This is a genomic window from Citrobacter amalonaticus, from assembly GCF_018323885.1.
Lineage (GTDB): Bacteria > Pseudomonadota > Gammaproteobacteria > Enterobacterales > Enterobacteriaceae > Citrobacter_A > Citrobacter_A amalonaticus.
In genome coordinates, this window is sequence record NZ_AP024585.1 from 806,636 (window position 1) to 864,306 (window position 57,671).

At 54.2% G+C, this 57,671-nt stretch carries 56 protein-coding genes and 1 other annotated feature (2 of these 57 running past the window's edge); of the genes, 38 read left to right on the forward strand and 18 right to left on the reverse strand.

Annotated elements, in window-relative coordinates:
* Positions 1-316, reverse strand: the 5' portion of a protein-coding gene (locus KI228_RS03945) for a YggT family protein (RefSeq protein ID WP_042998061.1). It extends 251 nt beyond the left edge of the window; the window shows 316 of its 567 coding nt (coding positions 1-316); its start codon is at positions 314-316; its stop codon lies off the left edge, out of view.
* Between the two features lie 18 nt (positions 317-334).
* Positions 335-1,039, reverse strand: a complete 705-nt coding sequence (locus tag KI228_RS03950) for a YggS family pyridoxal phosphate-dependent enzyme (RefSeq protein WP_061070564.1) — start codon at positions 1,037-1,039, stop codon at positions 335-337.
* Positions 1,040-1,056: 17 nt separating this feature from the next.
* Here KI228_RS03950 and KI228_RS03955 point away from each other — a divergent pair, with 17 nt between their 5' ends.
* Positions 1,057-2,037, forward strand: a complete 981-nt coding sequence (locus KI228_RS03955; RefSeq protein WP_212807543.1) for a type IV pilus twitching motility protein PilT — start codon at positions 1,057-1,059, stop codon at positions 2,035-2,037.
* Between the two features lie 13 nt (positions 2,038-2,050).
* On the opposite strand, the gene ruvX is transcribed toward KI228_RS03955, so the two are convergent.
* From ruvX to metK, 8 genes are all read right to left on the reverse strand, one after another.
* Positions 2,051-2,467: a Holliday junction resolvase RuvX gene (gene ruvX / locus KI228_RS03960; protein WP_042998058.1), complete on the reverse strand. Its 417-nt coding sequence runs from the start codon at positions 2,465-2,467 to the stop codon at positions 2,051-2,053.
* Positions 2,467-3,030, reverse strand: a complete 564-nt coding sequence (locus KI228_RS03965; protein WP_042998057.1) for a YqgE/AlgH family protein — start codon at positions 3,028-3,030, stop codon at positions 2,467-2,469. The genes ruvX and KI228_RS03965 overlap by 1 nt, the downstream gene beginning before the upstream one ends.
* Positions 3,031-3,204: 174 nt before the next feature.
* Positions 3,205-4,152 carry a glutathione synthase gene (gene gshB / locus KI228_RS03970; RefSeq protein ID WP_044255655.1) on the reverse strand — a complete coding sequence of 316 codons (948 nt, stop codon included), beginning with the start codon at positions 4,150-4,152 and terminating at the stop codon, positions 3,205-3,207.
* 12 nt (positions 4,153-4,164) lie between these two features.
* Positions 4,165-4,896, reverse strand: coding sequence for a 16S rRNA (uracil(1498)-N(3))-methyltransferase (rsmE, locus tag KI228_RS03975; protein ID WP_061070561.1), 732 nt, complete (start codon positions 4,894-4,896; stop codon positions 4,165-4,167).
* A gap of 79 nt (positions 4,897-4,975) precedes the next feature.
* Positions 4,976-5,683 (reverse strand): deoxyribonuclease I, encoded by a 708-nt coding sequence (endA, locus tag KI228_RS03980; protein ID WP_061070560.1) that lies wholly within the window; start codon positions 5,681-5,683, stop codon positions 4,976-4,978.
* A 91-nt stretch (positions 5,684-5,774) separates the two neighbouring features.
* Positions 5,775-6,275 carry a SprT family zinc-dependent metalloprotease gene (locus KI228_RS03985; RefSeq protein WP_044255652.1) on the reverse strand — a complete coding sequence of 167 codons (501 nt, stop codon included), beginning with the start codon at positions 6,273-6,275 and terminating at the stop codon, positions 5,775-5,777.
* 78 nt (positions 6,276-6,353) lie between these two features.
* Positions 6,354-7,748 (reverse strand): galactose/proton symporter, encoded by a 1,395-nt coding sequence (gene galP, locus KI228_RS03990; RefSeq protein ID WP_042324088.1) that lies wholly within the window; start codon positions 7,746-7,748, stop codon positions 6,354-6,356.
* Between the two features lie 367 nt (positions 7,749-8,115).
* Positions 8,116-9,270, reverse strand: a complete 1,155-nt coding sequence (gene metK / locus KI228_RS03995; RefSeq protein ID WP_042998052.1) for a methionine adenosyltransferase — start codon at positions 9,268-9,270, stop codon at positions 8,116-8,118.
* 417 nt (positions 9,271-9,687) lie between these two features.
* Between metK and KI228_RS24465 the strand changes: the two genes are divergently transcribed.
* From KI228_RS24465 to speB, 4 genes are all read left to right on the forward strand, one after another.
* Positions 9,688-9,831, forward strand: coding sequence for a hypothetical protein (locus tag KI228_RS24465; RefSeq protein WP_269460499.1), 144 nt, complete (start codon positions 9,688-9,690; stop codon positions 9,829-9,831).
* 93 nt (positions 9,832-9,924) lie between these two features.
* Positions 9,925-10,056, forward strand: coding sequence for an acid stress response protein YqgB (yqgB, locus tag KI228_RS04005; protein ID WP_043001726.1), 132 nt, complete (start codon positions 9,925-9,927; stop codon positions 10,054-10,056).
* An 8-nt stretch (positions 10,057-10,064) separates the two neighbouring features.
* On the forward strand, positions 10,065-12,041 hold the full coding sequence (gene speA, locus KI228_RS04010) for a biosynthetic arginine decarboxylase (protein WP_042998051.1): 1,977 nt from the start codon (positions 10,065-10,067) through the stop codon (positions 12,039-12,041).
* A 143-nt stretch (positions 12,042-12,184) separates the two neighbouring features.
* Positions 12,185-13,105, forward strand: coding sequence for an agmatinase (speB, locus tag KI228_RS04015; protein ID WP_002434404.1), 921 nt, complete (start codon positions 12,185-12,187; stop codon positions 13,103-13,105).
* A gap of 204 nt (positions 13,106-13,309) precedes the next feature.
* Here the strand turns inward: speB and loiP are convergent, their stop codons facing one another.
* Positions 13,310-14,068, reverse strand: coding sequence for a metalloprotease LoiP (gene loiP, locus KI228_RS04020; RefSeq protein ID WP_042998049.1), 759 nt, complete (start codon positions 14,066-14,068; stop codon positions 13,310-13,312).
* A 278-nt stretch (positions 14,069-14,346) separates the two neighbouring features.
* Here loiP and tkt point away from each other — a divergent pair, with 278 nt between their 5' ends.
* The 10 genes from tkt to fbaA all read left to right on the forward strand — a co-directional run bounded on the left by tkt (position 14,347) and on the right by fbaA (position 25,700).
* Positions 14,347-16,338 (forward strand): transketolase, encoded by a 1,992-nt coding sequence (gene tkt, locus KI228_RS04025; protein ID WP_042998048.1) that lies wholly within the window; start codon positions 14,347-14,349, stop codon positions 16,336-16,338.
* Positions 16,339-16,656: 318 nt separating this feature from the next.
* Positions 16,657-17,100 carry a PTS mannitol transporter subunit IIA gene (cmtB, locus tag KI228_RS04030; RefSeq protein WP_042998047.1) on the forward strand — a complete coding sequence of 148 codons (444 nt, stop codon included), beginning with the start codon at positions 16,657-16,659 and terminating at the stop codon, positions 17,098-17,100.
* Between the two features lie 27 nt (positions 17,101-17,127).
* On the forward strand, positions 17,128-18,507 hold the full coding sequence (locus tag KI228_RS04035) for a PTS mannitol transporter subunit IIBC (protein WP_141227394.1): 1,380 nt from the start codon (positions 17,128-17,130) through the stop codon (positions 18,505-18,507).
* Positions 18,508-18,530: 23 nt separating this feature from the next.
* Positions 18,531-19,808, forward strand: coding sequence for a zinc-binding dehydrogenase (locus tag KI228_RS04040; protein WP_061070558.1), 1,278 nt, complete (start codon positions 18,531-18,533; stop codon positions 19,806-19,808).
* Entirely contained in the window at positions 19,805-20,776 is a 972-nt protein-coding gene (gene glpX, locus KI228_RS04045; RefSeq protein ID WP_141227395.1) for a class II fructose-bisphosphatase, read from the forward strand. The genes KI228_RS04040 and glpX overlap by 4 nt, the downstream gene beginning before the upstream one ends.
* Before the next feature lie 15 nt (positions 20,777-20,791).
* Positions 20,792-21,301 (forward strand): MltR family transcriptional regulator, encoded by a 510-nt coding sequence (locus tag KI228_RS04050; protein ID WP_042998043.1) that lies wholly within the window; start codon positions 20,792-20,794, stop codon positions 21,299-21,301.
* Positions 21,298-22,008 carry a nucleoside/nucleotide kinase family protein gene (locus KI228_RS04055; RefSeq protein ID WP_061070557.1) on the forward strand — a complete coding sequence of 237 codons (711 nt, stop codon included), beginning with the start codon at positions 21,298-21,300 and terminating at the stop codon, positions 22,006-22,008. Before KI228_RS04050 ends, KI228_RS04055 begins: the two co-directional genes overlap by 4 nt.
* 287 nt (positions 22,009-22,295) lie before the next feature.
* Positions 22,296-23,315, forward strand: a complete 1,020-nt coding sequence (gene epd / locus KI228_RS04060; RefSeq protein ID WP_042998041.1) for an erythrose-4-phosphate dehydrogenase — start codon at positions 22,296-22,298, stop codon at positions 23,313-23,315.
* A 51-nt stretch (positions 23,316-23,366) separates the two neighbouring features.
* Positions 23,367-24,530, forward strand: a complete 1,164-nt coding sequence (gene pgk, locus KI228_RS04065; protein WP_042324055.1) for a phosphoglycerate kinase — start codon at positions 23,367-23,369, stop codon at positions 24,528-24,530.
* A gap of 90 nt (positions 24,531-24,620) precedes the next feature.
* A complete protein-coding gene (fbaA, locus tag KI228_RS04070; protein WP_042998040.1) occupies positions 24,621-25,700 on the forward strand; it encodes a class II fructose-bisphosphate aldolase in 1,080 nt (359 codons plus the stop codon).
* Positions 25,701-25,795: 95 nt separating this feature from the next.
* Here the strand turns inward: fbaA and KI228_RS04075 are convergent, their stop codons facing one another.
* On the reverse strand, positions 25,796-26,701 hold the full coding sequence (locus KI228_RS04075) for a carbamate kinase (RefSeq protein WP_042998039.1): 906 nt from the start codon (positions 26,699-26,701) through the stop codon (positions 25,796-25,798).
* A 335-nt stretch (positions 26,702-27,036) separates the two neighbouring features.
* Here KI228_RS04075 and KI228_RS04080 point away from each other — a divergent pair, with 335 nt between their 5' ends.
* From KI228_RS04080 to KI228_RS04115, 8 genes are all read left to right on the forward strand, one after another.
* The gene (locus KI228_RS04080) at positions 27,037-28,260 is read left to right on the forward strand and encodes an MFS transporter (RefSeq protein WP_042998038.1); all 1,224 of its coding nucleotides are present in this window, start codon (positions 27,037-27,039) and stop codon (positions 28,258-28,260) included.
* A 12-nt stretch (positions 28,261-28,272) separates the two neighbouring features.
* The gene (locus KI228_RS04085) at positions 28,273-29,934 is read left to right on the forward strand and encodes an acyl-CoA synthetase FdrA (protein ID WP_061070556.1); all 1,662 of its coding nucleotides are present in this window, start codon (positions 28,273-28,275) and stop codon (positions 29,932-29,934) included.
* A 15-nt stretch (positions 29,935-29,949) separates the two neighbouring features.
* Positions 29,950-31,212 (forward strand): YlbE family protein, encoded by a 1,263-nt coding sequence (locus KI228_RS04090; RefSeq protein ID WP_042998036.1) that lies wholly within the window; start codon positions 29,950-29,952, stop codon positions 31,210-31,212.
* Positions 31,213-31,312: 100 nt separating this feature from the next.
* The gene (locus KI228_RS04095; protein WP_044264824.1) at positions 31,313-32,140 is read left to right on the forward strand and encodes an oxamate carbamoyltransferase subunit AllH family protein; all 828 of its coding nucleotides are present in this window, start codon (positions 31,313-31,315) and stop codon (positions 32,138-32,140) included.
* Complete coding sequence (gene allS / locus KI228_RS04100; RefSeq protein WP_042998034.1) at positions 32,097-33,032, forward strand: HTH-type transcriptional activator AllS; 936 nt, start codon at positions 32,097-32,099, stop codon at positions 33,030-33,032. Before KI228_RS04095 ends, allS begins: the two co-directional genes overlap by 44 nt.
* 125 nt (positions 33,033-33,157) lie before the next feature.
* Positions 33,158-34,018, forward strand: a complete 861-nt coding sequence (locus tag KI228_RS04105) for a small-conductance mechanosensitive channel MscS (protein WP_042998033.1) — start codon at positions 33,158-33,160, stop codon at positions 34,016-34,018.
* A 144-nt stretch (positions 34,019-34,162) separates the two neighbouring features.
* On the forward strand, positions 34,163-34,798 hold the full coding sequence (argO, locus tag KI228_RS04110; RefSeq protein ID WP_043001725.1) for an arginine exporter ArgO: 636 nt from the start codon (positions 34,163-34,165) through the stop codon (positions 34,796-34,798).
* 116 nt (positions 34,799-34,914) lie between these two features.
* Entirely contained in the window at positions 34,915-35,658 is a 744-nt protein-coding gene (locus tag KI228_RS04115) for an oxidative stress defense protein (RefSeq protein ID WP_042998032.1), read from the forward strand.
* 50 nt (positions 35,659-35,708) lie between these two features.
* Here KI228_RS04115 and ettA read toward each other — a convergent pair whose 3' ends face one another.
* A complete protein-coding gene (gene ettA, locus KI228_RS04120; RefSeq protein ID WP_044255637.1) occupies positions 35,709-37,376 on the reverse strand; it encodes an energy-dependent translational throttle protein EttA in 1,668 nt (555 codons plus the stop codon).
* Positions 37,377-37,713: 337 nt separating this feature from the next.
* Here ettA and sltY point away from each other — a divergent pair, with 337 nt between their 5' ends.
* Positions 37,714-39,651: a murein transglycosylase gene (sltY, locus tag KI228_RS04125; protein ID WP_042998030.1), complete on the forward strand. Its 1,938-nt coding sequence runs from the start codon at positions 37,714-37,716 to the stop codon at positions 39,649-39,651.
* Positions 39,652-39,708: 57 nt separating this feature from the next.
* Complete coding sequence (gene trpR / locus KI228_RS04130; protein ID WP_042998029.1) at positions 39,709-40,035, forward strand: trp operon repressor; 327 nt, start codon at positions 39,709-39,711, stop codon at positions 40,033-40,035.
* A gap of 93 nt (positions 40,036-40,128) precedes the next feature.
* On the opposite strand, the gene yjjX is transcribed toward trpR, so the two are convergent.
* A complete protein-coding gene (gene yjjX, locus KI228_RS04135) occupies positions 40,129-40,644 on the reverse strand; it encodes an inosine/xanthosine triphosphatase (protein WP_042998028.1) in 516 nt (171 codons plus the stop codon).
* 49 nt (positions 40,645-40,693) lie between these two features.
* On the opposite strand from yjjX, the gene gpmB reads away from it, so the two are divergent.
* Positions 40,694-41,341 (forward strand): 2,3-diphosphoglycerate-dependent phosphoglycerate mutase GpmB, encoded by a 648-nt coding sequence (gpmB, locus tag KI228_RS04140; protein ID WP_044264833.1) that lies wholly within the window; start codon positions 40,694-40,696, stop codon positions 41,339-41,341.
* Here gpmB and robA read toward each other — a convergent pair.
* Positions 41,338-42,207 (reverse strand): MDR efflux pump AcrAB transcriptional activator RobA, encoded by an 870-nt coding sequence (gene robA / locus KI228_RS04145; protein ID WP_044255635.1) that lies wholly within the window; start codon positions 42,205-42,207, stop codon positions 41,338-41,340. The genes gpmB and robA overlap by 4 nt on opposite strands.
* A 211-nt stretch (positions 42,208-42,418) precedes the next feature.
* On the opposite strand from robA, the gene creA reads away from it, so the two are divergent.
* Genes creA through creD form a run of 4 tightly spaced genes read left to right on the forward strand, consistent with a single transcriptional unit; the run spans position 42,419 to position 46,444 of the window.
* Positions 42,419-42,892 carry a protein CreA gene (gene creA, locus KI228_RS04150; RefSeq protein WP_042998025.1) on the forward strand — a complete coding sequence of 158 codons (474 nt, stop codon included), beginning with the start codon at positions 42,419-42,421 and terminating at the stop codon, positions 42,890-42,892.
* A 12-nt stretch (positions 42,893-42,904) separates the two neighbouring features.
* Positions 42,905-43,594 carry a two-component system response regulator CreB gene (gene creB / locus KI228_RS04155; protein WP_042998024.1) on the forward strand — a complete coding sequence of 230 codons (690 nt, stop codon included), beginning with the start codon at positions 42,905-42,907 and terminating at the stop codon, positions 43,592-43,594.
* A complete protein-coding gene (creC, locus tag KI228_RS04160) occupies positions 43,594-45,018 on the forward strand; it encodes a two-component system sensor histidine kinase CreC (protein WP_042998023.1) in 1,425 nt (474 codons plus the stop codon). The genes creB and creC overlap by 1 nt, the downstream gene beginning before the upstream one ends.
* Positions 45,019-45,076: 58 nt before the next feature.
* Entirely contained in the window at positions 45,077-46,444 is a 1,368-nt protein-coding gene (gene creD / locus KI228_RS04165) for a cell envelope integrity protein CreD (RefSeq protein WP_061070555.1), read from the forward strand.
* A gap of 66 nt (positions 46,445-46,510) precedes the next feature.
* On the opposite strand, the gene arcA is transcribed toward creD, so the two are convergent.
* Positions 46,511-47,227: a two-component system response regulator ArcA gene (gene arcA, locus KI228_RS04170; RefSeq protein ID WP_001194359.1), complete on the reverse strand. Its 717-nt coding sequence runs from the start codon at positions 47,225-47,227 to the stop codon at positions 46,511-46,513.
* Positions 47,228-47,322: 95 nt separating this feature from the next.
* Here arcA and yjjY point away from each other — a divergent pair, with 95 nt between their 5' ends.
* The 6 genes from yjjY to thrC all read left to right on the forward strand — a co-directional run bounded on the left by yjjY (position 47,323) and on the right by thrC (position 53,712).
* Positions 47,323-47,463 carry a YjjY family protein gene (yjjY, locus tag KI228_RS04175; protein WP_042998021.1) on the forward strand — a complete coding sequence of 47 codons (141 nt, stop codon included), beginning with the start codon at positions 47,323-47,325 and terminating at the stop codon, positions 47,461-47,463.
* A 398-nt stretch (positions 47,464-47,861) separates the two neighbouring features.
* Entirely contained in the window at positions 47,862-48,548 is a 687-nt protein-coding gene (locus KI228_RS04180) for a tRNA/rRNA methyltransferase (RefSeq protein ID WP_061070554.1), read from the forward strand.
* A 336-nt stretch (positions 48,549-48,884) separates the two neighbouring features.
* Positions 48,885-48,950: a thr operon leader peptide gene (thrL, locus tag KI228_RS04185; protein ID WP_001386572.1), complete on the forward strand. Its 66-nt coding sequence runs from the start codon at positions 48,885-48,887 to the stop codon at positions 48,948-48,950.
* Positions 48,886-49,006, forward strand: a sequence feature (Thr leader region). It overlaps the preceding gene by 65 nt.
* Before the next feature lie 25 nt (positions 49,007-49,031).
* The gene (gene thrA / locus KI228_RS04190) at positions 49,032-51,494 is read left to right on the forward strand and encodes a bifunctional aspartate kinase/homoserine dehydrogenase I (RefSeq protein ID WP_044328250.1); all 2,463 of its coding nucleotides are present in this window, start codon (positions 49,032-49,034) and stop codon (positions 51,492-51,494) included.
* Between the two features lies 1 nt (position 51,495).
* Positions 51,496-52,425 (forward strand): homoserine kinase, encoded by a 930-nt coding sequence (gene thrB / locus KI228_RS04195; RefSeq protein ID WP_042998018.1) that lies wholly within the window; start codon positions 51,496-51,498, stop codon positions 52,423-52,425.
* Positions 52,426-52,428: 3 nt separating this feature from the next.
* On the forward strand, positions 52,429-53,712 hold the full coding sequence (gene thrC, locus KI228_RS04200) for a threonine synthase (RefSeq protein WP_044267356.1): 1,284 nt from the start codon (positions 52,429-52,431) through the stop codon (positions 53,710-53,712).
* A gap of 96 nt (positions 53,713-53,808) precedes the next feature.
* On the opposite strand, the gene yaaA is transcribed toward thrC, so the two are convergent.
* Positions 53,809-54,582 carry a peroxide stress protein YaaA gene (gene yaaA, locus KI228_RS04205; RefSeq protein ID WP_044267357.1) on the reverse strand — a complete coding sequence of 258 codons (774 nt, stop codon included), beginning with the start codon at positions 54,580-54,582 and terminating at the stop codon, positions 53,809-53,811.
* 69 nt (positions 54,583-54,651) lie between these two features.
* Positions 54,652-56,082 (reverse strand): alanine/glycine:cation symporter family protein, encoded by a 1,431-nt coding sequence (locus tag KI228_RS04210; protein WP_042998015.1) that lies wholly within the window; start codon positions 56,080-56,082, stop codon positions 54,652-54,654.
* Positions 56,083-56,365: 283 nt separating this feature from the next.
* Here KI228_RS04210 and tal point away from each other — a divergent pair, with 283 nt between their 5' ends.
* Both tal and mog read left to right on the forward strand, forming a co-directional pair.
* Complete coding sequence (tal, locus tag KI228_RS04215) at positions 56,366-57,319, forward strand: transaldolase (RefSeq protein WP_042998014.1); 954 nt, start codon at positions 56,366-56,368, stop codon at positions 57,317-57,319.
* 110 nt (positions 57,320-57,429) lie between these two features.
* Positions 57,430-57,671, forward strand: partial view of a molybdopterin adenylyltransferase gene (gene mog / locus KI228_RS04220; protein ID WP_042998013.1) — the start only. 346 nt of this gene lie beyond the right edge of the window; only the first 242 of its 588 coding nucleotides appear in the window; it begins with the start codon at positions 57,430-57,432; the stop codon falls past the right edge of the window.

The following is a 57,671-nucleotide window of genomic DNA, read 5'->3' on the forward strand; positions in this document are numbered from 1 at the left end:
TCAACAGCCCGATGGTTTTGAGCACGATCAGCACAGCGGCGATCCAGACGATCGGCAGGAACGTCACCACTTTAAACAGCACTATCGCTTTGATAAAGCTGAGGATAAACGCAACCAGCAGCGATGCGCTGTCGACTGGTCCCATCGGGGGAATAATACGGCGCAGTGGCCCAATAATCGGTTGCGTCACTTTCACCACAAACTGGGAGAAAGGGTTATAAAAGTCACAGCGAGCCCATTGCATCCACACGCGCAATAACAGCACCATGGTGTACAGCTCAATTACCGTTGAGAGCAAGAAGGTCAACGTATTCATGGCGTTCCTCAGATTTCCTTAATTTTTTGTGTAATCACGTGCACCAAAAATGGCGGTGCCGATACGTACCATCGTGCTACCCGCCGCAATGGCGGCTTCCATATCATCCGACATACCCAGCGACAGGGTATCGACGTCAGGATAGCGCGTCTTCAGCCCGGCAAATGCTACAGCCATTTGGCGGGCAACTTCAAACTGCCTTACATAATCTGACTCAGGGGCAGGGATCGCCATCAGACCGCGCAGACGAAGATTCGGTAATTCGACGACCTCAGCGGCAAGTGCGTCCAGTTCCTCCAGTGGAATGCCGGACTTGCTGTTTTCATCGCTAATGTTGATTTGAATCAGCACGTTCAGCGGTTCCAGTTCTGCCGGACGCTGTTCGTTCAGCCGGGTAGCAATGCGCAGGCGGTCGAGAGTATGGCACCAGTCAAAGTGCTCGGCCACCAGACGGCTTTTGTTGGACTGTAACGGGCCGATAAAGTGCCATTGCAGGCCGGCAATGCCTTTCTCGCGAAAGTGGCGAATTTTCTCCACCCCTTCCTGCACGTAATTTTCACCAAAGGCTAACTGACCAGCGGCGATGGCTTCTTCGATGGCGCTCGCAGGTTTGGTTTTACTCACTGCAAGTAACGTAACTTCTTCTGAAGCGCGCCCGCAACGCGATGCGGCGGCTGAGATTTTGTCCCGGACCTGTGCCAGGTTATGCGCGATATCGTTCATTTTCCGAGGATCTGTCTATGAATATGGAAGAAATTGTGGCCCTTAGTGTAAAGCATAACGTCTCGGATCTACACCTAAGCAATGCGTGGCCTGCGCGCTGGCGAAAACGGGGACGCATGGAGCGTGCACCCTTTACCGCAACCGACATTACCGGACTGCTGGCGGACTGGCTGGATGAGGGGCAGCAGGCGGCGTTACGACAAAATGGGCAACTGGATTTCGCGGTTTCGCTCGCGGATAACCAGCGCCTGCGGGCCAGCGCCTTTCACCAGCGGCAGGGGACGTCGCTGGCGCTACGGCTGCTGCCGACGCAGTGCCCGACGCTGGAAACGCTGGGGACGCCTTCTGTGCTGCCCGAACTGCTCCGCAGCGAGAATGGTTTGATTCTGGTGACTGGGGCGACAGGCAGCGGAAAATCAACTACCCTGGCGGCGATGGTCACGTGGCTGAATCAGCATATCGATGGACATATTCTGACGCTGGAAGATCCCATCGAGTATATCTACACCAGCCAGCGCTGCCTGATTCAGCAGCGTGAAGCAGGACTGCACTGCGCCTCATTTGCCACCGGATTACGCGCGGCGCTGCGTGAAGATCCGGATGTGATTCTGCTGGGAGAGCTACGCGACAGCGAGACCATTCGTCTGGCGCTAACGGCGGCGGAAACGGGGCATCTGGTGCTGGCGACGCTGCATACGCGCGGTGCCGCGCAGGCGATCGAGCGACTGATTGATTCTTTTCCGGCGCAGGAAAAAGACCCGGTGCGCAGCCAACTGGCAGGCAGTCTGCGCGCCGTACTGTCGCAGAAACTGGAACCCGACAAGCAGGAGGGGCGCGTTGCGCTGTATGAACAGCTGATCAACACGCCGGCAGCGGGGAATTTGATTCGGGAAGGGAAGTCCCATCAGTTACCCCATGTCATTCAGACCGGGCAGCAGATGGGGATGATGACCTTTGCCCAGAGCCTGCAACAGCGACAGGCACAAGGACGGCTTTAAGCAACGTATGGGATCAGTAGCCCTGCTCGAAGTAACTTTCGAGAATGATAACGGCGGAGGCGGAATCGATCTTACCTTTATTCAGCGCGCGATAGCCACCCTGCTCAAACAGGCCGGAGCGTGCCTCGACGGTGCTGAGTCGCTCATCGTGTAAGGTGACCGTAACGCCGAAACGCCCGTGAATGCGGTTGGCGAACTTGCGCGCGCGCGCAGTGAGCGGTTGCTCGGTGCCGTCCATATTCAGCGGTAGGCCAACGATGATCTCATCCGGTTGCCACTCTTTGAGCAGGCGTTCGATCAGGTTCCAGTCCGGCGTACCGTCCTGCGCTTTAATCGCGGGCAGGGCGCGCGCTGTGCCGGTTACCCGCTGACCAATCGCCACGCCGATACTTTTGGTGCCAAAATCAAAGGCCAGTAATGTTTCACTCATCAGGCATGCCCCGCCACGCCGGGCATCGTCAGGATGTCGATACCGATCAGTCGGGCGGCTTCACGCCAGCGATCGGCAATCGGTGTTTTAAACAGGATATTGAGATCGGCAGGGGCAGTCAGCCAGGCGTTGTCCAGCAGCTCTTGTTCAAGCTGGCCTTTCTCCCAGGAGGAGTAACCGAGCGCGACCAGCACATCGGCAGGTTGCTCATTCGTGCCTAAGGTTTCAAGCACGTCGCGAGACGTGGTGATGACGGTGTTATCCGAGATGCGGATACTGGAGGCAAAACGCGACGGCGGCGTGTGCAGGATAAACCCGCGATCTTCCGCTAACGGGCCGCCAAGCATCACTGCTTTATCCAGACGGATCGCCGGATCGCGCGGTTCTGGCGCGATTTTTAGTTTTTCCAGAATCCCTTCAATCTGGAGATTTTCCAGAGGCTTATTCACAATAATCCCCATTGCGCCATCTTCGTTATGTTCGCAAATGTACACCACTGAACGGCGGAAAATCGGATCCTGGAGAGCAGGCATGGCAATAAGAAAGTGATGCTGTAAATTCATTGTCAGAGGTTCTGTTTCCTGGTTCAAAAAAGCAACAGGGGTCAGTATGTGGGTAAAGCGCACGGATGTCACTACTGTAGGCCGGATAAGACGCCTGTGTCGCCCTCCGGCATCGGTGTCTTAATGCCTGATGGCGCTACGCTTATCAGGCCTACAGCACTGGTTCATGGCTGATTATTTTTGCAAACGTGCTTCGATAGCGTCCATCAGCATCCCGGTGATGGAGATCGGGAATTCGGCTTCAATCTCGCGGATACAGGTCGGGCTGGTGACGTTAATCTCGGTCAGACGATCGCCAATGATATCCAGACCGACAAAAATCAGTCCTTTGGCTTTCAGTGTCGGCCCGATACGGCGCGCGATTTCCCAGTCGCTCTCGGTTAACGGACGTGGTTCACCGCGACCGCCTGCGGCCAGGTTGCCACGGGTCTCGCCGCCCTGCGGAATGCGCGCCAGGCAGTACGGAACCGGTTCTCCATCAACGACCAGCACGCGTTTGTCGCCATCTTTAATGGCTGGCAAATAGTTCTGCGCCATGCAGTAGCGGGTACCATGTTCGGTCAGGGTTTCCGCAATCACGCCGAGGTTCGGATCGCCTTCTTTAACACGGAAGATCGACGCGCCGCCCATGCCGTCAAGCGGCTTGAGAATAATATCGCTGTGCTTCTGCCAGAACGCCTTCAGTTGCGCTTTGTTGCGAGTGACCAGCGTTTCCGGCGTCAGGTCAGAGAACCAGGCGGTGAACAGCTTTTCGTTACAGTCACGCAGGCTCTGCGGCTTGTTGACGATCAGCGTCCCTTTTTCTTCCGCGCGTTCCAGAATATAGGTGGCGTAGATGAACTCGGTATCAAACGGCGGATCTTTACGCATCAGAATGACGTCGAGGGCGTCCAGCGGCAGATCCTGCTCGCCGGTAAACTCATACCATTTATCATAGTTCTGCTCGACGCTCAGGGTACGCGTGCGGGCGCGGGCTTCACCGTTAATCAGATAAAGATCGGCCATCTCCATATAATGAAGTTCGTAACCACGACGTTGCGCTTCCAGCAGCATAGCGAAGCTGGAGTCTTTCTTGATATTGATGCTTGCGATGGGGTCCATCACGATGCCGAGCTTGATCATTATTCTTCTCCGTTAGCCCAGATCGCCAAATCGCACCTGAAGCGCGGTAATGGCGGTGAGCGCAGTTGTCTCAGTACGCAGAACGCGAGGTCCTAACAGAATATCAGTAAACTGATAGCGTGCGGTCATGGCAATTTCCTCTGCTGACAGCCCACCTTCCGGGCCAATCAGCAAACGAACGCGCTCAACCGGAAGTGGCAATGTGTTGATACTGTCGCTGGCGCGGGGATGGAGGTTCAGTTTCAACCCCTCGTTCTGTTCTGCACACCAGGCTTCCAGATCCATCGCCGGGCGAATTTCCGGCACCCGGTTGCGACCACACTGTTCGCAGGCGGCAATGGCGATTTTCTGCCACTGCTGGAGCTTCTTGTTCAGACGTTCATTGTCCAGTTTAACGCCGCAGCGTTCAGAAAAAAGTGGCGTAATGAGGCTTACACCCAGTTCGATCGATTTCTGAATGGTGAACTCCATCTTCTCGCCGCGCGACATGACCTGGCCAAGATGGATGTGCAGCGGCGATTCACGATCGTCAATCTCGCCATGTAGCACCTTTACGTCGACGCTTTTTTTGCTGGCGCGGGTGATTTCAGCGGCGAAAACCTGATTGCTGCCATCAAACAGCTGCAGTTCCTGACCTGGCCCCATCCGCAAAACGCGTCCGATATGGTTGGCGGCATCTTCGCACAGGGAAATCTGGCTGCCGGCGGTGATGGGTTCTGGGTGATAAATGCGGGGAATGCGCATAGTTATAAATCCGCGTCATCTCCCCACGCAGTCTCGCCGCGCGGGGTAAGGGGTTAATCAAATATCCCGCTAGTGTAGGTTAGCTCTTTTGCGCCTGGCAAGCGCGTTGCACGTAAGGGTTATGGTTTCCCTGAATCTTCGCGATCCGTTCGTCGCGCTCACACTCCCAGTCGGTAACTGGATACAGCCTGTTCCAGGCATTGAAAAGCTGGGTTTGCTGGCGGGATAGCGTCAGGTTGTACTGGTCGCGCATATAAAAGTAGGTCCGCGCAATCGCACCGCGCGCGCGGGCGGGTGGTTCGGCGATCTTTTCTTTGAAATCGACTTTCATGGCGCACTGCCCATATTGACCTTCGCCGCCGTTCCACTGGCTGTACATGAAGTTACCGCGATCGCCATTCACCTCACCGACGGCGGGTTGCAGGTTATGCATGTCGCTTTCCATTTTGCGATAGACCGGATCTTTGGCGCAGTTTTTCCGTCCGCCTTCCTGCCAGCATTGGCGTTGGTGGCCAAACTGCCATGCCGGAACGACGTGTTCCCATTCGATTCGGCTGGCGCGATTCTCGTTCTTTCGCACTTTGTAGCCGCAGGAGTCGAGATTGACGACCCCCTTCTTGCCCTGCCAGTTGATTTTACATCCGCAATAGAAGTCGCCAGGGACATCGGCGTTAACCTTGACGCCTGCGGTCTTTGCCTGTGAGAAACTGTTAATGCCAGCGGCCAACGTCTGGCCCGAAAGGGCTACCGTAAAAAAGGCGGTAGCCAAAAAAAGAGGACGGTACATCATGAACTCCGTATCAAAGCGAGCCCGCAACGTAACGAAAGTTGATGTGTGATGCAATCAGTCAGATCAGGAAAGTTCCTGATAGTTCTGGTTATTTAAGCGGCACTAAGGGTTCGCCGCAGTGGACGCAGCGGTAGGTGGCTTCGCCGCGCACCACGCGATTATGGCGGCGGATGGTCAGTTGATGCTCCTGACACCGGCAGCGGTATGGGAAAGTGTTGCGGCGTATCGATTGCAGTTCGAACTGATGCGTGCGGCGTGCGGGGACACCGAGCACGCTTTCCATCATCCACTTCCACTCTTTACCGTGCGGCGCAACCCGACCAAATCGCTTCCACACCAGTAAATGCGCCAGTTCGTGCGGCACCACTTCGTTGATAAACGCTTCGACGTTTTCCATCAGCAGCACCGGATTTAGGCGAATTTCGTAACTTTCCAGCCAGGCGGTGCCGGCAGAGGTGCCACGTTGTTGATACACCAACGTGGGTTCGGGATAGCTGCAGCCGAGCTTCAGGTTAGCCTGAGCGAGGTTATCGCGCAGACTACGCATGACGGCTTGCTGGACAGCAATAGGGAGACGGGCGGTTTTCATAACGGCAGAGAATAGTGCGACAGGGATGGGACTGCAAGAGGAAGGCGTCCTCCCGTGGGGGAGGACGCAAAGGGCAGATTAATCGTGTGCGCCGATTTCGCGCAGTTTACGACCTTTCATCAGGTTACGTTCAATGTGCTCCAGCGAGACGTGTTTGGTTTCCGGCACCAGCCACAGCGTCAGCAGGATAAACAGCACATTCAGACCAGCGTAAACCCAGAAGGTATTCGCATTACCGAGGTTTTGCAGCATGGTCAGGAACGTCGCGCCGACGATCATGTTGGCAATCCAGTTGGTTGCCGTCGAGCAGGTGATACCAAAATCACGGCCCTTCAGCGGCTGGATTTCAGAACACAGCACCCAAATCAGCGGACCGGCGCTCATCGCAAAACCAATGATGAACATCAGCAGCATCGCGATAGCGAAGTACTGCGCGGACGGGGAGTGGATGCCAACATGCATCATCGTTCCGAGGATCCCCATTCCGGCCGCCATCACCAGGAATCCCAGCGTCAGTGTCGGTTTACGACCCCAGCGGTCAACCAGACCGATAGCGATAAAGGTGGCCAGCACGTTGGTCAGACCGACAATCACGGTGCCCCACATCTGCTCTGAGGTGTTGGTGTAACCCGCCATTTCAAAGATTTTTGGCGCGTAGTACATGATGACATTCATCCCGGTGAACTGCTGCATCACCTGCAACAGCACGCCGAGGAACACTGCGCGACGGAAGTTGCTGTTCTCTTTGAACAACGCCCAACCGCTCTGTTTCACCTGTAGGCTTTCGCGGATTTCATCCAGCTCGCGTTTGGCTTCTGCGCTGGTATCACGCAGGCGTAGCAATACGCGTTCAGCATCGACAAAGCGCCGTTTTGCTGCAAACCAGCGCGGGCTGTCCGGCAGGAAGAAGACGCCGATCAGCAACAGAATCGCCGGGATGATAATCACGCCCAGCATCCAGCGCCATGCGCCGCTGTAGCTGAAGGCGGTATCCGACAGATAGGCGCCGAGGATCCCGATGGTGATCATCAACTGGTACATAGAGATCATGCTGCCGCGAATTTTTTCCGGCGCGATCTCAGACAGGTACAGCGGGGCGGTGTAAGACGCCACGCCAACGGCCAGACCCAGCAGGACGCGGGAAAGGATCAGCACTTCAACGTTCGGCGCTGCCGCGGAGAACAGCGAACCGGCGACAAACAGGATCGCGCCGATCATCAGGCTTTTCTTGCGCCCGAGTTTGAAAGAGAGCCAGCCGCTGCCGACCGCACCGACTGCTGCACCGAACATCATGGAGCTGACGACCCACTCCTGAGTATGTGCGGAGATCTGGAATTCATCGGTGATAAACGGTAATGCGCCAGCAATAACGCCGATATCCAGGCCAAAAAGTAATCCTGCCAGGGCTGCAAGGAAGCAGACAAAAAATGTCATCGCCTTATTGGAACGCCCCTGTTTTTTATTGTCAGGCATTATGCCCTCCGTTTGGGTTATCAGTTTTGTTGATAATTAGGGTAGGTGAGTACACCGCAAAAATATGTGATTGTTATCACGTAAGTGTAATCGGTTACACTGCCCGTTTATCGTCATTTACATTAATAAGTTGAAAATTATAGATTAATTAAACTGAGGTGTATCACGTTTGCGTAGATTTAAGACTTAGCTGAAATAAAATGTAACAGCAGAGAAAGCCAGAACATGCAAAGTGATTATTCTGAAACGAGTACTTTCACCCCATGGTGTAAGCGGTTTCAATTAATGGCGTGCGGAGGAATTTCTGGCGGGGCGTAAAGAAAAAAGGCCAGCGCGAGGCTGGCCTTACGTCACGGATGTCGGTCGCTTACTTCAGACCGGCAGCGTCGCGCAGCAGAGCGGCTTTGTCGGTTTTTTCCCACGGGAAATGTTCGCGACCAAAGTGACCGTACGCAGCGGTCTCTTTGTAGATCGGGTGCAGCAGATCCAGCATCTGAATCAGACCGTACGGACGCAGATCGAAGAACTCGCGAACCAGCAGCGTCAACTGCTCAGCAGACACTTTCTCGGTACCGAAGGTTTCCACCATGATGGAAGTCGGTTCAGCCACGCCGATCGCGTAGGAAACCTGAATTTCACAACGGTCAGCCAGGCCTGCGGCAACGATGTTTTTCGCGACATAACGTCCTGCGTAAGCTGCAGAACGGTCCACTTTCGATGGATCTTTACCGGAGAATGCGCCGCCACCGTGACGCGCCATGCCGCCGTAGGTATCAACGATGATCTTACGACCGGTCAGACCGCAGTCACCCATTGGGCCGCCGATAACAAAACGGCCGGTCGGGTTGATGAAGAATTTGGTGGCAGAGTTCAGCCATTCGGTCGGCAGAACCGGCTTGATGATCTCTTCCATCACCGCTTCTTTCAGCGTCGTCTGATCGATCTCTTCCGCATGCTGGGTGGAGAGCACCACGGCGTCGATGCCGACAATTTTGCCGTCGTCGTACTGGAAGGTCACCTGGCTTTTCGCATCCGGGCGCAGCCACGGCAGGGTACCATTTTTACGCACTTCAGCCTGACGCTGCACCAGACGGTGCGCGTAGGTGATCGGCGCAGGCATCAGCACGTCGGTTTCGTTGGTGGCATAGCCAAACATCAGGCCCTGGTCGCCAGCGCCCTGTTCCAGCGGATCGGCACGGTCAACGCCCTGGTTGATATCCGGAGACTGTTTACCAATGGCGCTCAGGACAGCACACGAGTTGGCATCAAAGCCCATGTCGGAATGCACATAGCCAATCTCGCGCACGGTATTACGTGTGATCTCTTCGATATCGACCCATGCGCTGGTGGTGATTTCACCGCCAACTAAAACCATGCCGGTTTTCACGTAGGTCTCACACGCGACGCGCGCTTTCGGATCCTGTTCCAGGATAGCATCGAGCACGGCATCAGAGATTTGGTCTGCGATTTTGTCAGGATGCCCTTCTGATACGGACTCGGACGTAAAAAGGTGTTTTGCCATGTTTTATTTCACCTAAGGAGAATTTGGTTAGCTCAAACTGTTGTGCGGAAAAGCCAAAGCAGAAGATTCTACCAAGGCCTGCAGGTTAGTGACACTGGCAGTCTGAGTGTTAATCAGTATGGATGGATTAACATCTGGATGGCTATTTTAGGTCACTTCTTCACCCGATTTCCACTGTTTTTTGAATCAGCTCTCACTATGTTGAAAACATGAGGGGAAATTTTTACAGATACTGCTGACAATCTGCGCATTTATGTTTTGCTTTTTCATTCTGTTGTCGGTATAAAACGCGGCGCGCGGCTCATACAAAAAGCACACGACGTTTTCTTCGTGTCGCCACTTCCAGCCGGGTTAAAACGTTAGCTTTGGCTTGTGGGTGCGTTCCTGATGGAGCGACCATGGAGGTGATAAGAGATAATGAACCGTTGTATTTTGCTGAATCTGTCGCACCGTTCTGGTGTGCGTATGTCCTCCACAATTTGCATCTCTGCTTTGCATACCTGCCGATGTTATACCCATCTCGGCGCTTCTCAGGACTCCAGAGCCGGTAACTGGCACTAAGGACTGAACAAGGGCGCTCTTGTGGAAACAAGAGTTTTCTCGTGGTTTCGCCGAACCGTCATACGTAAGTTCGGTTACGTGTTTTACAATGATATGAAAAAGAAACCGGTCGCGCAGGCGGAGTACCAGCACTTTCTGCTGGAAAATCCGACTGTTTATGGGTTGTTATCGCCTCTTCGGATTGCGATAGTAGTCAACTGTTTTACACTTGTTAATAAAATTTGAGGTTCGCTATGTCTGACGACATGTCTTTGGGTTCGCCTTCGTCAGCAGGCGAACAGGGTGTACTACGCTCCATGCAGGAGGTTGCAATGAGCTCCCAGGAAGCCAGCAAGATGCTGCGTACTTACAATATTGCCTGGTGGGGCAATAACTACTATGACGTCAATGAGTTGGGTCACATTAGCGTGTGCCCGGACCCTGACGTCCCCGAAGCGCGCGTCGATCTCGCTAAGCTGGTGAAAGCACGTGAAGCGCAAGGGCAACGCCTGCCGGCGCTGTTTTGCTTCCCGCAGATCCTGCAACACCGCCTGCGCTCTATTAACGCGGCGTTCAAACGCGCGCGTGAGTCGTACGGTTATAACGGTGACTATTTCCTGGTTTACCCCATCAAGGTTAACCAGCATCGTCGCGTCATCGAATCCTTAATCCATTCTGGCGAACCGCTGGGTCTGGAAGCCGGTTCCAAAGCGGAACTGATGGCGGTCCTGGCGCATGCCGGGATGACCCGTTCGGTAATTGTGTGTAACGGCTATAAAGACCGTGAGTACATTCGCCTGGCGCTGATTGGCGAGAAGATGGGCCATAAAGTCTATCTGGTCATCGAGAAGATGTCGGAAATCGCCATTGTGCTGGATGAAGCCGAACGTCTGAACGTCATTCCGCGTCTGGGCGTGCGTGCGCGTCTGGCTTCGCAGGGGTCTGGCAAATGGCAGTCCTCCGGCGGCGAAAAATCCAAATTTGGCCTGGCGGCAACGCAGGTTCTGCAACTGGTGGAAACGCTGCGTGAAGCCGGGCGTCTCGATAGTTTGCAACTGCTGCATTTCCACCTTGGTTCGCAGATGGCGAATATCCGTGATATCGCCACCGGTGTGCGTGAGTCTGCCCGTTTCTATGTTGAGCTGCATAAGCTCGGCGTCAACATTCAGTGCTTCGATGTGGGCGGCGGCTTGGGTGTTGACTACGAAGGAACCCGCTCGCAGTCTGACTGCTCGGTGAACTACGGCCTGAACGAATACGCCAACAACATTATCTGGGCGATTGGCGATGCCTGCGAAGAAAATGGTCTGCCGCATCCGACGGTGATCACCGAGTCCGGTCGTGCGGTGACCGCGCACCACACGGTGCTGGTGTCCAACATCATCGGCGTTGAGCGTAACGAATATACCGTGCCTGTTGCTCCGGCTGACGACGCGCCGCGCGCGCTGCAAAGCATGTGGGAAACCTGGCAGGAGATGCACGAGCCGGGCACCCGTCGCTCGCTGCGCGAATGGCTGCACGACAGCCAGATGGATTTGCACGATATCCACATCGGATACTCCTCCGGCACTTTCAGCCTGCAGGAACGTGCTTGGGCGGAACAGCTTTATCTGAGCATGTGTCACGAAGTGCAGAAACAGCTGGATCCGCAAAACCGCGCGCATCGTCCGATCATTGATGAACTGCAAGAGCGTATGGCGGACAAAATGTACGTCAACTTCTCGCTGTTCCAGTCAATGCCGGATGCGTGGGGGATCGATCAGCTGTTCCCGGTCCTGCCGCTGGAAGGGCTGGATCAGGTACCTGAACGTCGTGCGGTTCTGTTGGACATCACTTGTGATTCCGACGGCGCTATCGATCACTACATCGACGGCGATGGCATTGCGACCACCATGCCGATGCCTGAGTACGATCCGGATAACCCGCCGATGCTCGGTTTCTTTATGGTCGGCGCATATCAGGAGATCCTCGGCAACATGCACAACCTGTTTGGCGATACCGAAGCGGTGGACGTGTTTGTCTTCCCGGACGGTAGTGTAGAAGTTGAGCTGTCGGATGAAGGGGATACCGTAGCGGACATGCTGCAATATGTGCAGTTGGATCCGAAAACGCTGCTGACACACTTCCGCGATCAGGTGAAACAAACCGGCCTGGACGATGCGCTGCAGCAGCAGTTCCTCGAAGAGTTCGAAGCGGGTCTGTACGGCTATACGTATCTTGAAGATGAATAATGGCTGATGCCCGGGCGACTTGAACCTGGGCAATTAAGCAGCGATAATTTACTCAATTACTGTGTTTACGAATCAAACCCTTTCTCGTCGGGCCTAACGACGCGGGAGGGTTTTTTTATATCGACGAATAAGAGGTTTTTGCCATGAGCACCTTAGGTCATCAGTACGATAACTCCCTGGTTTCAAACGCCTTTGGTTTCCTGCGTTTGCCAATGAATTTCCAGCCGTATGACAGCGATGCCGACTGGGTGATCACTGGCGTGCCGTTTGACATGGCGACGTCCGGTCGCGCGGGCGGACGTCACGGCCCGGCGGCGATCCGTCAGGTGTCAACGAATCTGGCCTGGGAACACAACCGCTTCCCGTGGAATTTCGACATGCGTGAGCGTCTGAACGTGGTGGACTGCGGCGACCTGGTTTACGCTTTTGGCGACGCGCGTGAAATGAGTGAAAAACTGCAGGCGCATGCAGAGAAACTGCTGGCAGCCGGTAAACGGATGCTCTCTTTTGGCGGCGACCACTTTGTGACGCTGCCGCTGCTGCGCGCGCACGCGAAACACTTTGGCAAAATGGCGCTGGTCCATTTCGATGCCCACACCGACACTTATGCGAATGGCTGTGAGTTCGACCATGGCACCATGTTCTACACTGCGCCGAACGAAGGGTTGATCGATCCGAATCACTCCGTGCAGATCGGCATTCGTACAGAATTCGACAAAGACAACGGCTTTACCGTGCTGGACGCCTGCCAGGTGAACGATCGCGGCGTTGATGACATCATCGCTCAGGTGAAACAGATTGTCGGCGACATGCCGGTCTATCTGACCTTTGATATCGACTGCCTGGATCCGGCATTCGCGCCGGGGACCGGTACGCCAGTGATTGGCGGTCTGACTTCCGATCGCGCCATCAAGCTGGTGCGCGGCCTGAAAGATCTGAACATCGTAGGGATGGACGTGGTGGAAGTGGCGCCGGCTTACGATCAGTCAGAAATCACCGCCCTGGCGGCGGCAACGCTGGCGCTGGAGATGCTGTACATTCAGGCAGCGAAGAAAGGCGAGTAACGGGTTTCGGGCTATTTTACTCGCCATTTTGAACCCGGGCAGTGCTCGCCATCCTCACGTACTCCGTGTACGCTCCGGTGGCTGTGCGCTGTCCAGGCTCAAACTGGCTTCGCCAATAACGCCCGATCACCGGACTAAATTTGTAGTTCTGTAGTTCTGTAGGCCGGATAAGGCGCTTACGCCATCATCCGGCACGCTTGAATGTTACTTAATCCCGTCTGCTTTCATACGATCGCGAATATGTTGCGCACGTTCTGCGGAGGCCGGGTGATCGTCAAACATTGAGCTTTGACGACCTTCTTCCAGTTTCGCCAGTTTTTCGAAGCTGGTGGCAAGACCCGCCGGGCTGATACCGCGTTTGCGCAACAAATCGTACGAGTAGTCGTCCGCTTCCGCTTCCTGACGCTGGGAGAACTGCGAGTTCACCAGTTTTTCCCCCAGATCGCCGAGCTGTGATTGCGACAGGCTGCCGACGATCCCACCCGCTGAGGCTGCGGCTGCACGAACGGCGTTAGTGCCCAGCGCCACCTGCATACCTTTCTTCACGTGGCCGAGCGCAACGTGACCCATTTCATGGCCAATCACAGCTTCGACTTCGTTGTCCGTCATCATGTCCATCAGGCCGCTATAGACACGAATACAGCCGTTCGCCATCGCGAAGGCATTCACGTCTTTCGCCATGTAGACCTTGTAGTTGACCGCTTGTCCGTTGATGTTATCGCCGAGCGCCGTGGCGATTTTGTTCAGGCGCTTCGCGTACTCGCTGCCGGCTGGCGCGATAGTCGCTTTACCATCCATTTCCGTACAGGCCTGGTTGCTTAACGCGATAACCTGCGTGTCGCTCAGACTGTAGGCCTGAAAAGCCTCGGCCCCTGAGGAGAGCAGTCCATTGGAATTCATATTCTGGCAGCCGGTCAATACCGTCGCCATGCCCATAGCAAGCAGTAACGCGCGAATCTTCATGTTTTTTCTTCCACACGAAATGAGGATTGTTCTAAAAGTGCGCGATTTACAGATGAATCCGCGCTCTCGCTAAGTATAAAGAAAAGAACAACAAGCGGGCGAGCAGATTGCGCAACATGCGAGTGTGATCCGGAGATTTCTGAAGCGGCAAAAGGATGCTCCATGTACATGACACGCGGCTTGGGTTACATTGTTGGCACTTTTTTCCGGCGTAGCCCAAAACGCGCTGTCGTCAAGTCGTTGCGGGTATGGCCTTCATCATCCGATCTGGAGTCAAAATGTCCTCACGTAAAGAGCTTGCCAATGCTATTCGTGCGCTGAGCATGGACGCAGTACAGAAAGCCAAATCCGGTCATCCGGGTGCCCCGATGGGTATGGCTGACATTGCCGAAGTCCTGTGGCGTGATTTCCTGAACCACAACCCGAGCAACCCGTCCTGGGCCGATCGTGACCGTTTCGTACTGTCTAACGGCCACGGCTCCATGTTGATTTACAGCCTGCTGCACCTCACCGGTTACGATCTGCCGATGTCTGAGCTGCAGAACTTCCGTCAGCTGCATTCCAAAACTCCGGGCCACCCGGAAGTGGGTTACACCGCCGGTGTGGAAACCACTACCGGTCCGCTGGGTCAGGGTATTGCGAACGCGGTCGGTATGGCTATCGCTGAAAAAACACTGGCTGCACAGTTTAACCGTCCGGGCCATGACATCGTTGACCACTACACCTATGCGTTCATGGGCGACGGCTGCATGATGGAAGGTATTTCTCACGAGGTATGCTCTTTGGCCGGTACGCTGAAGCTGGGCAAACTGGTCGCGTTCTACGATGACAACGGTATCTCTATCGACGGTCACGTTGAAGGCTGGTTCACTGACGACACCGCTAAACGTTTTGAAGCCTATGGCTGGCACGTTGTGCGCGGCGTAGATGGTCACGATGCTGACGCGATCAAACGTGCAGTCGAAGAAGCACGTGCCGTCACTGACAAACCGTCCCTGCTGATGTGTAAAACCATCATCGGTTTCGGTTCCCCGAACAAAGCGGGTACCCACGACTCCCACGGCGCGCCGCTGGGCGACGCAGAAATCGCACTGACCCGCGAACAGTTGGGCTGGAAATACGCGCCGTTCGAAATCCCGTCTGAAATCTACGCTCAGTGGGATGCGAAAGAAGCCGGTCAGGCGAAAGAGTCTGCCTGGAACGAGAAATTTGCCGCCTACGCGAAAGCCTTCCCGCAGGAAGCTGCTGAGTTCACCCGTCGTATGAAAGGTGAAATGCCGTCTGATTTCGACGCAAAAGCGAACGAGTTTATTGCTAAGCTGCAGGCTAATCCGGCGAAAATCGCCAGCCGTAAAGCGTCTCAGAATGCGATCGAAGCGTTTGGTCCGTTGCTGCCAGAATTCCTCGGCGGCTCTGCTGACCTGGCGCCGTCTAACCTGACGCTGTGGTCGGGTTCTAAAGCGATCAACGAAGATGCTGCCGGTAACTATATCCATTACGGCGTACGCGAATTCGGTATGACCGCGATTGCCAACGGTATCTCCCTGCACGGTGGTTTCCTGCCGTACACCTCCACCTTCCTGATGTTCGTGGAATATGCCCGTAACGCGGTACGCATGGCTGCGCTGATGAAACAGCGTCAGGTGATGGTTTACACCCACGACTCCATCGGTCTGGGCGAAGATGGCCCGACTCACCAGCCGGTAGAGCAGGTGGCTTCTCTGCGCGTCACGCCGAACATGAGCACCTGGCGTCCGTGTGACCAGGTTGAATCCGCCGTGGCGTGGAAGTACGGCGTTGAGCGTCAGGACGGCCCGACCGCGCTGATCCTCTCCCGTCAGAACCTGGCACAGCAGGAACGTACTGAAGAGCAACTGGCGAACATCGCGCGCGGTGGCTACGTATTGAAAGATTGTGCAGGCCAGCCTGAGCTTATCTTCATCGCGACCGGTTCTGAAGTTGAGCTGGCGGTTGCCGCATGGGACAAACTGACCGCAGAAGGCGTGAAAGCGCGCGTGGTCTCCATGCCGTCTACTGACGCGTTCGACAAGCAGGATGCGGCTTACCGTGAATCCGTACTGCCGAAAGCGGTTACCGCTCGCGTGGCAGTGGAAGCCGGTATCGCTGACTACTGGTTCAAGTACGTGGGTCTGAACGGCGCGATCGTCGGGATGACCACCTTCGGTGAATCTGCTCCGGCAGAGCTGCTGTTCGAAGAGTTCGGCTTCACCGTCGACAACGTTGTCGCGAAAGCAAAAGCACTGCTGTAATCATCATTACAACAGTCTCTAACGGGTCGCTTCGGCGGCCCGTTATCATCTGGAACGGTATTTATTTTTACTCAGGCAAGGGGTTATTATCGATCCGCTTCACAAAACTGACATTTTGTGTATTACCAAAATTGTAATGTGAGTCACATAATTGCTCTTGCTATTTTTATTTCTATTTGTAATTGATTGTTTTTTAATGATTTAAATTATTCCCCCTTTTCCCTGTCTCTGTTTTCCCCTCGATTGCTTTCATTTTGCCGCACGCGTATTTTGTTTTTAGCGAGACGCTGTACCCTAAAAATAAAATAAGGACAATTTATGCGGTTGATTGACTATTTTCCTGAAGCTTCTATTTCAATAAAAGCGGTGGCAAAGAACTGGCAGGAAGCTATTGATTTTTCCATGGCATCGTTGCTGGCAAATCATTATGTGAATGCCAATTATATCCAGGCTATAAAAGATTCGACGATCAACAATGGTCCTTATTATATTCTGGCTCCCGGTGTGGCGATGCCTCATGCTCGTCCGGAATGCGGCGCGCTAAAAACAGGCATGTCATTAACGCTACTTAAACAGGAAGTACAATTTGCCGACGATGACGAACCCGTAAAATTACTTATTGGGTTATCAGCGGCAAATGCCGATTCACATATCGGCGCTATCCAGGCTTTAAGCGAACTATTATGTGAAGAGGAAAACCTCGCAGCATTATTTGCTGCTAAATCAGAAAAACAGCTGGCGGATATTATCGCCCGCGCATAATCATTTTCTCCTCGACAGGATATTATCATGGAACACAAGTCTGCTCGTGCAAAGGTCCAGGCTTTTGGGGGATTTTTGACTGCAATGGTCATCCCTAATATCGGTGCTTTTATTGCCTGGGGTTTTATTACTGCATTATTTATTCCGACAGGGTGGATGCCCAATGAGCATTTCGCCAAAATAGTCGGTCCGATGATTACCTATTTATTACCCGTTATGATTGGCTCCACCGGTGGACATCTGGTGGGTGGGAAGCGCGGGGCGGTGATGGGGGGGATCGGTACCATCGGCGTGATTATTGGCGCAGATATCCCGATGTTCCTCGGTTCCATGATTATGGGGCCACTGGGTGGTCTGGTGATTAAATACATTGACCGACTGCTGGACCAGCGTATTCCCGCAGGCTTTGAGATGGTGATTAATAACTTCTCATTAGGCATTGCCGGAATGATGTTGTGCCTGCTGGGGTTTGAAGTCATTGGCCCGGCGGTCCTCATTGCCAATAACTTTGTGAAAGAGTGTATTGAATCACTGGTACATGCAGGTTATCTACCGCTGCTTTCACTAATTAATGAACCCGCGAAAATCCTCTTTCTGAATAATGCCATCGATCAGGGGGTCTATTATCCGCTGGGAATGCAGCAAGCCTCGGAGACAGGAAAATCCATCTTTTTCATGGTGGCCTCAAACCCTGGCCCCGGTTTAGGTTTACTGCTGGCGTTTACCTTCTTTGGTAAAGGGATGGCGAAGAAATCTGCACCCGGCGCCATGATTATCCATTTTCTGGGCGGCATTCACGAACTCTACTTCCCGTACGTGCTGATGAAGCCACTGACCCTGGTGGGCATGATTGCCGGGGGAATGAGCGGAACATGGGTGTTTAACCTGTTAGGCGGTGGCCTGGTTGCGGGTCCGAGCCCAGGGTCGATTTTCGCTTACCTGGCATTGACGCCAAAAGGCTCTTTCCTGGCCACGATTGCGGGCGTCACGGCGGGAACCGTAGTGACCTTTATCATCACCTCATTGATCCTGAAAATGGAAAGAAATGGTCTGGCCGAGAGTGAAGAGACGTTCAGTGATTCCGCCAAAGCTGTCAAAGCCATGAAGCAGGAAGGCAGTTTTTCATATCGCCATGTCAAACGTATCGCCTTTGTGTGTGATGCGGGAATGGGGTCCAGTGCGATGGGGGCGACGACGTTTCGTAAGCGCCTGGAAAAAGCCGGGTTGTCTATCGATGTCAAACATTACGCCATCGAAAATGTCCCTGACGATGTCGATATTATCGTGACGCACGCCAGTCTTGAGGGGCGCGTTAAACGAGTCAGTCATAAGCCTCTGGTGTTGATAAAAAATTATATTGGCGACCCGCTGCTTGACGATTTATTTAATCACTTAACGTCGAATTAGCATTTCTGGTTTCTGGAGTTAATATGAAAACGAAAGTGGCTGCAATATATGGCAAACAGGATGTCCGTATCCGTGAGTTTGAATTACCTGAAATTACGGATAATGAACTGTTAGTCAGCGTGATTTCCGACAGCGTATGCTTATCCACCTGGAAGGCTGCGACATTAGCCAGTGAACATAAACGTGTTCCTGATGATCTGGAAAATCATCCGGTGATTACCGGTCACGAATGTGCCGGGATCATTGTTGAAGTAGGTAAAAACTTAACCGGGAAATATAAAAAAGGGCAACGTTTTGTTTTACAACCCGCAATGGGATTGCCCAGCGGTTATTCCGCAGGATACAGCTACGAATATTTCGGTGGTAATGCCACATATATGATTATCCCTGAAATTGCGATAAATCTGGGATGCGTATTGCCATACCACGGTTCTTATTTTGCGGCCGCCTCGCTGGCGGAACCGATGTGTTGCATCATTGGTGCCTATAAGGCGAATTATCATACGACGCCTTATCTGTATAAGCATCGAATGGGGATTAAGCCCGGCGGCAATATTGCGCTTTTAGCCTGCGCCGGGCCAATGGGGATCGGTGCGATTGATTATGCTATTAACGGCGGGATCCAACCGGCACGCGTGGTGGTGGTGGATATTGATGAAACGCGTCTGGAGCAGGCTAAAAAACTCCTGCCGGTCAAATTTGCCGCGCGCAAGGGAATCGAACTCACCTATGTGAATTCGTCCGGTATGGTCGACCCCGCGACGCAACTGCGCGAATTAACGGGCGGCGCCGGGTTCGATGACGTTTTTGTCTATGCCGCCGTGCCAGCCGTCGTGGAGATGGCTGACGATCTTCTGGCAGAAGATGGCTGTCTGAACTTCTTTGCCGGTCCGACGGATAGCCGTTTTAAGGTGCCGTTTAATTTCTACAACGTGCATTACAACAGCACTCACGTAGTCGGAACCTCTGGCGGTTCCACTGAGGACATGAAAGAGGCGATTACATTGAGCGCGGCGGGACAGCTTCAGCCATCGTTTATGGTGACCCATATTGGTGGTCTCGATGCGGTGCCCGATACCGTTCTGAATTTGCCGGATATTCCAGGCGGCAAGAAGCTTATTTATAACGGTGTGACGATGCCGCTGACGGCAATTGCTGATTTCGCTGAGAAAGGCAAAACCGATCCGTTATTCAGAGAACTGGCGCGTCTTGTGGAGGAGACACACGGAATCTGGAATGAGAAAGCAGAAAAGTATCTGCTGGCGCAGTTTGGCGTGGATATCGGGGAGGCGGCGGCATGAAGTCGTTGGCATGGCCGCTGTTTCGCATCACAGAGCAGGCAGCGCTGGCTGCCTGGCCGCAAACCGGCTGCGGCGATAAGAACAAAATAGATGGACTGGCAGTGAGTGCGATGCGCACGGCCTTGAATGACATCGCTATTCGCGGGCGCATCGTCATTGGTGAGGGCGAGATTGATCACGCGCCGATGCTGTGGATTGGCGAAGAGGTTGGCAGCGGCAGCGGGCCAGAGGTTGATATCGCGGTCGATCCTATTGAAGGCACCCGGATGGTTGCGATGGGGCAGAGCAATGCGCTGGCGGTGATGGCGTTTGCGCCGCGGGGAAGCTTGTTACATGCCCCTGATATGTACATGAAAAAGCTGGTTGTTAACCGGCAGGCGAAAGGGGTGATTAACCTGGCGCGGCCCCTGGCGGATAATCTGCGTCAGGTGGCGAAAGCGCTGGGCAAACCGCAGGATCGACTGCGCATGGCCACGCTGGATAAACCGCGGCTTCAGCCAGCCATTGCCGAAGCCACGCAGTTGGGGGTGAAAGTCTTTGCCCTGCCTGATGGTGATGTGGCCGCCAGTGTTCTGGCCTGTTTGCAGGATAACCCTTATGACCTGATGTATACCATTGGCGGTGCGCCAGAAGGCGTGATTTCCGCCTGCGCGGTGAAAGCGTTGGGGGGGGATATGCAGGCCGAGCTGATCGATTTTTGTGAAGCGAAAGGCGACACCGCGGAGCATCGTGTTATCTCTGCCCAGGAGCGCCAGCGCTGCGCGGAAATGGGCGTCGAGGTCAATCGGATCTATACGCTCGACGAACTGGTAGCGGGACATGACGTCCTCTTCAGCGCGACCGGAGTGACCGGCGGCGATCTTGTGAATGGGATCCAACAGGTTGCAAAGGGGGTGCGTACGCAAACTTTACTGATCGGCGGCGCGGATCGAACGTGTAATATAATAGACTCTCTGCATTCATGGTGATTGATCGGGAAACAAATGACGACGCTGACAGAAGACGATGTGCTGGAGCAACTGGATGCTCAAAATAACTTACTTTCGTTTATGACGACGGCACATTCCATTTTGCTACAGGGCATTAAGCGCTTTCTGCCGTCGCTATTTGTCGATAACGATGAAGAGATTGTGGAATATGCAGTGAAGCCGTTACTTGCCCAGAGTGGGCCGCTTGATGATATTGACGTTGCGCTGCGCCTGATTTATGCGCTGGGAAAAATGGATAAATGGCTTTATGCCGATATTACGCATTTTTCGCAGTTTTATCAGTACGTCAGCGAACGGGATGAGATCCCGGGATTTGCCGACGACATCACCTGGGATTTTATCAGCAACGTCAACAGTATTACCCGCAATACGACCTTATATAGCGCGCTGGAGTCGATGAAATTTGCCGACTTTGCGGCGTGGTCTGAGGTGCGTTTTTCCGGAATGGTCAAGACGGCAATGACGCTGGCGGTAACGTCAATTTTAAAGGAATTAACACCGTGAAAATCGGACTGATGGTTAACGGGTTGCGGGTTGAAGCCCATTATCATGATGATGAGATAGAGAACGTTCATAAGCCGTTATTACAGCGACTGGCAAACGTCCATTCCGCGAACGCCAGACGACGCACCGTTGTGTTTCTGAGTGCGCCGCCCGGGACCGGAAAATCCACACTGACCACGTTCTGGGAGTGGCTTTCTCGTCAGGAGCCCTCTTTGCCGGCGATCCAGACGCTCCCGATGGATGGTTTCCATCATTACAATGACTGGCTGGACACGCACCATCTGCGTGCGTACAAAGGGGCATCAGAGACGTTTGACGTTGAAAAACTGGCGCAGAATCTGCGACAGATTAGAGAAGGCGAAGGGACCTGGCCGCAATATGATCGGCAAAAGCACGATCCGGTCGAAGACGCGATTGTCGTAAGCGCGCCAATTGTCATTGTGGAAGGGAACTGGCTGCTGCGGGATGACGAGAGATGGCGGGCGCTGGCGGCGTTCTGCGATTTTTCCCTGTTTATTCGCGCGCCAGCGGAGGCCCTGCGTGCGCGACTGGTGGGGCGCAAGCTGGCTGGAGGATTATCGCCAGCCGATGCCGAGGCGTTTTACGAACGCACAGACGGACCGAATGTTGAGCGAGTGCTGCGCGAGAGTCGTCCTGCCAGTCTGCTACTGGAGATGAATGCCACTGGGGAATACCGTCTTGCCTGATGATAAATTATTCCAGCTAAGACGTGATGATTATTACGCCTTACTGGAATAATTACCCCCGTTTGCAGCGGGTAAAATGTGATGCAGGTCATATAGCTGGCTTAATCGTCTGGACAATCGTTCCTTTTATTCCCCGTTTCGCTTATTCTAGCTGAAGCGTTTCAGTCGATTAAATGTTCGACAAATAATCAATCAGTCGCAGTTTGCGACAGGTAAGGTTCCCCTGAACGATGCGCTGGATTACTCTGTCAGCCACATCTGAATCGGGATAGCCTTGCAGGAGATCTATGACCGTACGCGTAGCGATTAATGGCTTCGGTCGCATCGGACGTAATGTGGTTCGTGCTTTATATGAATCCGGACGTCGGGCGGAAATCACCGTGGTGGCAATCAATGAACTGGCGGATGCTTCAGGCATGGCGCATTTGTTGAAATATGACACCAGCCATGGACGTTTTGCATGGGACGTTCGCCAGGAGCGCGAGCAGCTCATAGTTGGCGACGACGCGATTCGCATTCTGCATGAGTCTTCGCTTGAGGCGCTTCCGTGGCGCGAGCTCGGCGTTGATATCGTGCTGGACTGTACGGGCGTCTACGGGAACCGCGAACACGGCGAGGCGCATATCGCCGCTGGCGCGAAGAAAGTGCTCTTTTCACATCCTGGCAGCAACGATCTCGACGCCACAGTGGTATTTGGCGTCAATCAGGATCAACTGCGCGCGGACCACCGCATCGTCTCCAATGCTTCGTGTACCACGAATTGTATTATTCCCATTATCAAATTATTGGATGATGCCTATGGCATAGAGTCCGGTACGGTGACGACCATTCACTCCGCGATGCACGACCAGCAGGTGATTGATGCGTACCATTCTGACCTGCGTCGGACGCGCGCGGCGAGTCAGTCGATCATTCCGGTCGATACCAAACTGGCGGCAGGTATCACCCGAATTTTCCCGCAGTTTAACGATCGTTTTGAAGCGATTGCGGTGCGGGTACCGACGATAAACGTCACGGCAATCGACTTAAGCGTTACGGTGATGAAGCCCGTAAAAGCCAATGAAGTCAACCAGTTGCTGCAAAAAGCGGCACAAGGTGCATTTCATGATATAGTTGACTATACGGAATTACCGTTGGTCTCCGTCGATTTTAATCACGACCCGCATAGCGCCATTGTTGATGGTACACAAACGCGGGTCAGTGGCGCGCACCTTATTAAGACACTGGTCTGGTGTGACAATGAATGGGGCTTTGCTAACAGAATGCTCGACACCACGTTAGCGATGGCTGCAAAAGGTTTCAGGTAGGGCGCAAGGGCGTCTGCAAAACTTTATCAAGAATCAACGAGAGGATTCACCATGTCTGTAATCAAGATGACCGATTTGGATCTTGCTGGTAAACGTGTTTTTATCCGTGCGGATCTGAACGTACCAGTTAAAGAAGGGAAAGTGACCAGCGATGCGCGTATCCGTGCTTCTCTGCCGACCATCGAACTGGCCCTGAAACAAGGCGCTAAAGTGATGGTGACTTCCCACCTGGGTCGTCCTACCGAAGGCGAGTACAACGAAGAATTCTCTCTGCTGCCGGTTGTTAATTACCTGAAAGACAAACTGTCTAACCCGGTTCGCCTGGTAAAAGATTACCTCGACGGCGTTGAAGTCGCTGCCGGTGAACTGGTGGTGCTGGAAAACGTTCGCTTCAACAAAGGCGAGAAGAAAGACGACGAAGCGCTGTCCAAAAAATACGCTGCGCTGTGTGATGTGTTCGTGATGGACGCATTTGGTACGGCTCACCGTGCACAGGCTTCCACTCACGGTATCGGCAAATTTGCTGACGTCGCATGTGCCGGTCCGCTGCTGGCTGCAGAACTGGATGCGCTGGGTAAAGCGCTGAAAGAGCCGGCTCGTCCGATGGTCGCTATCGTGGGCGGTTCTAAAGTTTCCACCAAACTGACCGTTCTGGATTCCCTGTCCAAAATCGCTGATCAGCTGATCGTTGGCGGCGGCATCGCGAACACCTTCGTTGCCGCTCAGGGCCACAATGTGGGCAAATCCCTGTACGAAGCAGATCTGGTTGACGAAGCCAAACGTCTGCTGACCACGTGCGATATCCCGGTTCCGACTGACGTTCGCGTCGCGACCGAGTTCTCTGAAAGCGCTGCCGCCACGCTGAAATCCGTCAACGACGTGAAAGAAGACGAGCAGATCCTGGATATCGGCGACGCTTCTGCACAGCAGCTGGCTGAAATCCTGAAGAATGCAAAAACCATTCTGTGGAACGGCCCGGTTGGCGTGTTTGAATTCCCGAACTTCCGTAAAGGAACTGAAATCGTAGCTAACGCAATTGCTGACAGCGACGCGTTCTCTATTGCAGGCGGCGGTGACACGCTGGCGGCTATCGACCTGTTCGGTATTGCTGACAAAATCTCCTACATCTCCACTGGCGGCGGCGCATTCCTCGAATTCGTGGAAGGTAAAGTTCTGCCTGCAGTAGCGATGCTCGAAGAGCGCGCTAAGAAGTAAGACACTCATGGGCAGGGAAACCTGCCCAATTTTCAGCGCGCTTAAGTGGCACGCACCCCTTTCCAAGGCCGAAGATACAGGACTCGTAACATGTCTAAAATTTTTGATTTCGTAAAACCTGGCGTTATCACCGGTGATGACGTACAGAAAGTTTTCCAGGTAGCAAAAGAAAACAACTTCGCTCTGCCAGCAGTTAACTGCGTCGGTACCGACTCTATCAACGCCGTTCTGGAAACCGCTGCAAAAGTTAAAGCGCCGGTTATCGTACAGTTCTCCAACGGTGGCGCTGCGTTCATCGCGGGTAAAGGCGTGAAAACTGACGTTCCTCAGGGTGCGGCAATCCTGGGCGCGATCTCTGGTGCGCACCACGTACATCAGATGGCTGAGCACTACGGTGTTCCGGTTATCCTGCACACTGACCACTGCGCGAAGAAACTGCTGCCGTGGATCGACGGTCTGCTGGACGCAGGTGAAAAACACTTCGCGGCGACCGGTAAACCGCTGTTCTCTTCTCACATGATCGACCTGTCTGAAGAGTCACTGGAAGAGAATATCGAAATCTGCTCCAAATACCTGGCGCGCATGTCCAAAATGGGCATGACCCTGGAAATCGAACTGGGTTGCACCGGTGGTGAAGAAGATGGTGTGGATAACAGCCACATGGACGCTTCTGCCCTGTACACCCAGCCGGAAGACGTGGATTACGCGTACACCGAGCTGAGCAAAATCAGCCCGCGTTTCACTATCGCGGCTTCTTTCGGTAACGTACACGGCGTCTACAAGCCGGGTAACGTGGTTCTGACCCCGACCATCCTGCGCGACTCTCAGGACTATGTTTCTAAGAAACACAACCTGCCGCACAACAGCCTGAACTTCGTCTTCCACGGTGGTTCCGGTTCTACCGCTCAGGAAATCAAAGACTCCGTAAGCTACGGTGTAGTCAAAATGAACATCGATACCGATACCCAATGGGCGACCTGGGAAGGTGTTCTGAACTACTACAAAGCGAATGAAGCGTATCTGCAGGGTCAGCTGGGCAACCCGAAAGGCGAAGATCAACCGAACAAGAAATACTACGATCCGCGCGTATGGCTGCGTGCTGGCCAGACTTCCATGATCACGCGTCTGGAACAGGCTTTCAAAGAACTGAACGCAATTGACGTGCTGTAATCTGGTCCGCTGATTGTAAAAAGGCTTCCTTCGGGAAGCCTTTTTTGCGTGGTTGCCGGAGAATCTCGCCATCCGACAATGCCAAACGGCAGGGGTTACTGCGTCACGCAGGTACCTTTCTCGCCTGTGAGTATCTGCGGTGCATCTTTCAGCGCGCCAATAAACGCCGAACGCCCGGTTTGCTTAACAAACTGGATCACCGCCGCCGCTTTTGGTCCCATTGCGCCATCCGGTGCCGCAAACGGCGCCAACTCTTCGGTTGTGACATGTCGTAACGCGCGCGCCTGTGGAGTACCCCAGTGTTCATAGACGGCATCGGCATCGGTCAGGATCAGCAGATGATCGGCGTTGATGGTATTCGCCAACACCGCAGCTGTCAGATCTTTGTCGATCACCGCTTCAGTTCCCACGTATCCGTTACCCTGAGCCACCACCGGAACGCCGCCACCGCCACAGCAAATCACCGTATGCCCTGCTTCCATCAGCATCTGGATGGCCTCGCCGTCGAGGATGTTTTGCGGTATCGGTGAGGGAACGACCCGTCGAATGTATTGTCCATCCGCCTTCATCGTCCAGCCATAGCGTTGTTCCAGTTCAGCTTGTTGATCCGGTTGATAGACGGGCCCTATGTACTTACCCGGAGCGGCAAACGCCTCATCCTGCGGGTCTACTTCTACCCGTGTCATCAGCGTGGTCACGGGGCAACCCCCCGTATTTTGCGTCAGCGCCTGGGCGATGGCGGCGCCAATCATTCCCTGGCTTTCAGCCACCAGTATATCCAGCGGCCAGGCGGGTGATTCCGTGTAGGCCGCGTTCTGCAACGCCAGCAACCCGACCTGAGGCCCGTTTCCGTGAACAATCACCAGTTGATAATCGCGAGCCAGCGTCGCTACCCGTTGCGCAAAAACCTGAATGCTGCGTTGTTGGTTTTCCGCACTCAATATCTCTCCGCGCTGTAATAATGCATTCCCACCCAGTGCAATGACCAGTTTCTTTTTCATTATGACCTCAATATGCAAAATATCTCGTGGTCAAAATAACGCTCCGGTTTTTTTATAATGTGACTTATTCGACAGCTTATTGACTGATAAAAATAACGCGTTAATTAGGATTATTTTTAATTACTTTGTTTAAAATATTTAAAAAATGATTGTTAGACTTTTTTTAATAATGTTGCGGTCAGTTCCCAGGAATTTATAACAATGGATTTTGTGTGACTTTGCTCAAACGAAATGATGTCGCGTCCCGATATGGTGAGCAGAGTTAAAACATCAAGCCTCATCAATCGTCAGATAATATGAGGTGTTCAACGGTAAATATTACCGGGAGATTGCTTATGTCTGAATCATGTGAAGTGACTGAGGTCACGAAGAAAAAAGGAATACCGGCCTGGTGGGTGACCATTTTCCTGTTCTGGCTGGGGTGGATTTTCATGTACGCCGACCGGACGGTATTGAACCCGGTGATGGGCGAGCTGGAAAAAGAGTTTGGCCTAAGTGGAACGCAATTAGGCATTCTTAATTCTGTGTTTTATTTTTCTTATGCGTTATTACAGGTCCCGGCCGGAATACTGGGTGATAAAATCGGTAAGAAAAAAGTGCTGGTGCCTGGGTTTATTCTCTTTGGCGTTTTCACGGCCGTTACCGGTTGGGCAAAAAGTTGGTACACGCTGCTGTTTGCCCGCGTTGTCACGGGCGCGGGAGAAGGGACCTATTACGGTCCACAGTACGGCCTTTCTTCCGAGCAAATCCCTAAAAAATATCGCTCGCTCGGCAGCGCAATCATCAATAGCGGCATGGCCTTCGGTATTGCGCTGGGACTGATGACCTCAAGCTGGCTGGTGTACGATCAGGGCCATTCATGGCGGATGCCGTTCTACGCGATGGCGGTTCCTTCAGTACTGGTGGGGATTGCGATCTGGCTGTTTGTGAAAGAAAAGAAACGCACTGTAGATACCGACGGACAGCCGGTAAAAAAAGGCAAATTCAGCGATCTTCTGAAAAACCGCAACCTCGTTCTGACCTATATCATGGTGTTCTGTAGCCTGTTTGGTTTCTTCGTTATTCTGACCTGGCTTCCCTATTATCTGCAAAATGAACGTGGTATTGCCGGTAGCGAAACTGGATTTATCTCTTCGCTGGTCGCCTGGATTTCAATCCCCGGCGCGCTGTTATTCTCCAGCCTGTCTGACAAATTAGGTAAGCGCAAACCGTTAATTATGTTCCTCGTCCCGGTGGCGATCATCAGCATGCTGTCCATTGTCTGGATGCCAAACATGACTGGCGTGATTGTCGCCCTGTGTATTTACGGTCTCGTCGGCAAACTGGCACTGGATCCCGTGCTGGTTGCGCTGGTTGCCGATAGCGTTGATGAAAATAATTACAGCACCGCGTTTGGCTTATTTAATTTTATCGGCATGAGCTCTTCTATTCTTGCTCCCATTATTGCTGGCGCGGCGCGCGATATAACGGGCAGTCTGGCATCCAGTTTTTATGTGTCAGCCATTCTGTTAGCGATTGGATTGGTTGCGATGCTGTTTTTGAAAGAAAAACGTACATAAGAGGTAGCGGTAATGATTTACGCCTTTATTAAAAAGGGAAGCTTTCAGGACTCCGTCAGCCTGATGATCATTTCCCGGAAATTAAGTGAGCGACCGGAAGTTGACCAGGTTTCCGTCATGATGGGAACGCCAGCGAATAAAGCGATGCTGGATTCTACGGGCTTCTGGCATGACGATTTTGTCGAGGCCACACCGAACGATATTTGTGTGGCGGTACGAACGCATGACGAGCAACCGGAGATCCTCGAATTAATCCGCGAACAGTTGGAAAAAGAGTTAAGCGCAATTACCAGCGCCTCGGGCGGTTCACAGCAACTGCTGAAGGCGCGTCGCTGGGAGAGCGCGTGCCAGAAATTACCGCAGGCTAATCTGCTGCTGGTTTCGGTTGCCGGGGAGTATGCGGCCTCCGTAGCGAAAGAGGGGCTGTTGGCCGGTAAAAACGTGATGATGTTTTCCGATAACGTACCGCTTGAGCAGGAAGTTGAGCTGAAAACGTTGGCTCGCGAAAAAGGGCTGATTGTGATGGGGCCGGACTGCGGGACAGCGATGATTGCCGGTAGCCCACTGGCATTCGCGAACGTGTTGCCCGACGGTGGAATTGGTGTAATCGGGGCGTCCGGAACGGGCATTCAGGAGGTCACCTCTCAGATTGCGCTGCACCAACAGGGGATCAGCCATGCCATCGGTTTGGGGGGACGCGATCTGAGTGCGGAAGTGGGAGGCATCAGTGCGTTAACGGCGCTGGAGATGCTGGCTGCTGATGATGCCACGCGGGTGATCGCGTTTGTCTCTAAACCGCCGTCGCCGCAGGTCAGAACCCGCATTATCAATGCGATGCAAAAGGTCGGTAAACCGGTGGTCGCGCTCTTTCTCGGGAATAAACCGGAACAACGCTGTGAGGGGAATGTCTGGCTGGCGAATTCGCTCTCAGATGCCGCCCAACTGGCCGTGTTGCTGATGCGAGTGGCTCAGCAGCGCCTGATTCAACCCGAGGTGGCTGGCAAAGGCATTTATGGGCTGTATGCCGGCGGGACGCTCGCGGCTGAAGCGGCGATGTTGCTTTCGGCCGGGCTGGGTGTGCCAGTGAGTGAAAGCCACGCTGCTGGCGTCATGCTCGACGCGCAGGGCCATCGCATTGTCGATCTGGGAGATGACAGCTACACGTTGGGCAGACCACACCCGATGATTGACCCGACAACTCGCAGCATTGAAATCGAAAAGCTGGCAGCGATGCCGGACGTGGGCGTGCTGCTGCTGGATGTGGTGCTGGGCTATGGCGCCTGTGCTGATCCGGCGGACGCCGTTGTTGAGGCTGTCGAGCAGGTTCGCGCAACGCGAAACGCGCCGCTGGTCACCATCGCCACCCTCACCGGAACCGATGCCGACCCACAGGGACGCAGTGGACAAACCGACATCCTGCGTGATGCAGGCATCGCCGTGGTGGAAACCCTGGAAGAGGCCGTGTTGCTCGCCATCAGCCTGACACATCATCAGGACTCTCGCCCATCCGTTGAACCTAACCCCTTGCTGGATGGCGTACAGGTGATCAATGCCGGACTGCGCAGCTTCGCGCTGGATCTGCAAAGCAGCGGCACGCCGGTTGTGCATTATCAGTGGGCGCCGATTGCCGGTGGCAATGCGCGTCTCGCCAGTTTACTCAAGCAGTTACATTAATTCAGAGGTACCGATATGTATTCATCAATTGCACAGGCCAACGACGCCATTATTGAACGCATCAAAGCCGCCCGCCCACATTGGGTCGCTGTCCGTCCTGCGAAAGAGGCGGTGGTTGAATTGTCCTCCGGGCGTAAATTGCTGCACGCCGGCCCGCCGATTGCCTGGGAAGAGATGACGGGGCCTATGCGCGGTGCCTGTATCGGCGCATCGCTGTTTGAGGGGTGGGCGGCCAGTGAAGAGGAAGCTGTCAGTCTCCTGAATCAGGGCGAAGTGGAATTTATCCCGTGCCACCATGTTGGCGCCGTCGGCCCGATGGGCGGCATCACCTCTGCAAACATGCCAGTGCTGGTCGTACGTGACGTGGTGCATGGCAATCAGTCCTGTTGCAACCTGAACGAAGGGATCGGCAAAGTCATGCGTTTCGGCGCCTACGGTGAGGATGTGCAGACGCGTCTGCGCTGGATGCGCGATACGCTGGCACCGGTGTTACAGGAGGCCTTGTCGCGCATGGAGAACGGCGTGGATCTGACGGCGATGATGGCTCAGGCGATTACGATGGGGGACGAATTCCATCAGCGTAATATCGCGGCCTCGTCGTTACTGCTGCGCACGCTATCCCCTGTGATCGCCGGTCTTGATCGTCCGAAAGCCGAAATCATTGAGGTGCTGCAGTTCCTGAGCGTGACCGATCAGTTCTTCCTTAACCTGGCGATGGCCTACAGCAAAGCGGTGATGGATGCGGCGGCAGTGATTAAAGCCGGTTCGGTGGTGACCGCAATGACGCGCAACGGGCGTGAGTTCGGGATTCGCGTCAGCGGCACCGGCGACCGTTGGTTTACCGCGCCAGTGAATACGCCGCAGGGCTTGTTCTTTACCGGCTACAGTCAGGCTGACGCTAACCCGGATATCGGTGATAGCGCCATTACCGAGACGCTGGGCATTGGTGGCGCAGCCATGATTGCTGCACCTGGCGTGACGCGTTTCGTCGGTGCGGGCGGTATGGGGGCTGCTCTGGAAACCTCTGAGGAGATGGCGGAAATCTACCTCGCCAACAACCCTTTGTTCCAGATCCCGTCCTGGGATTTCAAAGGGGCGTGTCTGGGGCTGGATATCCGTCGTGTCGTGGAAACGGGGATTACGCCGCTGATCAACACCGGTATCGCTCACCGCGAAGCCGGAATCGGCCAGGTTGGTGCGGGGACCGTACGTGCACCGCTGCTGTGCTTTGAAAAAGCGCTGGAAGCGCTGGCGGAAGAGCATCACATCACGGCGTAACAGAAATGCCCGGTGGCGCTAACGCTCACCGGGCCTACGGATCGGTGTCACTCGTGGGCCGGATAAGGTGGCGCCGCGATCCGGCATTTCGGAGTAACCTATGTTCATTCTCAATGCCCTGGCCTGCGCCGGGCTTTATCGACTTCCAGAGGGTGAATGGACGCTGCACAGTCGCTTCTCACAGGCGATCAATTTCAGCCATGCTAACGGCGAATTACTGACGTTATACCGCTATGGTAAAGGCATGGGGCCGACCGGCGTGCTGTTGAGTCGTGCACAGTTCTCCCGCCTGACGACGGTTTCACGCTTGTGCAAAACCGGGGATCTGCTGACCGGGCAGGGGGTGACCCTTCGCCCTCAGCGTCAACTCAGGCTGCAACTGACTCCTTCTGCTATCGCACTGCTCGACCTGTCTTCCTGTGTTCAGCAAACCGGTCTGGGAGGTGCGCTCAACCAGCCACTCAATACCGTGGCGTGTTATCCGCAGATCGTCGCCGGGCTGGAGCGTTGGGCGAATGGCATCGCGCCAGACTGGCGCTGGCTGATTGGACGAGGTCCCGGACTCACGCCCAGCGGTGATGATATGCTTACGGGAATGCTGGCGGTCTTTATTGCAGCCGGGATACCGGTTCACCTTTTTTTACCCCCGGCGGATCAACTTGCGCAACTGACAACTTCGGTAAGCTGTAGCTATCTTAATAGTGCCAGAGTGGGCGAATTTTCGACGCCGGTGTTGGGGGTGATGCGCAGCTTGCAAACCGGGCGTGACGCAGGCCACGCACTGCGTCGTCTGCTCACGGTGGGGCACACCTCCGGCGCTGACATGGTGTTAGGGATTGCGCTGGCGCAACGCTGGTTGCTGATGGCTGACTCAAGGGGAAAGCATGCTCGATCAGGAAACAATACGTACATTTATTCGGGTAGCTGAGACGGAGAGTTTTTCCCGTGCGGCCAGCTCACTGCATAAAACGCCTGCGGCAATCAGTTACCGCATCAAAACGCTGGAAGAGCAGGTGGGTACGCAGCTCTTTTTACGAACCACGCGTTCCGTCAGCCTGACGTTGGCCGGTCAGCATCTGCTCGAACATTGTCGCCAGTGGCTTAACTGGCTGGACGCCATGCCTGATGAGTTGCAGCAGATTAATGCGGGCGTTGAGCGTCAGGTTAATATTGTTATCAATAATTTGCTCTATCAGCCGCAGACGACCGCTGATTTACTGACGTGGCTGCATCAACAATTTCCCTTCACCCGTTTCCAGATCTCCCGCCAGGTCTATATGGGCGTGTGGGATTCGCTGCTGTATGACGACTATCAACTGGCGATTGGCGTGACCGGTTCCGAATCGTTGTCAAACAACATTTCACTGCTGCCACTGGGGGACATTAGCTGGCAGTTTGTGGTCGCGCAGAATCACCCGTTGGCCAGCCATCCGGCAACGGTGTTATCGGACGACATGCTGCGTCGCTACCCCGCCATCAATATTGAAGATACGTCGCGCACGCTCACCCGTCGCGTGGCCTGGCTGCTGAGCGGACAAAAGGAGATTAAGGTTCCGGATCTCAGCACCAAGCTGGCCTGTCACTTAAGTGGCCTGGGCGTCGGTTTTTTACCGGAACGTCTGTGTCGCCCTTACGTAGAATCCGGCGCACTGGTGGCTCGTTCGGTGGTGAATCCTCGCCAGCCGTCACCGCTTTCTATCGCCTGGAAGAATGCAGGAAGTGGAAAAGTGGTCAGCGAAATTGCCGCAATTTTTAAACAAAAACATGGGCTGGTGGGGGGATTTTTGCGGATGGTGGATCGTCCTGCAGAACGGCAATAGCCGTGATATCCAGAATTGAAACATAACGAAAATGGCATATTCACCCATTATTGTTTACCTTTAACGGGGTGTTTTCGTGAGATTGATCTCATTTGCTCTGATTTGTTATGACCAAGGAATATGTAATGGAAGATTTGAATGTTGTCGACAGCATCAACGGTGCGGGGAGCTGGCTGGTCCGCAACCAGGAATTGCTGTTGAGCTATGCCGTCAACATCGTGGCGGCAGTGGCCATTGTGATTGTCGGGATGATCGTGGCGCGTCTGGTGTCGAATACGGTTAATCGCCTGATGGTGGCGCGGCATATCGATGCTACCGTGGCAGACTTTCTTTCCGCGCTGGTGCGCTACGGAATTATTGCCTTCACGCTGATTGCCGCACTGGGTCGGGTAGGGGTACAGACGGCGTCGGTGATTGCGGTGCTCGGTGCCGCCGGTTTAGCGGTCGGTCTGGCGTTGCAGGGATCGTTGTCTAACCTTGCCGCAGGCGTTCTGCTGGTCATGTTCCGTCCGTTCCGTGCGGGTGAGTATGTGGATCTGGGCGGCGTTGCCGGGACGGTGCTGAATGTGCAGATTTTCTCCACCACCATGCGCACCGTGGACGGTAAAATTGTCGTCATCCCGAACGGTAAAATCATTGCCGGCAATATCATCAACTTTTCCCGTGAGCCGGTACGCCGTAATGAATTTATTATTAGCGTCGCTTACGACTCTGATATCGATAAGGTGAAACAGATCCTCACCGGGATTATCGAATCAGACGATCGCATTCTGAAAGATCGCGAAATGACGGTTCGTCTGAATGAGTTGGGCGCGTCGTCGATTAACTTTGTGGTGCGCGTCTGGAGCAACAGCGGCGATCTGCAAAACGTGTACTGGGACGTACTGGAGCGGATTAAGCGTGAATTTGATGCCGCTGGAATCAGCTTCCCGTATCCGCAGATGGACGTGAATTTCAAACGCGTGAAAGAAGTCACGGCAGAATAATGCTATGCCGGATGCGCATCGCAGCATCCGGCAAAATCCCCTCTTCATTAATTTCCCTAATCTACGATTAATATTATCCATTTCCGCTAATAATCATCCCGCGCTATAGTCTGCGCTATAGAGACAACACTCAGGATGATTACCGTGATATCGTATTATTTTCAAGGTCTTGCGCTTGGCGCAGCCATGATACTTCCGCTCGGCCCACAGAATGCGTTTGTGATGAATCAGGGGATACGTCGCCAGTATCACATCATGATTGCGCTCCTGTGCGCCATCAGCGATCTGTTGCTGATTTGCGCCGGGATTTTTGGCGGTAGCGCATTACTGATGCAGTCGCCGTGGTTGTTGGCGCTGGTCACCTGGGGCGGAGTGGCTTTTTTGCTGTGGTACGGTTTTGGCGCTTTAAAGACAGCAATGAGTAGCAATCTGGAACTGGCCAGCGCGGAAGTGATGAAGCAGGGACGCTGGAAGATCATCGCCACCATGCTGGCGGTGACATGGCTGAATCCGCACGTCTACCTGGATACATTCGTGGTGCTGGGCAGTCTGGGCGGACAACTGGATGTCGAACCCAAACGCTGGTTCGCGCTCGGCACCGTCAGTGCCTCCTTCCTGTGGTTCTTCGGCCTGGCGCTGCTGGCGGCGTGGCTCGCGCCGCGACTGCGTACCGCAAAAGCGCAGCGGATTATCAATACGCTGGTGGGGCTGGTGATGTGGTTCATCGCTTTTCAACTGGCAAAAGAAGGCGTTGCGCATGTTCACGCCTTGTTCAATTAAGAGCCAGTCCATTAGCGCTCTAAGCGTTGTCTGATGGACAACACACTATTTCGCGCTAAGCTTGCCTGCATGCGCCCTGAAATTTGGGGCAACTCACGTAACATGGAGGAGCGACAGTGAAGTTCAAAGTGATGGCCCTGGCGGCATTAGTGGGATTCAGTGCAATGTCGGTGCAGGCAGGCGAATTGCCTGACGGACCGCACATCGTGACTTCCGGGACGGCAAGCGTGGACGCTGCACCTGATATTGCCACGCTGGCAATCGAGGTTAATGTTGCGGCGAAAGACGCTGCGACGGCGAAGAAACAGGCTGATGAGCGCGTTGCGCAATACCTTTCTTTCCTTGAGCAAAATCAGATCGCGAAAAAAGACATTAGCTCGGCGAACCTGCGCACCCAACCGGATTACGATTATCAGAACGGCAAAAGCGTCCTGAAAGGGTATCGTGCGGTGCGTACTGTCGAAGTGACGCTGCGTCAGTTAGATAAACTCAACCCACTGCTGGACGGCGCGCTGAAAGCGGGGCTGAACGAAATTCGTTCCGTTTCGTTGGGTGTGGCGCAACCGGATGCTTATAAAGACAAAGCGCGTAAAGCAGCGATTGATGATGCAATTCACCAGGCGCAGGAACTGGCGGCCGGTTTTAACAGCAAACTGGGTCCGGTTTACAGCGTGCGCTACCATGTCTCGAACTATCAGCCAAGCCCGATGGTGCGGATGATGAAAGCGGACGCGGCACCGGTGTCAGCGCAGGAAACGTACGAGCAGGCGGCGATTCAGTTTGATGATCAGGTCGATGTGGTGTTCCAGTTGGAACCTGCGGCGGGTCAACAATCTGCGGCAACCGCCAAAGCGCAATAACCTTCCAGGCCGGATGAGGCATGTGCGCCACCATCCGGCAATTTTGTTGATTACTTCGCGATACGTTTGTACTTGATACGCTTTGGCTCCAGCGCGTCAGCGCCCAGCGTGCGTTTCTTGTACTCTTCGTATTCGGTGAAGTTACCTTCGAAGAACTCCACTTTCCCTTCATCCTGGTAGTCCAGAATGTGGGTGGCGATACGGTCAAGGAACCAACGGTCGTGCGAGATAACCATTGCGCAACCCGGGAACTCCAGCAGGGCGTTTTCCAGCGCGCGCAGGGTTTCGATATCCAGGTCGTTGGTCGGTTCATCGAGCAGAAGAACGTTACCGCCAACCTGCAGCAGCTTCGCCAGATGCAGACGACCGCGCTCACCACCGGACAGCTCGCCGACGCGTTTGCCCTGGTCGGTGCCTTTGAAGTTAAAGCGGCCAACATAGGCGCGACTTGGCATTTCGGTGTTGCCGATCTTCATGATATCCAGCCCACCGGACACTTCTTCCCACACGGTTTTGCTGTTATCCATGGCGTCACGGAACTGATCGACGGAGGCCAGCTTAACGGTTTCACCCAGCGTGATGGTGCCGCTGTCTGGCTGTTCCTGACCGGACATCATACGGAACAGGGTGGATTTACCCGCGCCGTTCGGACCGATGATGCCGACGATGGCGCCTTTCGGTACAGAGAAGCTCAGATCGTCAATCAGCACGCGGTCGCCGTAGGATTTACGCAGGTGGCTGACTTCAATGACTTTATCACCCAGACGCGGTCCAGGTGGAATAAACAGTTCGTTGGTTTCGTTACGTTTCTGGTATTCCGTGCTGTTCAGCTCTTCAAAGCGTGCCAGACGGGCTTTACCCTTAGACTGACGGCCTTTCGCGCCCTGACGAACCCACTCCAGTTCTTTCTCGATAGATTTACGGCGTGCCGCTTCCTGAGAGGCTTCCTGCGCCAGACGCTGATCTTTCTGCTCCAGCCAGGAGGAGTAGTTACCTTCCCACGGAATACCTTCGCCGCGGTCAAGTTCAAGGATCCAGCCTGCGACGTTGTCGAGGAAGTAACGGTCGTGGGTAATCGCCACTACGGTGCCTTCGAAGTCGTGCAGGAAGCGTTCCAGCCAGGCCACGGATTCCGCATCCAGGTGGTTGGTCGGTTCGTCAAGCAGCAGCATGTCAGGTTTTTCTAACAGCAGACGGCACAGTGCGACACGGCGACGTTCACCCCCGGAGAGGGTCGCGATTTTGGCGTCCCAGTCTGGCAGACGCAGGGCGTCGGCCGCACGCTCCAGTTGCACGTTCAGGTTATGACCGTCGTGCGCCTGAATGATCTCTTCGAACTTGCCCTGTTGCGCGGCCAGTTTATCGAAGTCGGCATCTGGCTCTGCGTATTTCGCATAAACCTCATCCAGACCTTTCAGTGCGTTGACCACTTCCGCCACTGCTTCTTCAACAGACTCGCGTACGGTGTGTTCAGGATTAAGCTGAGGTTCCTGCGGCAAGTAACCAATTTTGATGCCGGGCTGCGGGCGGGCTTCGCCTTCAATATCTGTATCAATGCCCGCCATGATGCGCAGCAGGGTGGACTTACCGGCACCGTTAAGGCCCAGTACGCCGATTTTTGCGCCAGGGAAGAAGCTCAGCGAGATGTTTTTAAGAATATGACGTTTCGGCGGAACGACTTTGCCGACACGATGCATGGTATAAACGAATTGGGCCACGTTGGACTCGCCTCTGTATTTATCGTGATGAATATACCCGTCATACTTCAAGCTGCATGTGCGTTTGCTGCACTCGTTCACCCCAGTCACTTACTTATGTAAGCTCCTGGGGAGTTCACTCCCTTGCCGCCTTCCTGCAACTCGAATTATTTAGGGTATAGATGTATTCAAAGGCGAAGTGTAGCCTTTTTCCCCTCTCAATCCCAGCCAGCAGATCTCACTCGCAGTAAAAGTAAAAAAGTGTCCGCGACGTGGCGTAAATGCCAATGACTGGTTAGCATGAAATCATTAGGCGGCATGAGGCTGCAGCGACGTATCATATTTAGAGGAAGAGCTTGTGGACAAAGCCCAACGATTTACCTGGCGTCTTATTGCCGCCGGTGTGTGCCTGCTGACGTTAAGTCAGGCAGCGCGAGCCGATTCACTGGACGAGCAGCGTAACCGTTACGCACAGATTAAGCAGGCCTGGGATAACCGACAGATGGATGTCGTGGAGCAGATGATGCCGGGCCTGAAGAATTACCCCCTGTATCCCTATCTGGAATATCGGCAAATCACCGATGATCTGATGAATCAGCCGACCGTCACGGTGACCAACTTTGTACGTGCCAACCCAACCCTGCCGCCAGCGCGTACGCTGGAATCGCGTTTCGTTAACGAACTGGCGCGGCGTGAAGACTGGCGCGGATTATTAGCGTTTAGCCCGGAGAAGCCGAGAACCACCGAGGCGCAGTGCAATTACTATTACGCGAAGTGGAATACCGGGCAAACGGAAGAAGCCTGGCAGGGGGCGAAAGAGCTGTGGTTGACCGGTAAAAGCCAACCTAATGCCTGTGACAAACTGTTCAGCGTCTGGCGCGCGTCTGGCACCCAGGATCCGCTCTCTTACCTGGAGCGCATTCGCCTGGCGATGAAAGCGGGCAACACTGGACTGGTGACGGTACTGGCCGGGCAGATGCCGGCGGAGTATCAGACTATCGCGTCAGCGATTATCTCACTGGCGAACAACCCGAACAGCGTCCTGACCTTTGCGCGCACCACCGGCGCGACCGATTTCACTCGTCAGATGGCCGCTGTGGCCTTTGCCAGCGTCGCTCGTCAGGATGCGGAAAACGCGCGTCTGATGATTCCGTCACTGGTACAGGCGCAGCAGTTGAATGAGGATCAAACCCAGGAGCTGCGCGATATCGTCGCCTGGCGATTAATGGGCAACGACGTCACCGACGAGCAGGCGAAATGGCGAGACGACGCGATTATGCGCTCGCAGTCCACCACGCTGGTGGAGCGTCGGGTGCGCATGGCGCTCGGGACTGGCGATCGTCGTGGCCTGAACACCTGGCTGGCGCGTCTGCCGATGGAGGCGAAGGAAAAGGACGAATGGCGATACTGGCAGGCCGATTTGCTGCTGGAACGAGGACGTGAAGCGGAAGCAAAAGAGATCCTGCATGCGCTGATGCAACAGCGCGGTTTCTACCCGATGGTGGCAGCGCAGCGTCTGGGAGAAGAGTACGTTCTGAAAATTGATAAAGCGCCTGGCGATGTGAATAACGCGCTGACTCAGGGAGCGGAAATGGCCCGCGTTCGCGAACTGATGTACTGGAACATGGATAACACCGCCCGCAGCGAATGGGCAAACCTGGTCACCAGCCGGACGAAGACGGAGCAGGCGCAGCTGGCGCGTTATGCCTTCAACAATCAGTGGTGGGATCTGAGCGTGCAGGCGACGATCGCCGGTAAACTCTGGGATCATCTGGAGGAGCGCTTCCCGCTGGCGTATCAGGATCTCTTTACCCGCTATACCCGTGGCAAAGATATTCCGCAAAGCTATGCGATGGCGATCGCGCGTCAGGAGAGCGCCTGGAATCCGAAGGTGAAATCGCCGGTCGGCGCCAGCGGGCTGATGCAGATTATGCCAGGCACCGCGACGCACACGGTGAAGATGTTCTCTATTCCGGGTTACAGCAGTCAGAATCAGTTACTGGATCCGGAAACCAATATCAATATCGGCACCAGCTACCTGCAGTACGTCTATCAGCAGTTTGGCAATAATCGGATCTTCTCGTCAGCAGCTTACAATGCCGGACCAGGGCGTGTGCGTACCTGGCTTGGCAACAGCGCGGGACGGATCGACGCCGTGGCGTTTGTCGAGAGTATTCCCTTCTCGGAAACGCGTGGCTATGTGAAGAACGTGCTGGCCTACGACGCTTACTATCGCTATTTCATGGGGCAGAAAGACACCCTGATGAGCGATTCTGAGTGGCAGAGACGTTATTAATCCGATGGGTTATGTTATGATTTGTACTCGTGTATGAGTACAACAGGGCGGCATAACATGACCCAGCATTCCCCTTATTCATCGGCGATGGCCGAACAACGTAATCAGGAGTGGCTTCGTTTTGTGGAGTTGCTCCGCCAGTCTTATGCAGAGGATCTGCACTTACCGCTGTTGCAACTGATGCTGACCCCGGATGAGCGCGAAGCGCTGGGGACGCGTGTACGCATTATCGAAGAGTTATTACGTGGCGAAATGAGCCAGCGCGAGCTTAAAAACGAGCTGGGCGCGGGGATTGCGACGATCACCCGCGGCTCTAACAGCCTGAAATCGGCGCCCGTCGAACTGCGGCAGTGGCTGGAAACCATATTGTTGAAAAACGCCTGAAAAGTGATTTCGTAGGCCTGATAAGCGTAGCGCCATCAGGCTTGCAACCGCACTATCGCCGGATGACAATTTCGTCTTATCCGGCTTACGAACTCAACGATAAATCGCGTTATGAAACGGGCTGAGCGCCAGAATCACGGCCTGGTGGTAAACGCTGGCGCGCGTCAGTTTCCCGGCGGTAAACACGCCAATCGCCCCTTCTTTTCGGCCAATCTTATCAATACCTGTGTAGTGTGACATTACCGGACCCAGCGCTTCACCCTCACGCACTTTTTCAAGGATCACCGCAGGCAGCGGCAGCGTCGCAGAACGCGCTTCGCCACGCTGGGTGGCGTTTTCGACAACCACCCAACTGAAGGTCGCATCTTCATCAATACCCGCTTCGATGGCTACCCAGAAGTCGGCATCGGGGCGCGCACGACGGGCGTTTTCGACCCGATTCCGTGCGCCAGCACGCGTTTCAGGACTTCCGAAGGGTTGTTCCGGTACGCCGCTATCGACGTCCACAGACTCAATATGGCAGGATCCTTCACCGAAGATCTCGTTAAATGCCTGCAGAATTGCCTGAATTTTGGCGGGATTGGTGGTTGCTGAGACAACATGGTGCATAATTAAGCTCGATTTTATAAAAACTCTTTGCAGTATACGGAAAAATAGCATGTTACAGGTATACCTTGTTCGCCACGGTGAAACGCAGTGGAACGCCGAGCGACGCATTCAAGGCCAGTCCGACAGTCCGCTGACCGCTAAAGGTGAGCAACAAGCTATGCAGGTAGGTGACCGCGCGAAAAGTCTCGGCATCACCCACGTCATTAGTAGTGATTTGGGACGTACCCGCCGCACCGCTGAAATCATCGCCCAGGCCTGTGGTTGTGATATCACCTTAGATGCTCGCCTGCGCGAGCTGCACATGGGCGTGTTGGAAAAACGTCATATTGATACCCTGACTGAAGAAGAAGAGAACTGGCGTCGTCAGTTAGTCAACGGCACCGTCGACGGACGTATTCCCGAAGGGGAGTCGATGCAGGAGTTAAGCGATCGCGTTCATGGCGCGCTCGCTGCGTGCCTGGATTTGCCGCAGGGGAGTCGTCCGCTGTTGGTCAGTCATGGCATTGCGCTGGGCTGTCTGGTCAGTACGATTCTGGGACTTCCTGCCTACGCTGAACGCCGCTTACGCCTGCGTAACTGCTCGATTTCGCGGGTAGATTATCAGGAAAGCCTGTGGCTGGCGCCGGGATGGGTGGTCGAAACGGCAGGGGACATCTCGCATCTGGACGCCCCTGCGTTGGATGAGCTACAGCGCTAACGGCGAATCGGAATCAGGAATTCGCAGCGCAGGTTAATGGGGCGGTCACCGGCTTTGGCATCTTCAGCCGGGTAGTACCGCTCGATATCCTGGCCCTTGCGGCGCGTCAGGTTCAGGAGCGGCATGCAGGTACCATAGACCGTCAGGATGAACTCCTGAACGCCCGTTCCCAGCCCTTCGTAAGTAAACATCACATACTCGCCGCCCTGCAACAGCACCGGCTGTGCCGACTGTACGTAGCCGTTGGCCTGATCCTGCGGCAGCGCGGTGGTGTAGAACACTTCCTGCTCGTCATCTTTTTCATGGCTGGGATGCGTTTCGTTCAGGCCATAGAGTACAGGCGGAATGGTTGGCGCGTGGCCGAGGAAATCGTGCCAGAACTGATAGCGCATTTCGTGGCGGAAATCGGAAATTTGCTCCAGCGAACAGGAGTAACTCTGGGTGACACCCAGCAGTTGCATATCTTCCAGAGTGACAAATTTATGCTCAGGCATGGCAAATTCGCCCAGACGCAGAGGCGGACGAATACCGAATGCGCTCCATTCCGGTGAACGACGATACAGTGCAGGCGTCTGGGAAAACTGTTTCTTAAAGGCGCGGGTGAACGTTTGTTGAGAGTCGAAGCGGTACTGCAGGGCAATATCCAGAATCGGGCGAGCCGTCAGGCGAAGCGCAACGGCAGATTTCGATAAGCGGCGTGCGCGGATATACGCGCCAATCGCATGACCCGTCACGTCCTTAAACATTCTCTGCAGATGCCACTTGGAATAACCCGCTTTTGCCGCCACATTGTCAAGCGACAGCGGCTGATCCAGATGACCTTCCAGCCAGATTAATAGGTCGCGAATAATGCCGGCCTGATCCATAAAATATCCTCATCCTTTCAACTACAAACACCTGACATCAGATTATTGGATAATAGCATTTTTTGTTGTTTTAGCATTCAGTGTTTTTTTTGCGCATTAATGCTTTTTTTGAATCTAATAAAACGTGATTATTGTAATCCTGTGATCTGTAAACAGTTTCTTTTACAATGCTGAATAATTGCGCAGCGTCATTTTAAAGAATGGTAACAATATGAAATACAAGAGTTTAGTTCTGTCCACTCTGTTGCTTATGCTGGCGCCGCTGGCATCTGCTGAGCAGATCGGTTCCGTCGATACGGTGTTTAAGATCTTTGGGCCGGATCATAAAATCGTCGTGGAGGCGTTTGACGACCCCGATGTTAAAAACGTGACCTGCTACGTCAGCCGTGCCAAAACCGGTGGCATTAAAGGCGGGTTGGGGCTGGCGGAAGATACTTCTGATGCCGCCATCTCCTGCCAGCAGGTAGGACCGGTAGAACTGAGCGACAGAATCAAGAACGGTAAAGCGCAGGGCGAAGTGGTCTTTAAGAAACGCACTTCGTTGGTCTTCAAATCATTACAGGTCGTGCGCTTCTATGATGCCAAACGCAACGCGCTGGCTTATCTGGCCTATTCCGACAAGGTGGTCGATGGGTCGCCGAAAAATGCCATTAGCGCGGTACCTATCATGCCGTGGCGCGAATAACAGGGAAGCATTATGCAGCAGGTGTCGGTCTGGCTGGTGGAAGATGAGCAGGGTATCGCGGATACCCTGATTTATATGCTCCAGCAGGAAGGGTTTAGCGTGGAAGCCTTTGAGCGCGGGTTGCCCGCGCTGGAGAAAGCACGTCATCAGTGTCCGGATGTAGCGATTCTCGATGTCGGGTTGCCGGATATCAGCGGTTTTGAGCTGTGCCGGCGATTGCTTGAGTACCATCCGGCGTTACCAATCCTCTTTCTGACGGCGCGCAGCGATGAGGTGGATCGCTTGCTGGGTCTGGAAATCGGTGCCGACGATTACGTCGCCAAACCGTTTTCACCGCGGGAAGTCTGCGCCAGAGTCCGCACGCTGCTACGTCGGGTGAAGAAGTTTTCCACGCCGTCGCCTGTTGTCAAAACCGGCCATTTTGAGCTGAATGAACCGGCGGCTGAAGTGGCCTGGTTTGGTACGCCCCTGTCACTCACGCGCTATGAATTTTTGCTGCTGAAAACGCTGCTGTTATCTCCAGGGCGTGTCTATTCGCGCCAGCAACTGATGGATATCGTCTGGGCCGATGCGCAGGATACATACGACCGGACGGTCGATACGCACATCAAAACGCTGCGCGCCAAACTGCGCGCGATCAACCCGACGCTTTCGCCGATCAACACGCATCGTGGGATGGGCTACAGCCTGAGGAGCCTCTGATGCGCATTGGCATGCGTTTGCTGTTGGGCTATTTCCTGATTGTCGCTGTTGCTGCGTGGTTTGTTCTTTCTATTTTTGTACAGGAGATTAAACCTGGCGTACGGCGCGCAACGGAAGGGACGCTGATCGATACTGCCACGCTGCTGGCGGCGCTGGCGCGTGACGATCTCCTGTCGGGTAACCCGGCGCATGGCCAACTGGCGCAGGCGTTTACGCAACTGCATAACCGTCCTTTTCGCGCCAACATCAGCGGAATCAATAAAGTCCGCAATGAGTACCATGTTTACATGACGGATGCGCAGGGCAAAGTGGTGTTTGATTCCGTCAATAAAGCGGTCGGGCAGGATTACTCTCGCTGGAACGATGTCTGGCTAACGCTGCGTGGACAGTATGGCGCGCGCAGTACGCCGCAGGATCCCGCCGATCCGGAAAGCTCGGTCATGTATGTTGCTGCGCCGGTTGTCGACAACGGAAAGATCATCGGCGTGCTCAGCGTGGGAAAACCCAATGCCGCGATGGCACCGGTGATTAAACGCAGCGAGCGCCGGATCCTTTGGGCCAGCGCGATTCTGCTTGGCATTGCGCTGGTGATAGGCGCCGGGATGGTCTGGTGGATAAACCGTTCCATTGCCCGCCTGACGCGCTATGCGGATTCCGTGACCGAAAACCAGCCGATGCCGCTGCCTGAACTGGGCAGCAGTGAGTTGCGCAAACTGGCGCAGGCGCTGGAGAGCATGCGTCTGAAGCTGGAAGGCAAGAATTACATTGAACAGTACGTATACGCGCTCACCCACGAGCTAAAGAGTCCGTTGGCGGCCATTCGCGGCGCGGCGGAAATTCTGCGGGAAAATCCGCCTCCGGACATTGTTAAGCGCTTTACCGACAATATTCTCAGCCAAAATGCGCGAATGCAGGCGCTGGTTGAAACCTTGCTGCGCCAGGCGCGACTGGAAAACCGTCAGGATATTGCCCTCTCCCCGGTTGCGGTCGATGCACTGTTTGCGCAAATCAGCGACGCGCGCACGATTCAACTGGCGACGAAGGCGATATCGCTGGAGATTGTCCCCTCGGCGTTAAGCGTCTCTGCGGAGCCGGCGCTGCTGGAACAGGCGTTGGGCAACTTGCTGGACAATGCCATTGATTTCACCCCGGCAGGCGGAGCGATCACCCTCAGCGCACAAGCGCATGCAGAGACGGTGACGCTGACGGTGACCGATACGGGTACAGGCATTCCTGATTTTGCCTTACCGCGGATATTTGACCGCTTTTACTCACTGCCGCGTGAGAATGGCCTCAAAAGCAGCGGTCTTGGACTGGCGTTCGTTCGCGAAGTGGCGCGACTGCTGAAGGGGAGTGCAGAATTACGTAACCGCCCAGAAGGCGGCGTCGAGGCCACGCTCACACTTCACCGTCACTTCACATAACTTCAAATTCCCCCCACATAGCGTGCGTACTCTGCGGGTATTGCATAAGGAGAACGCTATGTTGAAATCCCCCCTGTTCTGGAAAATCGTCACCTTAGGTGGCGCGATTGTGTTGCTGCTGATCCCCCTGATGATGGTCCGGCAGATTATTGTGGAACGTGCTGATTATCGTGATGCGGTGGAGGATGCGATTCGGCAGAGTACCAGCGGACCGCAAAAAGTGGTCGGCCCGCTCATTGCCGTACCTGTGACTGAGTTATACACCGTGCTGGAAAACGAGAAAGAGGTGCAGCACAGGCGCAGTTTTATCCACTTCTGGCTGCCGGAGTCGTTGATGGTGGAGGGGAACCAGAACGTCGAACCGCGAAAAGTGGGCATCTACGAAGGGCAGGTCTGGCATACCGATGTTACCTTGAAAGCGGAGTTTGATGTTGCACGACTGAGTGAACTGAACCGGCCCAACATAACCCTTGGGAAACCGTTTATCGTGGTGGGCGTGGGTGATGCGCGAGGGATTGGCGTGGTGAAAGCACCGAAGGTGAATGGAATGGCGCTTGCCGTCGAACCGGGGACGGGGCTAACAGACCGCGGAGAAGGGCTCCACATTCCGCTTCCGGATGCGCAATGGGCGATGCGCGATGTGAACCTGGCGATGTCACTCAATTTAAGCGGAACTGGCGCTTTCTCGGTCGTTCCGGTAGGACGTAGCAGCCAAATGACGCTCACCAGCAACTGGCCGCATCCCAACTTCCTCGGTGATTTTCTACCCGACAAGCGCGAAATCAGCGAGTCAGGGTTTCAGGCACAGTGGCAAAGCAGTTGGTTTGCCACTAACCTGGGCGATCGGTTTGTGGATGCGCGAAAAGACGGGTGGTATAACCTGCCGTCGTTTAGCGTCGCGGTTGCCACTCCTGCCGATCAGTATCAACTGACGGATCGGGCGACGAAATATGCCATTTTGCTGATTACACTGACATTTATGGCCTTCTTTATGTTCGAAACGTTGACGGGAAAAAAATTACACCCGATGCAGTATCTGCTGGTGGGGCTGTCGCTGGTGATGTTTTATTTGCTGTTGCTGGCGCTCTCCGAACATATTGGTTTCACCCTTGCATGGATTGTCGCAAGCCTGGTGGGCGCGCTGATGAACGGGGTTTATCTCCAGGCAGTGCTACAGGGCTGGCGTAGTAGCGTGGTTTTCACTCTGGCATTGTTAGCGCTGGATGGTGTGATGTGGGTACTGTTGCGCTCGGAAGACAGCGCGCTGCTGTTGGGGACGAGTGTGCTGCTGTTGGCGCTGGGGAGTGTGATGTTCCTGACGCGGCATCTTGACTGGTATGCATTCTCGCGTGCGAAACCGACACCAACACCAACGGCGCCGAAACCGTCCGCACCCGTGGACGATGCGCTACGCGTGTGGAAGTAAATTCAGCAAAAAGCAGATAAGAAAAACGGCGCATTGAGCGCCGTTTTTTTGACGGTGGTAACCCGATTAATCCTGCAGATCGCCACAAAAACGGTAACCTTCACCGTGAATAGTCGCGATAATTTCCGGCGTATCCGGCGTGGATTCGAAATGCTTACGAATGCGGCGGATGGTCACGTCAACGGTACGGTCATGGGGTTTCAGCTCACGACCAGTCATTTTCTTCAGCAGCTCAGCACGGGACTGGATCTTGCCTGGGTTCTCGCAGAAGTGAAGCATGGCACGGAACTCACTGCGCGGCAGTTTGTACTGTTCGCCATCAGGCCCGATCAGAGAACGGCTGTTGATGTCCAGTTCCCAACCGTTGAACTTGTAGCTTTCAACGCTACGACGTTCTTCGCTGACGGTACCCAGGTTCATGGTACGAGACAGAAGGTTGCGGGCACGGATAGTCAGTTCGCGCGGGTTAAACGGCTTGGTGATGTAATCGTCTGCACCGATTTCGAGGCCGAGGATTTTATCGACTTCGTTATCGCGGCCAGTCAGGAACATCAGCGCAACGTTAGCCTGCTCGCGCAGTTCACGCGCCAGCAGAAGACCGTTTTTGCCTGGCAGGTTGATATCCATGATCACCAGGTTGATGTCATATTCAGAGAGGATTTGATGCATTTCCGCGCCATCAGTCGCTTCGAATACATCATAGCCTTCCGCTTCGAAAATACTTTTTAACGTGTTGCGTGTTACCAACTCGTCTTCAACGATAAGAATGTGCGGGGTCTGCATGTTTGCTACCTAAATTGCCAACTAAATCGAAACAGGAAGTACAAAAGTCCCTGACCTGCCTGATGCATGTCGCAAATTAACATGATCGGCGTAACATGACTAAAGTACGTAATTGCGTTCTTGATGCACTTTCCATCAACGTCAACAACATCATTAGCTTGGTCGTGGGTAGTTTCCCTCTGGACCCGACAGTGTCAAAAACGGCTGTCATCCTAACCATTTTAACAGCAACATAACAGGCTAAGACGTACCGGACACCCAATAAAACTACGCTTCGTTGACATATATCAAGTTCAATTGTAGCACGTTAACAGTTTGATGAAATCATCGTATCTAAATGCTAGCTTTCATCACAAAATTGCAATAATCCAACTAGTTGCACAGGATAACTAATTAACACGGCGAATCCTATGAATGAGATTCATTTTAAATCAAATTATCTCTGATAAACAGAAGGATATACTGTTTCTGTTAACATAAAAAACATTAGTAAAGTAAGGAAACAGTTTAGCGCCTTTTATGAAAGGTGAAACGGTTTTCCACTGATTTTGGTTAAAATTTTGTAAATTCGCTCCGCGTAATATCTTGACATAGTTCACACAATTGCCCGCGGACAGGCATAAAGAGTAAAAAAATGCGCATTACTATTATCCTCGTCGCTCCCGCCAGAGCGGAAAACATTGGTGCTGCGGCTCGCGCCATGAAAACCATGGGATTCACTCAGTTGCGTATCGTTGACAGTCAGGCGCATCTTGAACCCGCCACGCGCTGGGTGGCGCATGGCTCCAGCGATATTATTGATAATATTACTGTTTTTCCGACGCTTGCGGACGCGCTTGTCGATGTTGATTTTACCGTCGCCACCACGGCTCGCAGTCGGGCAAAATTTCACTACTACGCGACGCCGGCGGAACTGGTTCCGCTGCTGGAAGAAAAATCGGCCTGGATGAATCACGCCGCGCTGGTTTTTGGTCGTGAAGACTCCGGACTGACCAACGATGAACTGGCACTGGCGGATGTTCTGACCGGCGTGCCAATGGTTGCAGATTATCCTTCATTGAATCTGGGGCAGGCGGTGATGGTTTACTGCTATCAATTAACAAATTTAATGCAACAACCTGCTAAAGAAGTCGATTCATCTGATGAATTTCAGTTACAGGCATTACGCTCACGCATCATGAGCCTGTTGACCACTCTGGAGGTTGCAGATGACAGCAAACTGGTCGACTGGCTGCAACAGCGTCTGGGGCAATTAGGGCAGCGAGACACGGTAATGTTGCACCGCCTGGTCCATGATATCGAAAAAAAAGTCACAAAATAATAATTTTCCTTTAGTTGTATTTATGGTGATAACTGCTGATTTCAAGAGGGGTTTTCCTGCGGGTTTGGTTGAAAATAAACCTTTCGCCAGCAGCTCATGAACAAGTTTCGTCAGGTGAGTAAATCAAATATTTATTGACTTAGCTCACCATATACTTTAACCAATATAGACATACAGCACAGACAGATTACCCGTCATACTTCGAGTTGCATCTGCGTTGGCGACTTTTGTTCACCCCAGTCACATCGTTTTCTATGCGCCAGGGGCTTTACGCAATTGCCGTCCTCCTTCAACACGAATTATTCAGGGTAAATAATGACAGAGTACACAACATCCATGAAACGCATCAGCACCACCATTACCACAACCATCACCATTACCACAGGTAACGGTGCGGGCTGACGCGTACAGGAAACACAGAAAAAAGCCCGCACCTGAACAGTGCGGGCTTTTTTTTCGACCAAAGGTAACGAGGTAACAACCATGCGAGTGTTGAAGTTCGGCGGTACATCAGTGGCAAATGCAGAACGTTTTCTGCGGGTTGCCGATATTCTGGAAAGCAATGCCAGGCAGGGGCAGGTAGCGACCGTTCTTTCTGCCCCCGCTAAAATTACCAACCATCTGGTGGCGATGATTGAAAAAACCATCGGAGGTCAGGACGCATTACCCAATATCAGTGATGCCGAACGTATTTTTGCCGAACTTCTGACCGGACTCGCCGACGCCCAGCCGGGCTTTCCGCTGGCGCAGTTGAAAGTGTTTGTTGAGCAGGAATTTGCCCAAATCAAACATGTGCTGCATGGGATCAGCTTGCTAGGACAGTGTCCGGACAGCATTAACGCTGCGCTCATCTGCCGTGGCGAAAAGATGTCGATCGCCATCATGGCGGGGTTACTGGAAGCCCGCGGCCACCACGTTACCGTTATTGACCCGGTCGAAAAACTGCTGGCGGTGGGGCACTACCTCGAATCTACCGTCGATATCGCCGAATCGACTCGCCGCATCGCCGCCGGGCGTATACCCGCCGATCACATGGTGCTGATGGCCGGGTTCACCGCCGGTAATGAGAAGGGTGAACTGGTGGTGCTGGGGCGCAATGGCTCCGATTACTCCGCAGCGGTTCTGGCGGCCTGCTTACGCGCCGACTGTTGCGAGATCTGGACAGATGTCGACGGTGTATATACCTGTGACCCGCGCCAGGTACCTGACGCCAGGTTGCTGAAATCGATGTCTTATCAGGAAGCGATGGAGCTCTCCTATTTCGGCGCAAAAGTGCTTCACCCTCGTACCATTACCCCCATCGCGCAGTTCCAGATCCCTTGCCTCATCAAAAATACCGGTAACCCGCAGGCGGCAGGCACGCTGATCGGCGCCAGCCGCGATGAAGACGATCTGCCAGTGAAGGGGATTTCCAACCTTAATAATATGGCGATGTTCAACGTCTCCGGTCCTGGCATGAAAGGGATGGTGGGGATGGCGGCGCGCGTGTTTGCGGTGATGTCCCGTGCAGGCATTTCCGTGGTACTGATTACCCAGTCATCCTCTGAGTACAGCATCAGCTTCTGCGTGCCGCAGGCCGACTGCGCCCGCGCGCAGCGTGCCTTGCAGGATGAATTCTATCTCGAACTGAAAGAGGGCGTGCTGGAACCGCTGGCGGTCACTGAACGACTGGCGATTATCTCCGTCGTTGGGGATGGCATGCGTACACTGCGGGGTATTTCGGCGAAATTCTTTGCCGCACTGGCGCGCGCGAATATCAATATCGTGGCTATCGCGCAGGGCTCTTCCGAGCGTTCCATTTCGGTCGTGGTCAATAACGACGATGCCACGACGGGCGTACGCGTCACCCATCAGATGTTGTTCAATACCGATCAGGTAATTGAAGTGTTTGTCATTGGCGTTGGCGGGGTAGGCGGCGCATTACTGGAGCAGCTTAAGCGCCAGCAAACCTGGCTGAAGAAAAAACATATCGATCTGCGCGTGTGCGGTGTGGCGAACTCGAGAGCGCTGTTGACCCATGTGCATGGCCTGAACCTGGAAAACTGGCAGGCTGAACTGGCTGAAGCGAAAGAGCCGTTCAATCTTGGTCGCTTAATCCGTCTGGTGAAGGAATATCACCTGCTGAACCCGGTGATTGTGGATTGTACGTCCAGTCAGGCGGTGGCCGATCAATACGCGGACTTCCTGCGTGAAGGATTCCATGTGGTCACGCCGAACAAAAAGGCGAATACCTCGTCAATGGATTACTACCATCAGCTGCGCTTCGCTGCCGCGAAGTCACGGCGCAAATTCCTCTATGACACTAACGTGGGTGCCGGTCTGCCGGTGATCGAAAACCTGCAAAACCTGTTGAATGCGGGCGATGAATTGCTGAAGTTCTCCGGCATCCTGTCCGGTTCGCTGTCATTTATTTTCGGTAAGCTCGACGAGGGTATGAGCCTCTCTGAAGCGACTCGTATCGCGCGTGAAATGGGGTACACCGAACCCGATCCGCGTGACGATCTTTCGGGAATGGACGTGGCGCGTAAGCTGCTGATCCTCGCCCGTGAAACCGGGCGCGAGCTGGAACTGTCAGACATCGTCATTGAACCGGTGCTGCCGAAAGCGTTTGATGATTCAGGCGACGTTGACGCGTTTATGGCGAATCTGCCGCAGCTTGACGATGCCTTTGCCGCTCGGGTGGCAAAAGCCCGTGATGAGGGCAAAGTATTGCGCTATGTTGGCAACATCGAAGAAGACGGCGTCTGTCGGGTGAAGATTTCTGAAGTGGACGGTAACGATCCGTTGTACAAAGTGAAAAACGGCGAAAACGCGCTGGCGTTCTACAGCCACTACTATCAGCCGCTACCGCTGGTTCTGCGCGGTTATGGTGCGGGTAACGACGTCACGGCGGCAGGGGTGTTTGCTGACCTGCTGCGTACTCTCTCATGGAAGCTAGGAGTCTAACATGGTTAAAGTTTATGCCCCGGCTTCCAGTGCCAATATGAGCGTTGGATTTGATGTGCTTGGGGCGGCGGTGACGCCCGTTGATGGCTCACTGCTGGGCGACGTGGTGTCGGTTGAGGCGGCGGACAGTTTCAGCCTGAATAATCTGGGCCGCTTTGCCGACAAGCTACCGCCAGAACCGCGAGAAAATATTGTTTACCAGTGCTGGGAGCGTTTTTGTCAGGAACTGGGTAAGCAAATTCCGGTGGCGATGACCCTGGAAAAGAATATGCCGATCGGCTCCGGATTAGGTTCCAGCGCCTGCTCGGTGGTGGCGGCACTGGTCGCGATGAATGAGTACTGCGGCAAGCCGCTCAATGACACGCGTCTGCTGGCAATAATGGGTGAGCTGGAAGGGCGTATCTCCGGCAGCATTCACTACGATAACGTCGCGCCATGTTTTCTCGGTGGTATGCAGTTGATGATTGAAGAAAACGGCATTATCAGCCAGCAGGTGCCAGGCTTTGATGAGTGGCTGTGGGTACTGGCCTATCCTGGCATTAAAGTCTCCACGGCAGAAGCGCGGGCGATCCTGCCTGCGCAGTATCGTCGCCAGGATTGCATTGCCCACGGGCGTCACCTGGCCGGGTTTATTCACGCCTGCTATTCCCGTCAGCCTGGGCTTGCGGCGAAACTGATGAAGGATGTGATTGCCGAACCGTATCGCGAACGTCTGTTGCCTGGTTTTGCTCAGGCGCGTCAGGCCGTCGCGGAAATTGGCGCGCTGGCCAGCGGTATTTCCGGTTCAGGGCCGACGTTGTTTGCGCTCTGCGATAAAACGGAGACCGCGCAGCGTGTGGCGGACTGGCTGGGTAGTCACTACCTGCAAAATCAGGAAGGCTTTGTTCATATTTGCCGGCTGGACACGGCGGGCGCACGAGTACTGGGATAATTGATGAAACTCTACAATCTTAAAGATCACAACGAACAGGTTAGTTTTGCACAGGCCGTCACGCAGGGGCTGGGCAAGAATCAGGGGCTGTTTTTCCCGCACGATCTGCCGGAATTCAACCTGACAGAAGTGGATGAGATGCTGAACCAGGACTTCGTCAGCCGTAGCACAAAGATCCTCTCGGCGTTCATCGGCGATGAAATCCCGCAGGAGATCCTCGAAGAACGTGTGCGCGCAGCCTTTGCTTTCCCGGCGCCGGTTGCTCAGGTGGAAGGGGATGTCAGCTGTCTGGAGCTGTTCCATGGCCCGACGCTGGCGTTTAAAGATTTCGGTGGTCGTTTTATGGCGCAGATGTTAACCCACATCAGCGGCGATAAACCGGTGACCATTCTGACGGCAACCTCTGGTGATACCGGCGCGGCCGTGGCGCATGCGTTTTATGGTCTGCCGAACGTGCGCGTGGTGATCCTCTATCCGAACGGTAAAATCAGTCCGTTGCAGGAAAAACTGTTCTGCACGCTGGGCGGTAACATTGAAACTGTTGCCATCGATGGTGATTTTGATGCCTGCCAGGCGCTGGTCAAACAGGCGTTTGATGATGAAGAACTGAAAGTGGCGCTGGGGTTGAACTCGGCGAACTCCATCAACATCAGCCGCCTGCTGGCACAGATTTGCTACTACTTTGAAGCCGTTGCCCAATTGCCGCAGGAGGCGCGGAATCAGCTGGTGGTTTCTGTTCCAAGCGGTAACTTTGGCGACCTGACGGCGGGCCTGCTGGCGAAATCTCTCGGCCTGCCGGTGAAGCGTTTTATCGCTGCCACCAACGTTAACGACACGGTGCCACGCTTCCTGCAGGACGGGCAGTGGGCGCCAAAAGCGACCCAGGCGACGTTGTCTAACGCGATGGATGTGAGTCAGCCGAACAACTGGCCGCGCGTTGAGGAGTTGTTCCGCCGTAAAATCTGGCGTCTGAATGAGCTGGGTTATGCGGCTGTAGATGATGAAACCACACAGGAAACGATGCGCGAACTGAAAGCGAAGGGCTACACTTCTGAGCCTCATGCCGCCGTGGCCTACCGCGCCCTGCGTGATCAGCTCAATCCGGGCGAGTACGGTCTGTTCCTCGGCACTGCGCACCCGGCGAAGTTTAAAGAGAGCGTGGAAGCGATCCTCAATGAAACGCTGGATCTGCCGAAAGAACTGGCAGAACGTGCGGATCTACCGCTGCTTTCGCAACATCTGCCGGCGGATTTTGCCGCCCTGCGTAAGCTGATGATGACGCGCTAAACCGTCTGCCCGGTGGCGCTATCGCTTACCGGGCCTGTCAGGCGGTGGAGATGAGAAAGCCGGATAAGGCGTAGCCGCTATCCGGCGAAATGCGCATTACTGCTCGTGACGCTTAAACACCAGTTCGCCGTTGCCAGACGCGGCGTCATCAAAGAAGTAACCCTCGCTGTTAAAGCCGGTGAGCTGTTCAGGCTCCGTCAGGCGGTTTTCAATGATGTAGCGGCTCATCAGGCCGCGCGCCTTTTTGGCGTAGAAACTGATGACTTTGAACTTACCGTTTTTCTCGTCGAGGAAGACAGGTTTAATCAGCTCGGCATTCAGTTTCTTCGGTTTCACGGCGCGGAAGTATTCATCCGATGCCAGGTTAATCACCACCTGGTCGCCCTGTGCGGCGAGCGCTTCATTAAGCTTATCCGTGATGATATCGCCCCAGAACTGATACAGATCCTTCCCTTTGGCGTTATCCAGACGGATACCCATTTCCAGACGATAAGGTTGCATCAGATCCAGCGGGCGCAGCACGCCATATAAACCTGAGAGCATACGCAAATGCTGCTGGGCAAAATCGAAATCGGCTTCACTGAAGTTTTCGGCCTGTAGTCCGGTATAGACATCGCCTTTGAAAGCCAGAATGGCCTGACGCGCGTTTTCTGGCGTGAAGTCCGGCTGCCAGTCATGAAAACGGGTGGCGTTTAGATCGGCGAGTTTGTCGCTGATGTTCATCAGCTTGCCGATTTGCGGGGCTGAAAGTTTACGCGCCACATGAATCAGTTGCTGCGAGTGATCCAGTAATTCAGGTAGCGTATGGCGCGTTGTTGCCAGCGGGCTCTGGTAGTCGAGTGTTTTTGCAGGTGAAATCAGAATCAGCATATCCAGTCCTTGCAGGAAATTTACTGCGACTGTAGCAAAAAACACGACTGAGTTGATCGATAGTTGCGATTAGTCTCGCGGTATGTCATCCCAGGCATCTGGTGCCAGTTGCTGTCCGATGTCCGGGTAACGCAGTGGATCAAAGACCGGGCGAACGCCGAGTTTACGCTGACGCAAGTAGTCGCTGGCCAGGGTACGCACCACCGGAGAGAGCAACAATATTGCCGTCAGGTTAGTGATCGCCATGCAGGCCATGATGATATCCGCCAGTTGCCACAGCAGCGGGAAGCTAAGCAAGGTGCCGACCACGACGGTTGAACAGGAGGTAATGCGTAAAGCCCAGATGAAGCGCTTATTGTCCAGCTTCAGAAAGTACAGATTGTTTTCCGCATAAATGTAGTTAACCACAATAGAGCTGAAGGCAAACAGAATCACAATGACTGCGACGAATGCCGCGCCCCACTCTCCGACCAGTGTATTCATCGCTTTCTGCACCAGTTGGATCCCTTCCATCGGCGCATAGGTGGCGTCGTTACCGGCCAGTAAAACCAACATTGCCGTTGCGCTACAGACGATCAGCGTATCGATAAAAATGCCGATCATCTGCACGATCCCCTGTGCCGCAGGGTGCGGCGGCCAGGATGCTGCTGCGGCAGCAGCGTTAGGCGTTGAGCCCATTCCGGCTTCATTGGAGAACATACTGCGTTGAAAACCGCTGGTGATCGCCTGACTCAGCGTATACCCCGCCACGCCGCCCGCCGCTTCTTGCCAGCCAAATGCGCTTTTGACGATAGAAATGATGATGTCCGGCAGTTGGTCGATGTTGATCAGACAAACCACCAGGCTGGTGACCACCCACATCAACGCCATCACAGGGACAAACCACTGCATCATCCGCGCCACGCCTTTGATCCCGCGGACGATAACCAACAGGGCGGCAATCGCCATGACAATACCGGTGGCAACCGGAGGGAAATCAAACGCGAATTTGAGAGCACGGGATACGGAGTTGGCCTGCACACTGTTGAACACCAGGCCGTAGGCGATCAGCAAAAAGATGGCGAATAACACGCCCATCCAGCGCATGCCTAAACCACGTGCCATATACCAGGCGGGGCCACCGCGAAACTGACCGTGGCGATCGCGTTCTTTGTAGAGTTGTGCGAGGGCACATTCAGCAAATGAGGTCGCCATCCCAATGATGGCGGCGATCCACATCCAGAACACCGCACCTGGTCCACCTGCGGTAATGGCCAGCGCCACACCCGCCAGGTTACCACTACCGATACGGGCGGCAAGGCCGGTGCAGAGTGACTGAAAAGAGGTTAATCCTCCCGGCTGCGGGTTAATGCTGTTTTTCAGACTTCTGCCAACCTGGCGGATATAGCGAAACTGGACGAAGCCTGTGCGCCAGGTAAACCAACACCCTGCTCCGAAGAGCAGGTAGATCATTACCGATCCCCAGAGCACATCATTAATGAACGTGAAAAAATCAGGCATTAACATCCCTCTTGTTGCTGCCGGTACGCTGTAACAACCCTGTGTAAGCGTTACCAATTGTCGAATAGTATATACGCTGCCGGACAATTGATAGCGGCCGAGTAGTATACATGAGGTTGTGTACCGGAATGGCGCGTCACATCAAGCCCGGACCAGAAATTGTCCGCAGATGCCCTCATGGGGATAAGCGCATTGTCTGCGGTTGCGCTGTCACAACGTCGTGTTATCATCAGGGCAGACCGGTTACATCCCCCTAACAAGCTGTTTAAAGAGAAACACTATCATGACGGACAAATTGACCTCCCTTCGTCAGTTCACCACCGTGGTGGCCGACACCGGAGACATCGCGGCAATGAAGCTGTATCAGCCGCAGGATGCCACAACCAACCCTTCTCTCATTCTTAACGCAGCGCAGATCCCGGAATACCGTAAGCTGATTGATGACGCCGTGACGTGGGCTAAGCAGCAGAGCAATGACCGCGCGCAGCAGATTGTTGACGCTACCGACAAACTGGCCGTAAACATCGGTCTGGAGATCCTGAAACTGGTCCCGGGTCGTATCTCCACGGAAGTGGATGCTCGCCTGTCTTATGACACCGATGCCTCTATCGCCAAAGCGAAACGCATCATCAAGCTGTATAACGACGCAGGCATCAGTAACGATCGCATTCTGATCAAACTGGCTTCAACCTGGCAGGGCATCCGCGCTGCTGAGCAGCTGGAAAAAGAAGGCATCAACTGTAACCTGACGCTGCTGTTCTCCTTTGCGCAGGCGCGAGCTTGTGCTGAAGCGGGCGTATTCCTGATCTCTCCGTTCGTGGGCCGTATTCTTGACTGGTATAAATCCAATACCGACAAGAAAGAGTATGCGCCGGCGGAAGATCCGGGCGTGGTTTCTGTAACGGAGATCTACGAATACTACAAACAGCACGGCTACGAGACCGTTGTGATGGGCGCAAGCTTCCGTAACATCGGTGAAATTCTTGAGCTGGCTGGCTGCGATCGCCTGACCATCGCACCGGCGCTGCTGAAAGAGCTGGCGGAAAGCGAAGGGGCTATCGAGCGTAAACTGTCCTTCTCTGGCGAAGTGAAAGCGCGTCCGGAACGCATCACCGAGTCTGAGTTCCTGTGGCAGCACAACCAGGATCCCATGGCGGTAGACAAGCTGGCGGACGGTATCCGTAAGTTTGCTGTTGACCAGGAAAAACTGGAAAAAATGATCGGCGACCTGCTGTAATCATTGATGCGTGACCGGTACGCCGGTCACGCTACCTCTTCTCAACCCTGTCTGTCCTTCCCTTCGCAGTGTATCATTCTGTTTAACGAGACTGTTTAAATGGAATAATCATGAACACCTTACGTATTGGCTTAGTTTCCATTTCTGACCGCGCCTCCAGCGGTGTCTATCAGGATAAAGGTATTCCGGCGCTGGAAGAGTGGCTATCGACGGCGCTGACCACCCCTTTTGAGGTGCAGACACGCTTGATTCCTGACGAGCAGGCCATCATCGAACAAACGCTGTGTGAGCTGGTGGACGAGATGAGTTGCCATCTGGTGCTGACCACTGGCGGCACCGGTCCTGCGCGTCG

Bases quoted from the DNA above. Each gene is read 5' to 3' on its own strand.
- thrA (WP_044328250.1), top strand. From the start codon at position 49,032: ATGCGAGTGTTGAAGTTCGGCGGTACATCAGTGGCAAATGCAGAACGT.
- epd (WP_042998041.1), top strand. From the start codon at position 22,296: ATGACCGTACGCGTAGCGATTAATGGCTTCGGTCGCATCGGACGTAAT.
- KI228_RS04090 (WP_042998036.1), top strand. From the start codon at position 29,950: ATGTATTCATCAATTGCACAGGCCAACGACGCCATTATTGAACGCATC.
- KI228_RS03985 (WP_044255652.1), bottom strand. From the start codon at position 6,275: ATGAAAACCGCCCGTCTCCCTATTGCTGTCCAGCAAGCCGTCATGCGT.
- KI228_RS03965 (WP_042998057.1), bottom strand. From the start codon at position 3,030: ATGAATTTACAGCATCACTTTCTTATTGCCATGCCTGCTCTCCAGGAT.
- cmtB (WP_042998047.1), top strand. From the start codon at position 16,657: ATGCGGTTGATTGACTATTTTCCTGAAGCTTCTATTTCAATAAAAGCG.
- tkt (WP_042998048.1), top strand. From the start codon at position 14,347: ATGTCCTCACGTAAAGAGCTTGCCAATGCTATTCGTGCGCTGAGCATG.
- KI228_RS04180 (WP_061070554.1), top strand. From the start codon at position 47,862: ATGCGCATTACTATTATCCTCGTCGCTCCCGCCAGAGCGGAAAACATT.
- KI228_RS04105 (WP_042998033.1), top strand. From the start codon at position 33,158: ATGGAAGATTTGAATGTTGTCGACAGCATCAACGGTGCGGGGAGCTGG.
- creA (WP_042998025.1), top strand. From the start codon at position 42,419: ATGAAATACAAGAGTTTAGTTCTGTCCACTCTGTTGCTTATGCTGGCG.
- gpmB (WP_044264833.1), top strand. From the start codon at position 40,694: ATGTTACAGGTATACCTTGTTCGCCACGGTGAAACGCAGTGGAACGCC.
- trpR (WP_042998029.1), top strand. From the start codon at position 39,709: ATGACCCAGCATTCCCCTTATTCATCGGCGATGGCCGAACAACGTAAT.
- loiP (WP_042998049.1), bottom strand. From the start codon at position 14,068: ATGAAGATTCGCGCGTTACTGCTTGCTATGGGCATGGCGACGGTATTG.
- KI228_RS04075 (WP_042998039.1), bottom strand. From the start codon at position 26,701: ATGAAAAAGAAACTGGTCATTGCACTGGGTGGGAATGCATTATTACAG.
- KI228_RS24465 (WP_269460499.1), top strand. From the start codon at position 9,688: ATGAACCGTTGTATTTTGCTGAATCTGTCGCACCGTTCTGGTGTGCGT.
- metK (WP_042998052.1), bottom strand. From the start codon at position 9,270: ATGGCAAAACACCTTTTTACGTCCGAGTCCGTATCAGAAGGGCATCCT.
- allS (WP_042998034.1), top strand. From the start codon at position 32,097: ATGCTCGATCAGGAAACAATACGTACATTTATTCGGGTAGCTGAGACG.
- KI228_RS03955 (WP_212807543.1), top strand. From the start codon at position 1,057: ATGAATATGGAAGAAATTGTGGCCCTTAGTGTAAAGCATAACGTCTCG.
- KI228_RS04050 (WP_042998043.1), top strand. From the start codon at position 20,792: ATGACGACGCTGACAGAAGACGATGTGCTGGAGCAACTGGATGCTCAA.
- KI228_RS04085 (WP_061070556.1), top strand. From the start codon at position 28,273: ATGATTTACGCCTTTATTAAAAAGGGAAGCTTTCAGGACTCCGTCAGC.
- KI228_RS04095 (WP_044264824.1), top strand. From the start codon at position 31,313: ATGTTCATTCTCAATGCCCTGGCCTGCGCCGGGCTTTATCGACTTCCA.
- robA (WP_044255635.1), bottom strand. From the start codon at position 42,207: ATGGATCAGGCCGGCATTATTCGCGACCTATTAATCTGGCTGGAAGGT.
- arcA (WP_001194359.1), bottom strand. From the start codon at position 47,227: ATGCAGACCCCGCACATTCTTATCGTTGAAGACGAGTTGGTAACACGC.
- yqgB (WP_043001726.1), top strand. From the start codon at position 9,925: ATGAAAAAGAAACCGGTCGCGCAGGCGGAGTACCAGCACTTTCTGCTG.
- KI228_RS04210 (WP_042998015.1), bottom strand. From the start codon at position 56,082: ATGCCTGATTTTTTCACGTTCATTAATGATGTGCTCTGGGGATCGGTA.
- galP (WP_042324088.1), bottom strand. From the start codon at position 7,748: ATGCCTGACAATAAAAAACAGGGGCGTTCCAATAAGGCGATGACATTT.
- KI228_RS04040 (WP_061070558.1), top strand. From the start codon at position 18,531: ATGAAAACGAAAGTGGCTGCAATATATGGCAAACAGGATGTCCGTATC.
- creB (WP_042998024.1), top strand. From the start codon at position 42,905: ATGCAGCAGGTGTCGGTCTGGCTGGTGGAAGATGAGCAGGGTATCGCG.
- speB (WP_002434404.1), top strand. From the start codon at position 12,185: ATGAGCACCTTAGGTCATCAGTACGATAACTCCCTGGTTTCAAACGCC.
- endA (WP_061070560.1), bottom strand. From the start codon at position 5,683: ATGTACCGTCCTCTTTTTTTGGCTACCGCCTTTTTTACGGTAGCCCTT.
- thrB (WP_042998018.1), top strand. From the start codon at position 51,496: ATGGTTAAAGTTTATGCCCCGGCTTCCAGTGCCAATATGAGCGTTGGA.
- KI228_RS04080 (WP_042998038.1), top strand. From the start codon at position 27,037: ATGTCTGAATCATGTGAAGTGACTGAGGTCACGAAGAAAAAAGGAATA.
- fbaA (WP_042998040.1), top strand. From the start codon at position 24,621: ATGTCTAAAATTTTTGATTTCGTAAAACCTGGCGTTATCACCGGTGAT.
- KI228_RS03950 (WP_061070564.1), bottom strand. From the start codon at position 1,039: ATGAACGATATCGCGCATAACCTGGCACAGGTCCGGGACAAAATCTCA.
- rsmE (WP_061070561.1), bottom strand. From the start codon at position 4,896: ATGCGCATTCCCCGCATTTATCACCCAGAACCCATCACCGCCGGCAGC.
- pgk (WP_042324055.1), top strand. From the start codon at position 23,367: ATGTCTGTAATCAAGATGACCGATTTGGATCTTGCTGGTAAACGTGTT.
- yaaA (WP_044267357.1), bottom strand. From the start codon at position 54,582: ATGCTGATTCTGATTTCACCTGCAAAAACACTCGACTACCAGAGCCCG.
- KI228_RS04035 (WP_141227394.1), top strand. From the start codon at position 17,128: ATGGAACACAAGTCTGCTCGTGCAAAGGTCCAGGCTTTTGGGGGATTT.
- yjjX (WP_042998028.1), bottom strand. From the start codon at position 40,644: ATGCACCATGTTGTCTCAGCAACCACCAATCCCGCCAAAATTCAGGCA.
- creC (WP_042998023.1), top strand. From the start codon at position 43,594: ATGCGCATTGGCATGCGTTTGCTGTTGGGCTATTTCCTGATTGTCGCT.
- yjjY (WP_042998021.1), top strand. From the start codon at position 47,323: ATGACTAAAGTACGTAATTGCGTTCTTGATGCACTTTCCATCAACGTC.
- glpX (WP_141227395.1), top strand. From the start codon at position 19,805: ATGAAGTCGTTGGCATGGCCGCTGTTTCGCATCACAGAGCAGGCAGCG.
- thrC (WP_044267356.1), top strand. From the start codon at position 52,429: ATGAAACTCTACAATCTTAAAGATCACAACGAACAGGTTAGTTTTGCA.
- tal (WP_042998014.1), top strand. From the start codon at position 56,366: ATGACGGACAAATTGACCTCCCTTCGTCAGTTCACCACCGTGGTGGCC.
- gshB (WP_044255655.1), bottom strand. From the start codon at position 4,152: ATGATCAAGCTCGGCATCGTGATGGACCCCATCGCAAGCATCAATATC.
- speA (WP_042998051.1), top strand. From the start codon at position 10,065: ATGTCTGACGACATGTCTTTGGGTTCGCCTTCGTCAGCAGGCGAACAG.
- ruvX (WP_042998058.1), bottom strand. From the start codon at position 2,467: ATGAGTGAAACATTACTGGCCTTTGATTTTGGCACCAAAAGTATCGGC.
- creD (WP_061070555.1), top strand. From the start codon at position 45,077: ATGTTGAAATCCCCCCTGTTCTGGAAAATCGTCACCTTAGGTGGCGCG.